General features: G+C 64.3%; 42 protein-coding genes, 1 tRNA gene and 2 pseudogenes. 33 read left to right on the top strand and 12 right to left on the bottom strand.

What is annotated here, in order from left to right; all coding sequences use genetic code 11:
- From ASG29_RS17095 to ASG29_RS14465, 3 genes and pseudogenes are all read right to left on the bottom strand, one after another.
- Window positions 1-912, bottom strand: a pseudogene (locus ASG29_RS17095) (chemotaxis protein); the annotation flags it as partial.
- A 62-nt stretch (window positions 913-974) separates the two neighbouring features.
- The gene (obgE, locus tag ASG29_RS14470) at window positions 975-2,030 is read right to left on the bottom strand and encodes a GTPase ObgE (protein ID WP_055985846.1); all 1,056 of its coding nucleotides are present in this window, start codon (window positions 2,028-2,030) and stop codon (window positions 975-977) included.
- A 232-nt stretch (window positions 2,031-2,262) separates the two neighbouring features.
- Window positions 2,263-2,853: a TetR/AcrR family transcriptional regulator gene (locus tag ASG29_RS14465; protein ID WP_055985843.1), complete on the bottom strand. Its 591-nt coding sequence runs from the start codon at window positions 2,851-2,853 to the stop codon at window positions 2,263-2,265.
- 58 nt (window positions 2,854-2,911) lie between these two features.
- On the opposite strand from ASG29_RS14465, the gene ASG29_RS14460 reads away from it, so the two are divergent.
- Window positions 2,912-3,763 (top strand): metal-dependent hydrolase, encoded by an 852-nt coding sequence (locus ASG29_RS14460; protein WP_055985840.1) that lies wholly within the window; start codon window positions 2,912-2,914, stop codon window positions 3,761-3,763.
- Between the two features lie 182 nt (window positions 3,764-3,945).
- On the opposite strand, the gene ASG29_RS14455 is transcribed toward ASG29_RS14460, so the two are convergent.
- The 4 genes from ASG29_RS14455 to hspQ all read right to left on the bottom strand — a co-directional run bounded on the left by ASG29_RS14455 (window position 3,946) and on the right by hspQ (window position 5,796).
- Complete coding sequence (locus ASG29_RS14455) at window positions 3,946-4,485, bottom strand: GNAT family N-acetyltransferase (RefSeq protein WP_082516156.1); 540 nt, start codon at window positions 4,483-4,485, stop codon at window positions 3,946-3,948.
- Between the two features lie 174 nt (window positions 4,486-4,659).
- Complete coding sequence (gene rpmA / locus ASG29_RS14450) at window positions 4,660-4,926, bottom strand: 50S ribosomal protein L27 (protein WP_055985837.1); 267 nt, start codon at window positions 4,924-4,926, stop codon at window positions 4,660-4,662.
- A 13-nt stretch (window positions 4,927-4,939) separates the two neighbouring features.
- Window positions 4,940-5,308, bottom strand: a complete 369-nt coding sequence (gene rplU, locus ASG29_RS14445; protein ID WP_055985834.1) for a 50S ribosomal protein L21 — start codon at window positions 5,306-5,308, stop codon at window positions 4,940-4,942.
- A 110-nt stretch (window positions 5,309-5,418) separates the two neighbouring features.
- Complete coding sequence (hspQ, locus tag ASG29_RS14440; RefSeq protein ID WP_082516154.1) at window positions 5,419-5,796, bottom strand: heat shock protein HspQ; 378 nt, start codon at window positions 5,794-5,796, stop codon at window positions 5,419-5,421.
- A gap of 124 nt (window positions 5,797-5,920) precedes the next feature.
- Between hspQ and ASG29_RS14435 the strand changes: the two genes are divergently transcribed.
- Window positions 5,921-6,010, top strand: a tRNA-Ser gene (locus ASG29_RS14435).
- Window positions 6,011-6,647: 637 nt separating this feature from the next.
- Here the strand turns inward: ASG29_RS14435 and ASG29_RS14430 are convergent.
- A pseudogene (locus ASG29_RS14430) lies at window positions 6,648-7,265 on the bottom strand (replication initiator protein A); the annotation flags it as partial.
- Between the two features lie 640 nt (window positions 7,266-7,905).
- Between ASG29_RS14430 and ASG29_RS14425 the strand changes: the two are divergent.
- Window positions 7,906-9,261 carry a LysM peptidoglycan-binding domain-containing protein gene (locus tag ASG29_RS14425; protein ID WP_055985828.1) on the top strand — a complete coding sequence of 452 codons (1,356 nt, stop codon included), beginning with the start codon at window positions 7,906-7,908 and terminating at the stop codon, window positions 9,259-9,261.
- A gap of 169 nt (window positions 9,262-9,430) precedes the next feature.
- Complete coding sequence (locus ASG29_RS14420; protein WP_235532939.1) at window positions 9,431-9,712, top strand: hypothetical protein; 282 nt, start codon at window positions 9,431-9,433, stop codon at window positions 9,710-9,712.
- Window positions 9,713-9,734: 22 nt separating this feature from the next.
- Here the strand turns inward: ASG29_RS14420 and ASG29_RS14415 are convergent, their stop codons facing one another.
- From ASG29_RS14415 to ASG29_RS14400, 4 genes are all read right to left on the bottom strand, one after another.
- Window positions 9,735-10,445: an RES family NAD+ phosphorylase gene (locus tag ASG29_RS14415; RefSeq protein ID WP_055985821.1), complete on the bottom strand. Its 711-nt coding sequence runs from the start codon at window positions 10,443-10,445 to the stop codon at window positions 9,735-9,737.
- Window positions 10,432-10,812, bottom strand: a complete 381-nt coding sequence (locus tag ASG29_RS14410) for an MbcA/ParS/Xre antitoxin family protein (RefSeq protein ID WP_055985818.1) — start codon at window positions 10,810-10,812, stop codon at window positions 10,432-10,434. The genes ASG29_RS14415 and ASG29_RS14410 overlap by 14 nt, the downstream gene beginning before the upstream one ends.
- A 92-nt stretch (window positions 10,813-10,904) precedes the next feature.
- Window positions 10,905-12,230 (bottom strand): alkaline phosphatase family protein, encoded by a 1,326-nt coding sequence (locus tag ASG29_RS14405; RefSeq protein WP_055985816.1) that lies wholly within the window; start codon window positions 12,228-12,230, stop codon window positions 10,905-10,907.
- Window positions 12,230-14,623, bottom strand: a complete 2,394-nt coding sequence (locus ASG29_RS14400; protein ID WP_055985813.1) for a TonB-dependent receptor — start codon at window positions 14,621-14,623, stop codon at window positions 12,230-12,232. Before ASG29_RS14400 ends, ASG29_RS14405 begins: the two co-directional genes overlap by 1 nt.
- A 335-nt stretch (window positions 14,624-14,958) precedes the next feature.
- On the opposite strand from ASG29_RS14400, the gene ASG29_RS14395 reads away from it, so the two are divergent.
- From ASG29_RS14395 to ASG29_RS16850, 29 genes are all read left to right on the top strand, one after another.
- A complete protein-coding gene (locus tag ASG29_RS14395) occupies window positions 14,959-16,593 on the top strand; it encodes a hypothetical protein (protein ID WP_156458066.1) in 1,635 nt (544 codons plus the stop codon).
- 136 nt (window positions 16,594-16,729) lie between these two features.
- Window positions 16,730-18,094: an O-antigen ligase family protein gene (locus tag ASG29_RS14390; protein ID WP_055985809.1), complete on the top strand. Its 1,365-nt coding sequence runs from the start codon at window positions 16,730-16,732 to the stop codon at window positions 18,092-18,094.
- 42 nt (window positions 18,095-18,136) lie between these two features.
- Entirely contained in the window at window positions 18,137-18,862 is a 726-nt protein-coding gene (locus ASG29_RS14385; protein WP_055985807.1) for a polysaccharide biosynthesis/export family protein, read from the top strand.
- 37 nt (window positions 18,863-18,899) lie between these two features.
- Complete coding sequence (locus ASG29_RS14380) at window positions 18,900-21,119, top strand: GumC family protein (RefSeq protein ID WP_055985805.1); 2,220 nt, start codon at window positions 18,900-18,902, stop codon at window positions 21,117-21,119.
- Window positions 21,119-22,381, top strand: a complete 1,263-nt coding sequence (locus tag ASG29_RS14375) for a hypothetical protein (protein WP_156458062.1) — start codon at window positions 21,119-21,121, stop codon at window positions 22,379-22,381. The genes ASG29_RS14380 and ASG29_RS14375 overlap by 1 nt, the downstream gene beginning before the upstream one ends.
- 57 nt (window positions 22,382-22,438) lie before the next feature.
- Window positions 22,439-23,419 (top strand): NAD-dependent 4,6-dehydratase LegB, encoded by a 981-nt coding sequence (locus ASG29_RS14370; RefSeq protein ID WP_055985799.1) that lies wholly within the window; start codon window positions 22,439-22,441, stop codon window positions 23,417-23,419.
- A complete protein-coding gene (locus tag ASG29_RS14365) occupies window positions 23,412-24,578 on the top strand; it encodes a LegC family aminotransferase (protein WP_055985797.1) in 1,167 nt (388 codons plus the stop codon). Before ASG29_RS14370 ends, ASG29_RS14365 begins: the two co-directional genes overlap by 8 nt.
- Entirely contained in the window at window positions 24,575-25,738 is a 1,164-nt protein-coding gene (gene neuC / locus ASG29_RS14360; RefSeq protein WP_055985794.1) for a UDP-N-acetylglucosamine 2-epimerase, read from the top strand. The genes ASG29_RS14365 and neuC overlap by 4 nt, the downstream gene beginning before the upstream one ends.
- On the top strand, window positions 25,735-26,814 hold the full coding sequence (neuB, locus tag ASG29_RS14355) for an N-acetylneuraminate synthase (protein WP_055985791.1): 1,080 nt from the start codon (window positions 25,735-25,737) through the stop codon (window positions 26,812-26,814). Before neuC ends, neuB begins: the two co-directional genes overlap by 4 nt.
- A 2-nt stretch (window positions 26,815-26,816) precedes the next feature.
- A complete protein-coding gene (locus ASG29_RS14350) occupies window positions 26,817-27,458 on the top strand; it encodes an acetyltransferase (RefSeq protein ID WP_055985787.1) in 642 nt (213 codons plus the stop codon).
- Window positions 27,455-28,504 (top strand): nucleotidyltransferase family protein, encoded by a 1,050-nt coding sequence (locus tag ASG29_RS14345; RefSeq protein WP_055985784.1) that lies wholly within the window; start codon window positions 27,455-27,457, stop codon window positions 28,502-28,504. The genes ASG29_RS14350 and ASG29_RS14345 overlap by 4 nt, the downstream gene beginning before the upstream one ends.
- Complete coding sequence (locus ASG29_RS14340) at window positions 28,476-29,423, top strand: Gfo/Idh/MocA family protein (protein WP_055985781.1); 948 nt, start codon at window positions 28,476-28,478, stop codon at window positions 29,421-29,423. Before ASG29_RS14345 ends, ASG29_RS14340 begins: the two co-directional genes overlap by 29 nt.
- Window positions 29,420-30,136, top strand: a complete 717-nt coding sequence (locus ASG29_RS14335) for an acylneuraminate cytidylyltransferase family protein (protein WP_055985778.1) — start codon at window positions 29,420-29,422, stop codon at window positions 30,134-30,136. The genes ASG29_RS14340 and ASG29_RS14335 overlap by 4 nt, the downstream gene beginning before the upstream one ends.
- Entirely contained in the window at window positions 30,133-30,921 is a 789-nt protein-coding gene (locus tag ASG29_RS14330; RefSeq protein ID WP_055985775.1) for an oxidoreductase, read from the top strand. The genes ASG29_RS14335 and ASG29_RS14330 overlap by 4 nt, the downstream gene beginning before the upstream one ends.
- A gap of 10 nt (window positions 30,922-30,931) precedes the next feature.
- Complete coding sequence (locus ASG29_RS14325; protein ID WP_082516141.1) at window positions 30,932-31,900, top strand: Gfo/Idh/MocA family oxidoreductase; 969 nt, start codon at window positions 30,932-30,934, stop codon at window positions 31,898-31,900.
- Window positions 31,897-32,868 (top strand): Gfo/Idh/MocA family oxidoreductase, encoded by a 972-nt coding sequence (locus ASG29_RS14320; RefSeq protein WP_082516138.1) that lies wholly within the window; start codon window positions 31,897-31,899, stop codon window positions 32,866-32,868. Before ASG29_RS14325 ends, ASG29_RS14320 begins: the two co-directional genes overlap by 4 nt.
- Window positions 32,861-33,556: a hypothetical protein gene (locus ASG29_RS14315; RefSeq protein WP_055985765.1), complete on the top strand. Its 696-nt coding sequence runs from the start codon at window positions 32,861-32,863 to the stop codon at window positions 33,554-33,556. The genes ASG29_RS14320 and ASG29_RS14315 overlap by 8 nt, the downstream gene beginning before the upstream one ends.
- Window positions 33,553-34,980 (top strand): oligosaccharide flippase family protein, encoded by a 1,428-nt coding sequence (locus ASG29_RS14310; protein WP_055985761.1) that lies wholly within the window; start codon window positions 33,553-33,555, stop codon window positions 34,978-34,980. Before ASG29_RS14315 ends, ASG29_RS14310 begins: the two co-directional genes overlap by 4 nt.
- A gap of 13 nt (window positions 34,981-34,993) precedes the next feature.
- On the top strand, window positions 34,994-36,367 hold the full coding sequence (locus tag ASG29_RS14305; protein WP_156458058.1) for a hypothetical protein: 1,374 nt from the start codon (window positions 34,994-34,996) through the stop codon (window positions 36,365-36,367).
- 155 nt (window positions 36,368-36,522) lie between these two features.
- The gene (locus tag ASG29_RS14300; RefSeq protein ID WP_156458056.1) at window positions 36,523-37,512 is read left to right on the top strand and encodes a hypothetical protein; all 990 of its coding nucleotides are present in this window, start codon (window positions 36,523-36,525) and stop codon (window positions 37,510-37,512) included.
- An 87-nt stretch (window positions 37,513-37,599) separates the two neighbouring features.
- Window positions 37,600-38,751, top strand: a complete 1,152-nt coding sequence (locus ASG29_RS14295) for an N-acetyl sugar amidotransferase (RefSeq protein WP_082516136.1) — start codon at window positions 37,600-37,602, stop codon at window positions 38,749-38,751.
- Window positions 38,748-39,362, top strand: a complete 615-nt coding sequence (gene hisH, locus ASG29_RS14290) for an imidazole glycerol phosphate synthase subunit HisH (protein ID WP_055985753.1) — start codon at window positions 38,748-38,750, stop codon at window positions 39,360-39,362. Before ASG29_RS14295 ends, hisH begins: the two co-directional genes overlap by 4 nt.
- Window positions 39,363-39,365: 3 nt before the next feature.
- The gene (locus ASG29_RS14285; protein ID WP_055985752.1) at window positions 39,366-40,154 is read left to right on the top strand and encodes an AglZ/HisF2 family acetamidino modification protein; all 789 of its coding nucleotides are present in this window, start codon (window positions 39,366-39,368) and stop codon (window positions 40,152-40,154) included.
- Window positions 40,155-40,165: 11 nt separating this feature from the next.
- Window positions 40,166-41,206: a polysaccharide biosynthesis protein gene (locus ASG29_RS14280; protein WP_055985748.1), complete on the top strand. Its 1,041-nt coding sequence runs from the start codon at window positions 40,166-40,168 to the stop codon at window positions 41,204-41,206.
- The gene (gene wbjC, locus ASG29_RS14275; RefSeq protein ID WP_055985745.1) at window positions 41,203-42,324 is read left to right on the top strand and encodes a UDP-2-acetamido-2,6-beta-L-arabino-hexul-4-ose reductase; all 1,122 of its coding nucleotides are present in this window, start codon (window positions 41,203-41,205) and stop codon (window positions 42,322-42,324) included. The genes ASG29_RS14280 and wbjC overlap by 4 nt, the downstream gene beginning before the upstream one ends.
- Complete coding sequence (gene wecB, locus ASG29_RS14270) at window positions 42,321-43,451, top strand: non-hydrolyzing UDP-N-acetylglucosamine 2-epimerase (RefSeq protein WP_055985743.1); 1,131 nt, start codon at window positions 42,321-42,323, stop codon at window positions 43,449-43,451. The genes wbjC and wecB overlap by 4 nt, the downstream gene beginning before the upstream one ends.
- Window positions 43,452-43,520: 69 nt before the next feature.
- Window positions 43,521-44,741, top strand: coding sequence for a glycosyltransferase family 4 protein (locus tag ASG29_RS14265; RefSeq protein ID WP_055985740.1), 1,221 nt, complete (start codon window positions 43,521-43,523; stop codon window positions 44,739-44,741).
- Window positions 44,742-44,926: 185 nt separating this feature from the next.
- Window positions 44,927-46,210, top strand: a complete 1,284-nt coding sequence (locus tag ASG29_RS14260; protein WP_055985737.1) for a sugar transferase — start codon at window positions 44,927-44,929, stop codon at window positions 46,208-46,210.
- 373 nt (window positions 46,211-46,583) lie between these two features.
- Entirely contained in the window at window positions 46,584-46,748 is a 165-nt protein-coding gene (locus ASG29_RS16850; RefSeq protein ID WP_156458054.1) for a hypothetical protein, read from the top strand.
- The last annotated feature ends 287 nt before the right edge of the window (window positions 46,749-47,035 follow it).

The raw sequence follows: 47,035 nt of genomic DNA, 5'->3' as shown, positions 1-47,035 counted from the left end.
CAGCGCCAGCAGGTTCGTCTGCCCCGCGATGTCGCGGATCAGGCCCAGGATCGATTCGATCGACCGCGCATGATGCGACAGGGCGGTGGACGCGGCGACCGCATGGCCCGCGCGGTCGGCCGCCTCGTTCGAGATGCGCGCCGCGGTTTCCACCTCCGCCCGCGCATCGGCGATCGTGCCGATCAGGCCCGCGGTGGTCGACGCCGCCTCGCGCATCGCCACCGCCGACTGCTCCGCCGCGGTGGCGATATGGGTCGCCTGGTTCAGGACGCCGCGCGCCGCGGATGCGCTGTCGCCCGCATTCCCGCGCAGGCCCGCGCCCTCGGACGAGGCGGATGCGACCATCGCGGCGACGCCGTCCCGGAAGGCATCGGACAGCCGGACGCGCTGCCGCCGGGCGTCCTCCTCGATGCAGGCGGCGTGGATCGAGGCGTAGACGTCGCATTCCAGCGAGCGCAGGCGGAAGAACAGGCTGCTGATCCGCGATTGTTCGGCGCGGGTCCACGCATCCCGGTCCGTCAGGACGTCGATCATCGCGGCGGTGGTTTCGTTGCCGATCGCCAGCAGGCGCGACAGGGGCACGCGCGCGGCGAACAGATGCGCGACCCGCTTCGCGCCGCGCGCGACCCAGCCGGCATGGTGCAGGTCGCCGAACCGTTCCTGCATGTCGCGCACGCCGCGGGCGATCAGGGCGGCGCGGTCGACCGGACCCGTCGCCGGGAACAGCGCGAACCAGCCGTCGATCTGGATCGCGCAGATCCGCGCCGCATCGTCCTCCAGCGCGGACCATATCCGGCGGGCGACGTCCGCATCCTGCGCGGTGAAGCCGAACAGCCGCAACCGTTCGGGCAGGTCGATCGCAGCGACCATGACCCGGATCGGCGATTCATCGGTGGCGGGACGGCCGTCCATCGGGTGTTCCTTCTAAGCCGGAGCACCCTACCAGCGCCGTGGTTAAGGCCGTGTTGAGCGGGTCATACCGGGGACCAGTCCACCGTATCCTCGCCATCGTCATCGCCATCGGCGGTGACGGGCGTGTTCTTTTCCGGAATCGCCTCCAGCAGCTTGTCCAGGACCCAGTCGATCCCCGTTCCCGCCGCGCCGGACAAGGGCACGACGGGGAAGCCGCTGGCATCCTCCAGCTCGGCGGACAGCGCCGCGATGAGTTCGTCGTCCAGCGTGTCGATCTTGTTCAGCGCGACGATGACGGGCTTGTCCTCCAGCCCGGCGCCGTAGGCGATCAGTTCCTCGTGCACGATGCGGTAGCTTTCGGCCACGTCCTTGTCGTTCGCATCGACCAGGTGGAGCAGGACGCGGCAGCGTTCGATATGGCCCAGGAAACGGTCGCCGATGCCCGCACCGTCGGCCGCGCCCTCGATCAGGCCGGGGATGTCGGCGACGACGAACTCGCGCTGCTTGTGGCGCACGACCCCCAGCTGCGGGCGCGTGGTGGTGAAGGCGTAGGCGCCGACCTTCGCCTGCGCATTGGTGACCGCGTTGATGAAGGTCGACTTGCCCGCGTTGGGCAGCCCGACCAGCCCCGCATCGGCGAGCAGTTTGAGCCGCAGCCACACGAACGCTTCCGCATTGGGCCAGCCGGTGCCGTGCTGGCGCGGCGCGCGGTTCGTGGAGGTCTTGTAGCTGGCGTTGCCGCGCCCGCCGTCGCCGCCGCGCAGGAACAGCTCGCGCTGCCCCACCTCGGTCAGGTCGAGCAGGAGCGTGCGGTCGTCGTCGTCGGCCAGCACCTGCGTTCCCACTGGCACCTTGATGACCAGATCGTCGCCGCCCGCGCCGGTGCGGTTGCTGCCCGACCCGCCGGAGCCGCGCGGGGCCCGGAAATGCTGCGTGTAGCGAAAGTCGATGAGCGTGTTCAGCCCGGCCACGGCCTCGAACACGATATCGCCCCCCTTGCCGCCGTTGCCGCCGTCGGGCCCGCCGTACTCGATGAATTTCTCGCGCCGGAAACTGACCGCGCCGGGGCCGCCGGAGCCGGAGCGGACGAAGATCTTTGCCTGGTCTAGGAAGTGCATGGCGAGCCGCTTAGCGCTTTAGCTCGGCTAAAGCACTATGCGGCGGCCCGGCCGGCGCGGCGCGTTGCGCCGCGTTCGACGACGCGGGCTTTGCCCGCGGCGCGGCCAACTTCTTGAGGTGGGGAAGACACCCCCCCTTCCGTTCGCCCTGAGCGAAGTCGAAGGGCACGCGCAACGATGGAGCGCAGGCTTCGACTTCGCTCAGCCCGAACGGAGGGGGGAGAATGCGCTTCTAGGTCTTCCCCCGGTCCGCCAGCAGCATCGCGCGCGCCAGGTCGCGGGCGCGGCCGCGCGGCAGGCCGAGTGCGCGCGCCATCGGGGCGCCCAGCAGCGCGTCGCCCAAGGCCATCAGCACCAGCTGCAACGTCTCGTCGTGGATCGGCGCGCCTTCGTGCGGCGCATCGCGCGTCAGGTCGTCGACCAGGTCGTGGATCGCGGTCAGGATCGGGTCCAGCGCATCCTCGTTCCCGTTCAGGATCATCCAGCTGGCCAGCGCCCCCGCGCCGTTCTTCCCGAACGCGTCGAAGGTCAGGTCCACCACCTCCGCCGGATCCTGCGCCTCGCGCGAGCGCAGCACGGCGGCGCGGATCGTGGCGACGATCCCGCCCGCCATCCGCGCGATCAGCGCCTTTTGCAGCCCCGCGGCGGAGCCGAAATGATGCAGCAGGTTCGCGTGCGTCCGCCCGACCCGCGCCGCCACCGCCTTCAGCGTCACCGCCTGCGGGCCGACTTCCACCAGCAGGGTGCGCGCGGCGTCCAGCGCGGCGTCGCGCGACGCCTCGGGCGACAGGCGGCGGCGGGTGGTGGTTGCCGGCGCGGTCATCGTACCTTATTTACATCGGTGTAAGTGAACGTCATCATCATCCTGTTCGGAGGTTTTCGTGCCGAAAGCAACAACGCCCGGCGACCTGACCATCACCCCGCGCGACCGCCGATTCGGCCGCGGCGTCGCGATGCGGCGCTGGTGGCTGAACGACGATCCCTACGCCACCGCCTTCTACAACGCCTTGTCGGTGACGTTCCCGAAGGGGGAGGGCTTCTTCGTCGACAGCGTCCGCCGCTTTCGCGACGGCACGCCGCCGCGGCTGGAGCGCGAGATCAACGCGTTCGTGAAGCAGGAGGTGATGCACACGCGCGAACATGTCGCGTTCAACCGCCACGTGACCGACCAGGGCTATGACGTCGCACTGCTGGACCGCGACGTCGACGCCGCGCTGGCGCTGACCAAGGGGCGGCCGCCGATCGGCGCGCTGGCCGCCACGACCGCGCTGGAGCATTTCACGGCGATGCTGGCGCACGAGTTGATCGCGAATCCGAAGCATCTGGCAGGGGCGGAGGAGCAGCCGCGCGCCTTGTGGCTGTGGCATGCGGCGGAGGAGATCGAGCACAAGGGGGTCGCGTACGACACCTGGCTGCATGCGACGCGCGACTGGCCGCGGTTCCGGCGCTGGTGGGTGAAGTCGCTGGTGATGCTGGTCACGACGGGGCGTTTCTTCACCGGCCGCGCGCGCGGGATGGCGGAATTGCTGCGGCAGGACGGGATCACGGGTCCCGCGGCATGGGCGCGGATGGCGTGGTATGCGTTCGGCAATCCCGGCATGGCGCGCAAGATCGCGGGCGTATGGGCGGCGTATTTCCTGCCCGGCTTCCACCCGTGGAAGCACGACGACCGGACGCTGATCGCGCTGGCGGAAAGCGATTACGAGGCGGCGGTGCTGTCGCGGGCGGCCTGAAAGGTCACGAAAGGTCGCACGGTCGGGCGGGTGCGACGGGATGGCGGCAATGGCAAAGAGCATTCCCCCGTTCGGCCTGAGCGAAGTCGAAGGCCATGCGTGACGCATATGCTTCGACTTCGCTCAGCACGAACGGGGGCTGGGGGCAACGATACCACCCGCCCGACGATGTAGGACACCCTTTACGCCGCCATCGCAGGCTCCGGTCGCGCCTCCGCGTCGGTCAGGTCCAGCGCCATCTCCACGCCGTCCACCCCGCCGCCGCGCGCGAGCGAGAAGGTGCGCGACCGGCCGGTTTCCACGAACCCCAGCTTGCGGAGGACGCGGCCGGACGCCGGATTGTCGCAATAATGGCGCGCCGTCAGGCGGGGCAGGGCGAGCGCGTGGCGGGCGATGTCGATCACCGCGCGCCCCGCCTCCGTCGCATAGCCGCGGCCCCAGGCGGCCGGGGTCAGCCAGTAGCCCAGTTCGTGCCCATGCTCCTCGCGCACCAGCCCGACGCCCCCGATCAGGCGATTGTCGCCGCGGGTCACGATCTGGAAGCGCGGCTCGTGCGCGCCGCGCGGCAGCGACAGGAACGCCTCCGCATCGCCCAGGGCATAGGGCCAGGGCGCGCGGGCGAGGTTCATCACCACCGCCTCGTGCGCGATCGCGCGCGACAGCGCGGGGGCATCCTCCGGCCAGCCGGGCCGTAACGTCAGTCTGGGTGTCAACGCGAACATCGGGCGCTCTCCTCGCCTGCGAGCGCCGCTAGACCGTCTGGATGACGGCCCGGCGACAACGACGGTGGAGGGAGCAAGAAAAAAGGGAGCCGGGGCGACCCGTCTCCCTTGTCGGTAGGTGCCGTGGCCGGCACCCGGGTCGCCCTGGTGGGCAACCCGTGTGGTCACCCGATGTTATTCGGCCGCGATCGGCATGTCGACCGAGCAGAACTTTCGGCCCAGCTTGCCCTGGTGGAACACGACGCGGCCGTCGACCAGCGCGAACAGCGTGTGATCCTTGCCGATGCCGACGTTGCGGCCCGGATAGAATTTGGTCCCGCGCTGACGCACGAGGATGTTGCCCGCGATCGCTTCCTGACCGCCGAACTTCTTCACGCCCAAGCGACGACCGGCCGAATCACGACCGTTGCGCGACGAACCGCCTGCCTTCTTATGTGCCATTGCGTGTTACTCCTTACGCCTGGGCCGCCGGGGCGTCGGCATCAGCCTTCGCCGCCTTCGGGGCCTTCGCCTGCTTCTGGTCGCTGCCGCCGATCGACACGATCTTGAGGATCGTGTGACGCTGGCGATGACCGTTCTTGCGGCGATAGTTGTGACGACGGCGCTTCTTGAAGACGATGACCTTGTCACCCTTCGCCTGCGCGATGATCTCCGCCGCGACCGTCAGGCCGTCGGTGGACTTCAGGTCCGAGCCGTCGCCCGCCAGCAGGACGTCGCCCAGGGTGACGGAGGCGCCGGCCTCCCCCTCGATCTTCTCGACGACGATCTTGTCTCCGGCGGCGACGCGATACTGCTTGCCGCCGGTGCGCACGATAGCGAACATGGCTCGAATCACTTCCCAAATATCATGACCCGCCGGGGCGTACCCCGCGGGAAGAAGCGGCGTCGCTAAGTGAGAAGCGCCCGCCTGTCAACCGCCGCGGGGGTGATGCCTCAGTGTCGGTGGAGCGGTTTCAGCCCGTAGCGACCGTCGTCGAGGCGATCGAACAATCCTGCGATCGCGGGATGCTCGACCGGTTCCTCGCTGTCGTCGGGGACCAGGTTCTGCTGGCTGACGTAGGCGACGTAGCTCGACTCGGCATTCTCGGCCAGCAGGTGGTAGAACGGCTGGTCCTTGCGCGGGCGCAACGTTTCCGGGATCGACTGGTACCATTCCTCGCTGTTGGCGAAGACGGGATCGACGTCGAAGATCACGCCGCGGAAATCCAGCATCCGGTGGCGCACGACGTCGCCGATCGAGAAGGATGCATGCGCCACGTCGGGGGCGATCGGGTGCGCGCTGGCGCCGGGGCCGTGTTCTTCGGGGGACATGGGATGCAATCTAGTGACCTTTTCGCGACGCACAACATGGCACGCTTGCGTCCCGCGACAAGCCGCATTAGGAGCGCGCCTTCGACCGGCCGACCGGGGCGTTTCGCCGCGGCACGTCTTCTGCGGAGAGGTGGCAGAGTGGTCGAATGTACCGCACTCGAAATGCGGCGTGCCCTCACGGGTACCGTGGGTTCGAATCCCACCCTCTCCGCCATTTTTCCTTGAAATGTTTACTTTAATTTGTCAGCTGGATCGTGGTGCACACTTTGATGCCCACTTCGCGCGCTGCCTTTGGCGAACGAGCACGGTTCATGACGCACGTGCCATCAGCAAGATCGACACTCTAAACCCAGCGAACCTTACTCAGGCGCTGCGACCGCGGACTGTCGTCTCGTCACTCGAGCGCCAGCCGATCGTAGTCAATGAAAGCAAGGTCTTTATTGGCGTGAGCGAGGATTAGTGCAAGGCCGATCTGGGGCGCGGGTCAAGGTTGACGTACCGCGAAGCGGTATGAGCCGTAGCCGACGGGGGGCGTGTTCCGCATCGCGTCAATCCGCACCGCAGAAGCCGCGAAGGTAGTGAGAACGCGCAGCGCGACTTCAAAATCGCGTTCATGAACGCGATCGCGCAAATCTTTGCGAGATGGACATTTCGATCTGGAACGTGCTGGCCGTGGTGGGGACAACATGGAGCTCCAGCTCAGGCCGGTGGGCGGAAACTATATCAATTTCGACCCCTATTATTCTAGTTTCCGCTCGACGGAGCTAGGGCATGATCCGCTGGTGGCCCTGACCGGGCGGTCGACTACGACGGTATGTCGGATTGGACCGCGGACGCGATCCATGCCGCGACCGCCGTTCGATCGGGCCGAGCTGGAAATACGCCGCGGCATAGGCCAGCACCTGCCGGTCGCGCAGGATCGCGCGGTGGAGCCCGTCGCACAGCCGCACCTTCACCGCCTTCAGCCGGCGCTCCCCCGTCCGCGTCTTCGTATAATGCAGCCGCGCCTCGGACAGCCAGGAGAAGAAGCCCTCCTCCCCCTCCCCGCCGGCCTCGATGTTGGTCTTGATCTGCGTGCCCTGCAATCGCTCCAGCGCCTCCGACAGGCGCTGGTAGGAGCGCGCCGAATGGTTCGCGCCGGTGACACTGAACAGGTCGTGCGCGGTGAAGACGAAGTCCTGCGCGACATCCTCCCCCGCCTCGATCTTCGCCGCCATCAGGCTGGCGATGTAGAGCACGATCTCCTTGCCGTAGATCGTCGCGACGCCATTGGCGGACGGGCGCACCTCGATCGTGACATTGGCGTGGGCGTAATGGAGCGGCTTCATCCACGCGTTCTTGCTCAGCGCGAAGAAGGGGAAGGCCATCAGCGAGCGTTCGCCGCGGATCTCGCCGGTCAGCGGGCTGTCGAGCTGGAACAGGTCGCGCTGGGCCTTCGGCGCGTCCTTCTTGCGTGGGGTGGCGGACATGTTGGATTTCCTACTCGAAAGCACGAACTTTGGGGAGGAAAAGCCCGCGCCACGAGGGGAGACGTGCCGGAGTTCGTGCTTTCGGGTATGAATTCGCGGGAGATCGCGGCGCGGTCCATCGTCCGCGCGCGGACGAGCGACGGCAGCAGACCGGACGGCCCCTTCGGGGCGTGGCGGTCGGGCGCGGAAGTTGACAAAGTTGACGACCCCGTCGGGGTGGAAAACCGCCGGCAGGACGGGGGCAGGCGTCGCGCACGATGCGACGGACAGCGATAGGGAAACATGAACCGGTCGAGCACATCGGTCGACAATGGCAGAGCATGCCGATGTAGGACAGCGATAGCCGCAATTGCGCGCGACGCCACGTGTAGACCATTGGACATGTCTACACGTCGACATATCCAATGGCCTGCGTGAAGGCGTTCCAGCGGCGGCACCGGCGCATGGCGGCCCCGTGCGCCGGGGAGGGGAAGGGTTCGTTCTGCGTCACATTGCCGGGCGCAGCATATCCGGGACGGACCGCCGGCAACGGCACGGCGAGCGCGATCCGCCATGCCGATCCGCGCGTAATCGCTTCGACTACAGACGAGGCGCCGGCCGCATGGGACATTCCGCCCGACAGCACAGGAGTCCCCGCGCCATGGTCAACGCCTTGTCGGGCGCCACAGGCACCCAGGCCACCAGATCTCCCGCGATCGGCGCCGAACCGCCGCGCGCCGGCGGCAGCCATGTCGTCCGGTCGGGCGAGACGCTGTCGGGGATCGCGCAGCGCTACGGAACCGACGTCGGCACGCTCGCGCGGCTGAACGACATCCGCAATCCCGACCTCGTCCATATCGACCAGCGGCTGGCGCTGCCGCAGGGGGCGGCGCAGCGCTATACCGTGGAGCGTGGCGACACGCTGGGCGGGATCGCGGCGCGGCACGGCGTCACGCTGGCCGCGATGCTGCGCGCCAATCCGCAGGTCGCCCATCCGGACCGCCTCTATCCCGGCGACACGCTGTCCATTCCCGCGGGACGTGCCGACGCGGGCACCGGAACGTCGCGGACGAATACGGACGCCGTGACGGGCGTGACCGGATCGACGCGCGTCGACGGCGCCACGCTGTCGCTGACCGCGGCGGACGTCACCAATATCAAGAAGACGTTGCAGACCGAATGGGTGCAGTCCGCCGGCGACGCGCAGGCGCACGGCATCGTCGACACCATCCTGAACCGCACCGCATCGGGGCATTGGGGCGACAGCGTCGCGGACGTGGTGGACGCGCGAAACCAGTTTTCCGACATCAACGGCCCGATCTCGCGCCGCGACGGGCGCGACTCGGTCGCGGATATCCCCGACAGCCGGATCAGCGCGCGGGTCGACCGCCTCGTGGACGCCTGGCTGGCGGAGCGCGCGGCGGGCACGCCGTCGTCGATCGGCACGCACCTCAATTACGCCAACCCCAATTATTCCAGCGCGAACAACCTTGGCTGGATCAACGCGCTCGACGGCCCGGTGCTGGGTCGCGGCGACGCCGTCCACCATCATGGCACGACGCCGGAGCTGGAACGCTATCGCCCGGGTGACGTGACCGTCGCGCTGCCGGGAGGCACCGCTCCGACGCCCGCCACGTCCACAACACCGAGCGGCCGGATCGACGGCAATGCGGTAGCCGCGGACGCCGGCGTCGCGGTGAAGAGCGACGCGGTGCATATCAGCCGCCTCGACGCCTCGATGCAGCCTGCGATCGCCGCGGTCGCACGCGCGGCGGAGCGACTGGGCCTGCCGGCGCCGGTCATCACTTCGGGCAACGACAGTACGCATTCCACCCGGTCGCTGCATTATACCGATCGCGCGCTCGATTTCCGCGGCAACAACATCACCGTCGCGCAGGGCCGCGCATTCCAGGACGAGGTGCGCGGGATCCTGGGGGCGGACTATGACGTTGTGTTCGAAACCTTCCCCGGCAACGCGAGCAACAACCATCTTCACGTCGAGTTCGACCCTGACTGATCGTCTTACGCGGATCGCGCTCCCGGTCGCCGCATTGCTGGCCGGATGCTCGCAACCCGGCGCGGCGTCGCAGCCGGCGGAGGAGCGGCCGACCGCCGCGGCGAAACGCCTACCCGCTGCAAAACCGGCCACCGCGCCGGCATCGGGCGTCGTCAGCAAGACCGACTTCGTGAAAGCCGGCAAGCCAGCGTGCAATATCCTGTTCCGCTATGCCGGGCATGAGCCGGAGACATTGTTCTGGAAGGAGCCGTGCAAGGCGGTCACGACACGGATGATGGATCGGGCCGGGCTGGAAGCAGCGGGCACATGGGCGCGGCTGGACCCGTTCGACCGCAAGTTCGTCGCCGCATTGCCCGGCGGCCGCGTCCTGTACGTCGGGGGCAGCTTCACCGCATCCATCTATCCGATCGGCTCCAACGGCCTGACCTACGACATTCCCGTCGCCGACTAGCTTTGTCGACCTGTCGACACGCCTACACGTCGACAGGCCCGACCCGCAGCGCCTGACCGCTCATTTCGCGCGTCGCCAGCAATGTGTCGCCATCGGCGAGGAACGCCCAGCTGCTGTGCGGGCGCGGCGGGGGGACGAGCGCGGCAGGGTCGAGCACCGCCACGTTCACGCCGTCGGCCGCGCGGGCGGATGGCGTGCGGATCGCGGCGATCCCTGCGGCGCGCGCGGCGGTCGCCAGCGCCTGTGTCGCGGCATAGTCGTCGGGATGCGTCCAGCGACCGGGCGCGGCGAGAGGGCCGTGCGTCAGGTCGAGCGCGCGCGGCGTGCGCACGCGTACCGAAAAGGCGGACATCGGCGTCGGCGTGCGCGGGCGCCGGAACCCGGGCGAACGCGCGAAGCCGACGAGGCGCCACCACGCCGCCTCGGTCACCGCGGTCTCGACGTCCTCCGCGGCATACAGGATGCCGGGCCAGCTGTCCGCGGGACGGAAGCGCGACGGCCGGCCATAGCCGTAGCGGAACGGCGCCGCGAGCAACCACGGCAGAGTGCGCGCTGCCTCTGGCAGTAACGGCTTCACCTCGTCCGCCAGCGCCTCGAGCAGCGCCTGATCGCGCGCGTCGCGGGCGAGGCGGTTGGTGGCGATACGGTGCTGCGCCTCGACGACGCGGATCACGCGACCGTCATAGGGGAGGGCGAGCGTCGCGAGATCGGCGACGGGCTCAGGTGCGGGCACGCAGCGCGTCGACGTAATCGCCGGTGCGCAGCAGGCCGCGCACGGTGGCGATCGTTTCCAATGGCGCCGCGCCGAGGTCGAGGTTGGGCGTCGCCAGCCACGATCGCGCGGCGGCATCGTCCTGCCCCAGCCAGCTGTCGAGCGAGCGGAACAGGCGCAGGAGGTGTTGCGCCAGCTCGAACGGCTTGCTGCCGGGTTCCAGCCGGTAGGTGCCCGCGCGAAGCCGCGAAACGCTGGGCCCGGACAGCCCGACGATCCCGCCCAGCCGTGCGTTGGACAGGTCCCAGAATTCCCCGATCCGCGCGACCGCCTCGGTCAGGACGCGGGCGGCGTCGGGGTCGTGCGTAGCGGAGGGGAGGGTGGCCATATGTCGCTCCTGTGAACGGGATATAGCAGTTATCGTTCACAGGCACAAATAATCGCGATGTCGACACTCCTGCGTGTCGACAGGTATACATATCAGAATGCGGGCTTCACCTCCGCATCGGGCAAGGCCGCGCCCAGCCGGCGTGCGATCGCGGGGGCGATGCCGCGCATGTCGACGACGCCCAGATCGCGTCCCTTCGCCACGCCGGGTCCCGCGACGATCAACGTCGAACGCATCGCCGGATCGGACGGAAGATAGCCGTGCATGCCCTTATAGGCGGACGGCCGGGTGATCGGGGCGAGGGGATCGCGGCCCGTTTCGGTGCCGGGTTTCAGCGCGACGAAGAAGCTGGCTTCGCCCGCGCCGCCCGCCGCAGTCAGTTCCGCGCGATCGAGGATGCGCGCGATGCGATAGGCCGGATCCGCCGCCATCCGCGCCAGTACGCCGCGGACCGTCGCCACCAATGCGGCATCGTCGGGCCGCGCGAGGCGGATCGCGGCGGTCCCGCCCGCCAGCCAGGGTATCGCCTGCCACGCGGTCACCTGCCCCTTGGCATCCAGCGTCACCAGACCGGCGTCGACGAAGGGGCGGAACAGGTTCACGTCCGTATCGACGGGCAGGAAGCCCTGGTCGGACACCACCACCACCGTCACGTCGGGCATCGCCGCACGCGCAGCGCGGACCAGCCGCCCGACCAGCGCGTCGGTCGCCACGATTGCGGCCTTCGCGCCGGAGGAGCCGGGACCGTCGTGATGTTCGGCATGGTCGATACCGGCGAGATAGACGGTCATGAACTGCGGCCGGTCGCGCAACATCACCTCTGCGAACGCGACGCGGCCGGCGTCGCCCTCCACGCTTTCGTCGATCCCCTGCGGATAGGGTGCACCCACGGCCGCCTCCAGCCGCGCGATCAGCCCCGGCGTCGCGAGCGCGGTCAGCAGCCTGGGATCGTCCGCCGTACCCGTCCGCCAGATTTGCGGCAGGTTCGCGTCGATCCCCGGCGCCGCGACGCTGACCGGCCAGTGGACGTTGGCGGTGGACAGTCCCGCCGCCTTCGCCGCGGCCCACAATGTCGGTACGCGCACGTCCTGCGCATACCAGTACCAGCCGCCCTGGTTCTTCTGCTCGGGATCGAAGGTGAGGTTGTTCGAAATGCCATGCCGTGCCGGCGACACGCCGGTCAGCAGGGTGGTGTGGCTGGGGTAGGTGAGGGTGGGGAGCACCCCGACGACGCCCTGCGCACTCGCGCCATCGGCCGCCAGTCCGGTCAGGACGGGCAGGTCCATCCCGCGCGTCTTCGCCTGCGCCACGTCTCCGGGACGCAGGCCGTCGAGCGAGATCAGCAGTACGGGGGAGGCGTGCGCCGCTCCCCCCGCCAGCAGTAAGGCGAAAGCGGGGGCGAGCAGGCGCGCGCGCATCAGAACCCCCGCCGCAGCGTCACGAACCACTGCCGCGGCGCGCCCGCCAGCAGCGTCTGGTTGTCGCCGCTGGCGGTATAACCGTTGGTGCCGATGGTGGAGACATAGTCCTTGTCGGTCAGGTTGGTCACGCTGCCCTCGATCGCCAGCCCTTCCAATATGCCGCCCACGCCGCGCAGGCGATAGCCGATGCTGGCATCCACCAGCAGCCGCGCGCCGACCGAGCGGTCGTTCAGATAGTTGAAGAAGCGCCGCGACATGTAATCGCCGCCCACCCGCGCGAAGAAACGGTCGTCGTCATAGGCGATCTCGCCCTTCGCCATATGCTCCGGCGTGTCGACCACCGTCTTGCCCGCGGTGGGCGACAGCAGCACGCCGGCGCTGTCGCGCACATCGTCCTCATAGGTCGCCTTGTTGTACGAATAGCTGGCGAACAGCGTCAGCGGGCGCGCGACGCGATAGGTCGCGGCCAGTTCCGCGCCATAGCTTTCGACGTCGCCGGCATTGTTCAGCGTCGGCGGATTGCCCTGGATGCCGGAACCGTTCGAAAAGCTGAGCAGGCGATTGGCGAAATCGACGTGATAGCCTACCGCCGACAGCTGCAACCCGCCCGAGCGGACGCGCACGCCGCCCTCGATCGTCCTCGACGTCTCGGGCTTCAGCGTCGAGCGGATCGCGTCGAAACCCGACTGCGTCGTCGCGAACGGCCCGGTCGTGGCCGAAGAAACAAAGGCGCGCATATTCTCCGTATAATTGGCGAACACCTCCGCCCCCGCGCCGAAGCGATACAGCGCGCCGACCTGCGGCAGGAACCAGTCGCGCGCCTCGATCCGCCCCGCGACCAATGTGCCGACGCGCAGGTTCGCGCTGTTGCGCACGCGCATCCCCTTCCATCCGCCGCTGAGCGTCAGGTCGCCCAGGTCGAGCGTGTCGGCGACGTGATATTGCAGCGTCTCGGTATCGTACTTCCCGTCCCATTGCGTGCGATACGCATTTGACTGGAAATCCTGCGCGTCGCGGTTCGCGGTCGCGCCGTCGCTCATGCCGTAGAAGCGGCGTGCCTGGTCGAACGTATTGCTTTCGTACCAGCCGCCCAGTTCCAGCCGGTTCGCCCCGGCCTGCCACGCTAGCTGCGTCACGTTGCCCGCGCGGTCGATGCCATATTCGGTGGTGCGGAAACCGAGCGGGGAGGCGAGGCCCGCGGTCGACGTGGGAGAGACGGGCAATGGCGAGCCGCCCGCATCCGCCGACCCCGCCGGGGTGGGTGAATAGGGCGTGATCCACGAACCCTGGCCCTTGTTCCTGTGATAGTAACTGGTCGAGACGAGGGACAATGCGGGCGTCAGCGCCGCGTCGAAGGTGACGCCGCCCAGCCAGTCGCGCCGCAGCCCGGCGGCATCGAAATAGGCGTCGTCGACGGTGCCGAAGCCCGCCGGAAAGGCGAAGCCCGCGCCCGTCCACGGCGCGGTGAAGCCCGCCGTCGACCCGCCGTTCGCGGCGGCATAGGCGTCGCGCGCGGCCTGATTCTGATAGACGCGGCCGAGCTGCAGCGCGGTGGGGTAATCGTTCGAGATGTTGTCCGCGCGCAGCCCCCGGCGCGCGATGATGTCGAGGCTGAGGTCCTGGTAATCGCTCTCGCGCCGGTCGGAGAAGTTGAGGAAGCCCGTGATGCTACCGGTGCCGATCTCCTTCACAATCTTCGCATTCGCCTGATGCTGGCGCTGGCTGCCGAAGCCCTTCCACTTGTCCGTGGTGAGGAAGCCGTAGCTGACATAGCCCTTCAGCCCGCCGCCAAGGTCGCCGCTTTCCGCGCGGACGAAGGCACGGATCGTGTCGTTGCTGCCATAGGTGCCCGATGCGACGAGGTCCGCGGTATCGGACGGTGCGCGGGTGGCGAATTGCAGCGTGCCGCCAAGGTTGCTGGTCGACGCGGTGCCCAGCGCGCCCGCGCCCTGCGCGACCGTCGTGGTGGCGATATTCTCCGAGATCGCGGCGCGGCTGATGTGCAGGCCGTTGACGTTGCCGTAGCTCATGTCGCCCAGCGGCACGCCGTCCAGCGTGAAGCCCAGCTGGTTCTGGTTGAACCCGCGCAGCGAGATGCGGGTCGACCATTCATAGGCACCGAACGCGTCGGCGGACTGGAAATTGACGCCCGGCAGCTTCGCCGCGGCCTTCAGTGGGGACGTGCCGGGGGTCAGCCGTTCCATGTCCGCCGCGGTGATCGTCTGCACCTGCCGCGTCTGGCCGAAGCCCAGAACGACGATGTCGCCGTCGTCGCTGCCCGCCGCCTCGCCGGCAGGTTCGGGCGTCAGCGGCGCGATCCCCTGCGCCGACGCAGCACCCGCGAGCAGTGCCAGCGGGGCGACGCCCGCGAGCCAGATACGTGCGATCATGTCGTTTTTCCCTGCGCGGCCCGATGCCGCATCGCAGGCGCCGTGGTCGCGCTTGGTTAAGCGCGTGCGACGGTTTCGCGTCGGTTCGATGACGGGTCGTCTAATTCATAGATGTCGACGCATCGACATGTCAGATCAGTGCATGCTCCACCTCGCTCAGCGTCACCTCGTTCGATCGCCGGGTTCGACGACTGCTCGCCACGCGGGCTACGGTGGTCATGAATGGCCATCCCGGTTAGGAGGGCTGCCGGCACGACATCCGCGATTGCGATATCGCCATCAGGCGAAACCATGGTTGCGAGCATCTGCGAGCCATTGCCGTTATGAGGACCGACATGAGCTTGAGGGATGGTACGTTTCGGGAGGCGGTCGATCGTCGTCGCGCGCTCGGCACCCTCGCCCTCGGCGGAATGGCTCCGGTGGCGGCGCTCGCCAGACAGGCCGATGGCGAATCGCGCCAGCCGTCATCGTCGCGCCGCGTTCGTTCCTTCGTCGATTTCGGCGCACTGCCCGACGGTGCGACGTCGGTCGCAGCGCTGCGAAGCGCGATCAACGCGGCCTGGCTGTCAGCGCTGGCGAACGGTCACGATCTTTATCACCCCGGCGGCGTCTACGATATCGGCGACGCGTCGTTTCCGTGGAGGCAGGACGCAGGAGTGGCCGGCCTGCTCGACTGCCGAAACGTTACGATTTTTGGAAACGGTCCCAATTCGGTGTTTCAGACCACGTCGGACGACGGCGCAGACGTCTTTCAACTCCGCGCCGTTCGCAACCTCCATTTCCGCAACCTCTGTCTGAAGGCGGTCTTGAACGGCGATCGGGGATCAGGATCGAACGGGGTCAGCGTGACCGGCGGCTATGACAACATCACGCTGCTCGATATCTGGTGCGAGGCGCTCCCCGCCGTGGCGAAGGCGGATCATCTCGACGGCGGCAAGGCACTGACGATCCAGTGCGATCGGGCGGCGGACCAGACCGGTTTCCTCAAAGCGCGCATGTTCGCGCGCAATTGTGCTTTCGGCTTCGGACTCGATGCGAATCTGGCGACCCAGGCGCGGGCAAAGACCGCGGTCGATATAGACCTGGTCGCGGAGGATTGCTTCGCCGCCGTCGTCGTCTCCGCCCTGCCGTCAGGCGTAGCGGTGCCATCCGGGACCGATATCGGTCTATCGATCAAAGTACAGTCGATCAATTGCCAGAAGGACCTGTGGCTGGCCCGTGCTCACGGGCTGACGATCGATTGCCGGGTGATTACTAGCAAGCCGGCCGGTGACCGCAGGCGCGGCCCGTCGGGGGAACCCTGGCTCGCGGGCGAGGGAAGGGTCGAGGCGCTCGTCGGCGCCTACGTCAGGAACACGCGCATCACCCTGTCCGGCGACAAGGGCGAGTGCGATCACAAGCTTCGGATCGGCAGCGCGGCTGCGGGCGCGGCGGAGACATATGGAACGACGAGCGCCAGCGAGATCGTCGTGGATCTTGCCGGAACCGCCGCGAAGGGTGCGATCGTGCTCGAGGACGATCATGGCCCGGCGCTGACGCATTCCATCCTCGTCATCTCCGCCGTGACGGGCGACATTCCCGCCGCGCTGCAATCGCCCGCCGCAGACAATCTGATCGTGCACGGTGCGCAGGCGCATCTGTGCAACCCGACGGTCGCGGGCGTGCTGACGCTGTCGGACGGGGCGGGCCGGGGCCTTGCGGGAGAGATGCGGACGACGAACGGGACGATCGATCTGCGACGCGCGTCGTCCACCGCACGATCTACGCCTGACCAGCTGATCGCGACGTTCAGTGGCGACGGAGGCCGCGTGGTGGCTGGTATCCGCGTCGACGGTGCGCCGCTAAGCGCCTCAATCCTCCGGAACGCGCGGCCGGATGGCGATATCGTTGCGGTCCGGCCCGAATATGGCAGCGATAATCAACTCGTCGGTTACGTCCCGGTCTATGCCGGCTACAAGCGGGCCCGATAGGGCGCGCGATCGATCGCGAGCGCACGAGACATTGAAGCGGCGCGATCGTCTTCTCGACGATCGGTCGAGAGCGACGAAGCGGGTTCGGGCAGGATGGACGAACATGGCGGGAAATAGGCGTCGTACGGCGGGGCGGTTGCAGGGGACGCGCAAGGCGTGGGGCATATTCGCCCTTCTGACCGTCATCTTCCTCTTCGGAGGCGGGTCGCGTGGCGACATCGCCTATCTCATCCTGCTTCGGCCGTTGACGGTGATGGTTGGCGCCTATGCACTGTGGCGGATGACGCGCGAGGAGAGACGCGGCGCCTGGCCGCTGCTGGCGTTCCTCGGTATCGCTACGCTGTTGATCCTGAGCCATCTGTTACCCTTGCCGCCACCTATCTGGACCAGGCTGCCAGGACGGGAAATCGTGGTCGAGATCGATCGGATGGCGGGACTGGGATTGGTGTGGCGCCCGTTGTCGCTGTCACCGTCGGATACGTGGAATGCCCTCTTTTCCATGTCCGTGCCGTCGGCGGTACTGTTGCTGACGCTTCGGCTGGACGAGAAGGAGCGCTGGACGATCCTGCCGTTCTTGATCGTGGCTGCGCTGGTATCCGGGCTGCTGGGCATCCTCCAGATCATGGGTGGCGACGGAACGTTCAACATCTACGGTTTGCGCGGCGAGGTCACCGCGAGCGGCCTGTTCACCAATCGCAACCACGCAGCCGTCTTCCTAGGGTGCGTGCCACCGATGCTGGCGGTCTGGGCATCGAACGACGCTGTGACGGTTCAACGTGCCCGGTTTCATCAATTGGCGGCGGGGGCGATCGCGCTGGCCACGATCCCGCTGATACTGGTCACCGGTTCGCGCGCGGGATTGATCGCGGGCGTGATCGGCTTCGCGGCGGCCATGGCGCTCTATCGCGCACCGGCGTTACTGGCTGAGGCGCGAAGGCCTGCCAAGCACCGCGTGTTGCCCTATGCGCTGGCCGGAGTGGTGGCGGTAGTGCTTGCTGCAGTGACGGTGCTGATGTCCCGCGGCGAGGCGTTCGATCGCCTTTTCGCGCACGGCGGCAGCGAAATCCGCTTCAGGATGTGGGGACCGATCGCGCAAATCGGCGCGCGATATTTCCCGTTCGGATCGGGCTTCGGCTCGTTCGAGCGGGTGTATCAGGTCTACGAACCGAACGCGCAATTGCGGACCACCTACGCAAATCACGCCCACAACGACTGGCTGGAAATGTACATGACGGGGGGTGTTCCCGGCATCTTGCTGTTGGTCGTCGCATTTGTCGGGTGGGCGGCCATGTCATATTCGGTCTGGCGCAAGCCTTTAGCCGCAGGAGGCGAAGTTGCGCTCGGGCGGCTGGCCACCGTGATGATTTTGATTCTTGGCATCGCGAGCCTGGGCGACTATCCACTGCGCGTTCCTTCGCTGGCCAGCGTTGCAGCCGTGGCAGTCGTTTGGCTGTATCGCGCTGCGCTCGGTCGGTTGGGGCACACGCGGAGCGGTGGATGAGGCACGTTCGATCCTCATCGTGCCTGGTAATCGAGTAACTTAATGAACAAGCTCTTGTTTGTCGCGGCAGGCGTGGCGCTGCTCGCCGGCTGTTCGAATGGCGACCGCAAATTGCGCGCGGGCGTGGACGGCGCGCCGTCCCAGATCCAGGTCGCCGACGGACCGTTGCCGCCACCCCGCAAGACCGATCTGTTCGAGCAGAGTCGGCCCTACATGATCGGTCCGTTCGACAAGCTCGAGATCGATGTGTTCGGCATGGAAGATCTGAGCAAGAAGGAAGTGCAGACCGACGCGAGCGGCCGTATCTCTTTCCCGCTCGCCGGGATCGTCGAGGCATCCGGCAAGACGCCGGCGGAACTGGCGCAGGAAATCGAGAACAGGCTGCGCCGGAATTACGTCCGCGATCCGCAGGTTACCGTCAATCTGAAAGAGACGGTGAGCCAGGTGATGACGGTCGATGGCGAGGTGAAGGAATCGGGGCTGTATCCCGTTGTCGGTCGCATGACACTGATGCGTGCGATCGCCACCGCCAAGGGAACGACCGAATTCGCCAAGCTCAGCGACGTCATCATCTTTCGTACCGTGGACGGTCGCAAGATGGCGGGGATCTACAATCTTAAGGCGATCCGGCAGGGATATTACGATGATCCCGAAGTTTACGCCAACGACGTCGTGGTCGTGGGTGATTCGCCACAGCGGCGCTTCTTCCGCGATCTGTTGCAGGCAGCACCTTTGCTGACCGCGCCGCTTATCATCGCCTTGCAGTGATCGGGTTCGAGTTCCAGTGACTTATCAAGACAATGTGATGCGCGATCCGCGCGATGATCTCGTGGTCCGACAGACCGCCGCGAATGGCGAGGCGATGGCCGAGCAGAGCGGTCTGTTCTCCCGGCCGATCCTGTTGCAATATTGGATCATCGTCCTCCGCTGGAAGTGGATCATCCTCGGGATAATCGTTGCCTCGCTGGTGGCCGGTGTCGTCGTCAGCCTGCTGATGACGCCGAAATATACCGCCACGACGCGGATCGAGATCAGCCGCGAACAGAAGAACGTTACCAAGGTGGAGGGGCTCGATTCGCCGCAGGCTAGCCGAGACCTCGAATTCTACCAGACGCAATATTCGCTGCTCAGCGCCCGCTCGCTCGCTGAACGGGTCGAGCGTCGACTGAAGCTGTCGTCCAATATCGAATTCTTCAAGGCGTTCGGCGTCAACGTTGATCGCGGCCTGTTCTTCGATCGCGGCGACGGCCCGCTCACGCGGGAGGAGCGAGCCACGCGTGAGGCGCTCGCCGTTCAGCTGCTGTTGAAGCACGTCGAGGTCGGGCCTGTCCGTAACTCCAGTCTGGTCGACGTCACCTTCACCAGCGCGTCACCCACCCTCTCGGCCCAGATCGCAAACACCTGGGTCGAGCAATTCGTGCAGGCCACGATCGACCGCCGCTTCTCCTCGACGGTCGACGCACGGCGCTTCCTCGAGGGACGCCTCGGTGAGCTTCGCTCGCGGCTGGAGACATCCGAGCGCGACCTCGTCAATTATGCGCAGCAGAAGAGCATCGTCGCGCTGGGCGCCAGCAAGGACGCGACCGGGCGTACCGAGGTCGAACGGACGTTGACGTCGGTCGATCTGGAGGCGCTGAACGACGCCTTGTCGAAGGCGATCGCGGATCGTCTGGCGGCAGAGAGCCGGTCGAGCGCCGGCAGCAGCGGGCAGGTTAGTGCGGAGGGCGTGACGGGAAGTTCGGCGGTATCCTCGCTGCGCCAACGCCGCGCGGAGGTGTCCGCGGAATATCAGAAGCTCCTCGTCCAGTTCGAGCCCGGCTATCCCGCGGCACGGTCGCTGGCGGAGCAGATCCGTAGCCTCGACGCGAGCATCGCCCGCGAGGAATCTCGCATCCGCGGCAGCCGGTCGCAGGAATTTGCCGAGGCGAGCGCGCGCGAGCAGGGCTTGCGTCAGCAGGTCGAGGCACTGAAGACGCGGCTGGGTCGCCAACAGCGCGACAGCATTCAATACAACATCTTCCAACGCGAAACCGACACCAACCGGCAACTCTATGACGCGCTGTTGCAGCGTTACAAGGAGATCGGCGTCACTGGTATCGGGGCGAACAACATCGCCATCGTCGATCCGGCAAAGGTGCCGCAGCGGCCGTCCGCGCCGAGCTTGCCGCTAAACCTCGCTTTCGCCTTGCTGGCGGGGCTGGGTCTGGCCGGACTGGCGACGCTGGGTCTGGAACAGATCGACGAGGGTGTGCGCGATCCGGGAGAGGTGACCCGCTCGCTGCAACTGCCGCTGCTGGGAAGCGTCCCGGCCATTCAGGGCGACGCGTATGCACTCATCAACGATACGAAATCGATCCTTTGGGAGGCATATCTCAGTATCCACTCCAACCTGACGTTCTCGACCGATCATGGCGTGCCAAAAGCGTTCATGGTTACGAGCACGCAGCCGGCGGAGGGAAAGAGCACGACCACCTGGGCATTGGCGAAGGTGCTCAGCCGGACGGGACAGCGGGTCGTGATCGTCGACGCCGACATGCGTTCGCCGACGTTGCAGGACATCATCGGCGTGCCCAATACTCGTGGCCTCAGCAATTATCTGGCCGGCGACGACGACTGGAAGGGCATGCTCCACGATACCGATGGACAGGACCTGAAGGTCATCACCGCTGGTCCGCGTCCGCCCAGCGCGGCCGAATTGCTGAGTGGCGAGCGCATGCGCCGGTTGGTGGAGCATCTGCTGACGATGTTCGATCAGGTGGTGATCGATAGTCCGCCGATCCTGGGTCTTGCCGACGCGCCGTTGCTGTCGCGCGCGGTGGAAGGCGTAGTCTTCGTCATCGAAGCGCAAAATGTCGCGGTGCGCGGTCTGCATGCGTCGCTGGGCCGGCTCCGCTCGGTTCACGCCCATGTCTATGGTGCGGTCCTGACGAAGCTGAACGAGAAGCAGGCTGGCTATGGCTATGGCTATGGCTATGGCTACGGCTACGGAAATACCGACGACGCCGGCGCCGGAAAGGCCGGATAGTGTCGGCCGGCGACCGTTCGGGCCGGGGACGGCGCCGCCAGATCTGGCGAGGTGCGATCATCTTCGGTTTGGCCTCCTGTTTGGCGGTGGCAGCAGGTCGGTCGGCGGTCATCGAGGTTTTGCGAAACCGCGATCCGCAGCGGGTCGTGTCGTTTTCAGATGATGGCAGGGCAGTTGTTCGTCGTCTCGACGACCGCATGACCGCCACGTCCGTATTGCCCACTGCCGACGAATTGTCGCGCGAAGGACGGCGTGCCCTGCTTAGCGCTCCGTTGACTGCCGGTGCTGCGCGATTGCTGGGGCTTTCGGCCGAATTGCGCGGCGATCATTTCGCCGGGACGAAACTGCACGAACTGGCTGAACGGATTTCACGGCGCGATTTCCGGACGCAGTTGGCGCTGATCGAACTGGCGGTCGAACGTGGGGACGTGGCAGGCGCGTTGCGGCATCATGACATTGCGCTGCGAACGCGCGCTGGCGGCGACGCGCTGCTGTTCCCTATCCTTGCGAGTGCGATCGAGGACCCGGCGGTTCGCGGTCCATTCGCAGCAATCATGGCTACGTCGCCGCCGTGGCTCGGCGCGTTCTTCGCATCGACCCTTCGCGCGGGCGGCCATTCGGCCGCGGTCGCCGCTTTGGTCGATCGGGTTGGCGGTTTGAAATCGATCGATCGATCGGGACAGCTCGATGGCCTGTTGCTTCAGGGGCTGGCCAACGATCGCCACTACGAGCAGCTTCGCCAGCGATATCTGACCATGCCCGGTGCCGGTCGCGACGTCTTGACGGCGGTGCGGTTCGACACCGCGGGCGTGCGCCCGGACCGGATTCCGATCAGCTGGCAAATCATTCGGTCGGAACCGCTGCTGGCATCGTTTACGAAGGCCGAGACAGGCGGCAATTTGCTCGACCTGTCGATCTCGCTCGATCCCGGCAATCAGGCGCTGGTGGCGCGGAAGCTGCTGTTCCTTCCTGCAGGTGCGTATCGGTTCCGCGCGGCGGTCCGATCGACGGAGTGGACGGCCGATTCGACCGCCTGGTGGGTATTGAAGTGCGCGCTGACGAAGGACGAGCCAGTCATCTGGGAAGGCCGGCCGCTCGGGGGCGACGTCGTCGCGCTCGACGCACGTCCGGTCGTGGGTGCCGCGTGTCCGGTCCAGTTCCTGGATCTGGTGGTCGCGGCTGGCGCGGACGGGCAGACGCCGCTGGAACTCGTCGCCGCATCGCCGACGCTCGTTCGCGACGGTAGCGCGGCCGCGAGATAATACGCACGGCCAGAAATCAGGCGCGCAGACAGGCGCGCGGGAGTAGCGGGTTCAAACATGAAGAACATTCTCGTAACCGGGGCAGACGGCTTCATCGGTTCGCATCTGGTGGAGCAATTGCTGGCGCAGGGACATCGCGTGACGGCGCTGTCGATGTACAATTCGTTCAATTACTGGGGCTGGCTTGAGGCCATTCCCGACCATGCGAACCTGTCGATCGTATCGGGGGACGTGCGCGATCCGCATTTCTGCCGGACGATCGCCCGCGATCAGGAATGTATTTTCCACTTGGCCGCGCTGATCGCCATTCCGTATTCCTACGATGCGCCCGCCAGCTACGTCGACACCAACGTCACGGGAACGTTGAATATGTGCAAGGCGGCGCTGGATGCGGGGGTAGGCCGTTTCATCCATACGTCGACCAGCGAAGTGTACGGCACCGCGCAATATGTTCCGATCGACGAGAAGCATCCGCTACAGCCGCAGTCGCCGTACAGCGCGTCGAAGATCGGTGCGGATGCGATGGCGATGAGCTTCTTCAACGCCTTCGATCTACCGCTGACGATCGCGCGACCATTCAATACCTATGGCCCGCGACAGTCCGCACGTGCGGTGATCCCGACGATTATCGGGCAGATCGCAAGTGGCGAGACTCGGATCAAGCTGGGGGATGTGACCCCGACGCGCGACTTCAACTACGTAACGGATACCTGTCGCGGATTCATTGCCCTTGCCGAATGCGACACGGCGGTCGGCAAGACTGTGAATATCGGCTCGAACTTCGAAATATCCGTGGGCGATACGCTATCGTTGATCCGCGAATTGATGGGCAGCGACGTCGAATTCGTCCATGACAGCGCACGCGATCGTCCGGGCAAATCGGAGGTGTTCCGCCTCTGGTGCGACAATGGCTTGATCCGCGAATTGACCGGCTTCGAACCGGAGGTCGATATCCGTACCGGCCTGCAACGCACGATCGACTGGTTCGTCAATCCCACAAACCTCGCAAAGTACAAGACGGCGATCTACAATGTCTGACCAGTCCGTCGTCGACGGTCTCGTACGGTTCGTGCGTGCGCGTTTCGCTACGGATGACTTTATCCCGCTCCATGCGCCGGTGTTCGCCGGCAACGAGCAGGCATATGTCCTCGACACGATCCAGTCGACCTTCGTGTCCAGCGTCGGTGCGTACGTCGATAGGTTCGAGGCCGATATGGCCGCCTACACCGGGTGCGAGCGAGCGGTCGCCACGATGAACGGGACCGCCGCGTTGCACATGGCGTTGCGGTTGGTCGGGGTCGAGCCCGGCGACCTGGTGGTGACCCAGCCGTTGACGTTCGTCGCGACTTGCAACGCCATCGCCTATTGCGGCGCCGAACCGGTGTTCGTCGACGTCGATCGCCATACGCTCGGGCTGTCGCCCGCCGCGCTGGACGCATGGCTTGCCGCAAACGCGCTGGTGGATGACGGCGGTCGTTGCGTGACGAACGACGACGGGCGCGTCGTGCGCGCCTGCGTACCGATGCACACCTTCGGTCATCCCGCCGACATCGATGGCCTTGTAGAGGTCTGCGCTCGCTGGGGCATCGCTTTGATCGAGGATGCGGCCGAGTCGCTCGGAAGCTTTTACAAAGGCCGTCATACCGGCATCTTCGGCGCGGTCGGGACGCTGAGTTTCAACGGGAACAAGGTCATCACCACGGGTGGCGGCGGGATGCTGCTGACCGATGCGACGACCGGCAAGCGCGCAAAGCATCTGACGACCACCGCGAAGGTGCCGCATGCCTATGAATATGTGCATGACGAAGTGGGCTACAATTACCGCCTCCCCAACCTTAACGCGGCGCTTGGCTGCGCGCAGTTGGAGCAGTTGGATGGTTTCGTCGCGCGCAAACGCGCGCTTGCCGATGATTATCGCACGTTCCTCGACGGCAGCGACCTGACGTTCGTGGTCGAACCCGACGGCTGCCGGTCCAACTATTGGCTGAATGCGGTCATCTGCCAGGACATGGCGCACCGTGAGGCATTGCTGGCGGCCACCAATCGCGAGGGCGTTATGACGCGGCCGATCTGGGCGCTGATGAACAACCTGGGCATGTACGCCGGCTGTCGGCGAGGACCGCTGGATACCGCGCAATGGCTGGAGGAGCGGGTCGTCAACCTGCCGAGCAGCGTCCCGCCGGAAGGCGCACGATGACGCGGCGCATCGCGGTCTTCACCGGCACGCGGGCGGAATACGGGCTGCTGTACTGGTTGATGAAGGACATCGCCGCGCATCCGGCGTTGGAATTGGAGCTGATCGTGAGCGGCATGCACCTGTCGCCGGAGTTCGGCTCAACGTGGCGGGAAATCGTAGCGGACGGCTTCACGATCGACGAGCGCGTGGAGATATTGCTGTCGTCGGATACGCCAGTCGGCATCGCGAAATCGACCGGTCTGGCGACGATGGGGTGCGCCGAGGCGCTGGATCGCCTCCGGCCGGACGCGATCGTCATCCTGGGCGACCGGTTCGAAGCGCTGGCGGCGGCGCAGGCTGCGCTGATCTTGCGGATCCCGGTGGTCCATTTGCACGGTGGTGAGGCAACAGAGGGCGCGATCGACGATTCGATCCGTCATGCCATTACGAAGATGGCCAGCCTCCACTTCACCGCTACCGAACCGTACCGGCGTCGCGTGATCCAGATGGGCGAGGCGGATGATACGGTGTTCGACGTCGGTGCGCTCGGTATAGATCACCTGCATCGTAGCGCGGCGATGCCGATGGCGGAGGTGTGCGAAAGCCTGAATTTCCACCTGCGCCCACCTTATTTTTTGGCGACCTACCACCCGGTGACCGCTGGCGAGGAGGATGCCGTCGCTACGACGGACGCTATGCTCGACGCATTGGACGGCTATCCGGAGCATCAGGTCGTGCTGACCTATCCGAACGCCGACACCGGTGGGCGGGCGATCATTCCGCTGCTTATCGACTACGTCCGCCGTCATCCCGACCGCGCCGTCGCTGTGCCGTCGCTGGGATTCAGACGCTATCTCACCGTATTGCGCAACGCAGCCGCCGTCGTCGGAAATTCGTCGAGCGGTATCATCGAGGCGCCGTCGTTCGGCGTGCCGACGATCGACATCGGCGGACGCCAACGTGGCCGCATCGCGGCGGCGTCGGTGATCCACTGCGACGTCGATCGCGACAGCATCTCGGAAGCACTCGGACGGGCGCTGTCGCCGGAGTTCGCGGAGGCTGCCCGCCGCGTTGACAATCCCTACGGCACTGGCGATGCCGCCGCGCGGATCGTTGAGATAATCGCCGACCGGCCGCTGCCCACCCTGAAGCGGTTTTGCGACCTGGAGTTTTCGTCTTGACCGCACCTAGGACCTATTTCATCGCCGAGGCTGGCGTGAACCATAACGGCGACCGCGATCTTGCCTTCGCGCTGGTCGAGGGCGCCGCTGATGCCGGCGCCGACGCAGTAAAATTCCAGACTTTCGATGCCGATTTGCTGGCGTCGGCGACCGTTGGCAAGGCCGGGTATCAGGAGCAGCGCACCGGCGCGGGCGAGAGCCAGCGCGACATGCTGCGAAAACTGGAATTGCCGCACGATTGGCATGTCGAGCTTCAGGCTCATGCGCGTGCCCGCTCGATCGATTTCATCTCCACCGCCTTCGATCCCATCAGCCTCGACATGCTCGTCGGGATCGGCATGCCGATCGTGAAGGTTCCGTCCGGCGAGTTGACCAACGCGCCGATGGTCTGGCGCTATGCGAATGCAGGAAAACCTATCGTGCTGTCGACCGGCATGGCGACGCTGTCGGACGTGGAACTGGCACTGGCCGTCATATCGCATGCGATCCATGAAGTGGCGGAGCCGCGGTCGATCGCGGATGTGTGGCGCATTTGGGGCGATCCGGATCGCCGCGCGGCGCTGCGCGGTCGGGTTACGATCCTGCATTGCACGACACAATATCCCGCCGCTGACAGCGACGTGAATCTGGCGGCGATGAGGACGTTGGGCGACGCGTTCGGACTTCCGGTGGGATATTCCGATCACAGTGCGGGATCGACCGCCGCCATCGCCGCGGTCGCGCTGGGCGCGACAGTGATCGAGAAGCATTTCACCACCGACCGTTCGCTGCCGGGTCCGGATCACGCGGCCTCGCTGGAAATCGATGAACTCACCCAGCTGATCGCGTGCATCCGGTCGGTCGAGGTGATGCGCGGTGATGGCGTGAAGGTGCCGCAACCGTCGGAATGGGACATGCGCCGTGTCGCGCGGCAGAAGGTGGTGGCCGCACGTCCGATCGCGCGGGGTGCAGTGTTGGAGCGTGTGGACCTGACGACCGCGCGAAGCGGCGATGGAATCGATCCTGCCGAACTTTGGGACATGATCGGCACCGTCGCCCCCCATGATCTCGCGGCCGGCGACGTATATCGTCGATGAGTATGCGTGACATCGTCGTGATCGGGGCGGGCGGCCACGCAGCGGTCGTGGCCGATGCGATCCGCTGCGGCAGGGACACTGTCGTAGCCTTTGCCGACGCTGATCCCGCGAAGATCGGATGGTCACTGCAGGGTGCTTCGATCGTCGACGAAGCGCGGATCGGTGCGTCGTTCGATCGTGACACCTACCTGCTCGCCAACGGGATCGGCGGCGTGCGCGATACCACCCTGCGTCGACGCGTGCAGGAACAACTGGAACATGATGGCTGGCGCTTTGCGACTATCCGGCACCCGGCTGCGATCGTGTCCGACCATGCCACCATTGTCGATGGCGCGCAGGTGCTGGCGGGCTGCATCGTTCAGGCCGGCGCCCACATCGGGCGAGGAGCGATCGTGAATACCGGCGCGATCGTCGAACATGATTGTACCATCGGCGAATGGACCCACCTCGCGCCGGCCGCCACCGTCTGCGGCGACGTGACGATCGGAGCCGGCAGCATCGTCGGCGCGCGTGCGGTCGTCATCCAGGGTATCCGGATCGGTGCGGAGACGCTAATCGGCGCCGGGGCCGTGGTGGTCCGTAATTTCGAGGGTGGCGGCACGCTGTATGGCGTGCCCGCACGACCGATAAGGACGAAAGCATGAACGGCTGGGAAGAGGCAGTCGTCTCGCCCGACGTCACGGTACGTGACGCATTGTCGACGCTCGACCGCGCGGGGACGAAGGTCCTGCTCGTCGCGGATAGCTACCGCAGGTTGTTGGGCACCGTCAGCGATGGCGATATCCGGCGTGCGCTGCTGAAGGGGCAGGACCTGTCGAGTCGCGTCGACGCGGTGATGAACACCGTCCCGCATTCGGCGCTGACAAGCGACAGCGGCGCGTCGATCCTGTCGATGATGCGGCGCGACTCGCTGATGCAGATACCGATCGTCGATGCGGACGGCATCGTGCTCGGCCTGAAAACGATCAACGATTTCCTAACCTCGGCGCGGCGCGACAATTGGGTTGTCGTCATGGCCGGCGGGCTGGGGTCGCGCCTGCGCGAGCTGACCCGGTCGACGCCCAAACCGATGCTCCACGTCGGCCCGCGACCGTTACTCGAGACGATCGTGATGAACTGCGTCGACCAGGGGTTTACGCGGATTTACATTGCGGTGAACTACCTCGCGGAACAGATCCAGGATCACTTCGGCGACGGTGCGGCGTTCGGCGCCGACATCCGTTATCTGGTCGAAGAGCAGCGTATGGGCACCGCCGGCGCGCTGGGCCTGCTGCCCGAACGTCCGACGTTGCCGATCGTGGTCACCAATGCCGATGTGCTGACGAAGCAAACGTTCTGCACCATGGTCGACGCGCACGACAAGGGCGGGGCGGATATCACGATCGGGGTCCGCGATTACGAGGTTCAGGTGCCGTTCGGCGTGATCCAGGCCGATGGCGGGCGCGTCGCCGGGATCGTCGAGAAGCCGGTCCATCGCCATACGATCAGCGCCGGAATGAACGTCGTTTCTCCCGACATGCTCGACCTCGTCCCGCCCGGCGTGTTCTTCGACATGCCATCTCTATTCATGGCGGCGGTAGATCGCGGGCTGGCGGTGCGAACCTTCGGGGTCGAAAGCTACTGGCTTGATGTCGGTCAACCGCACGAATACGAGCGCGCCAATGCCGACTTCGCCAATCTCTTCGCCTGATCGCCGGGGGCGTGCGATCGTCGTAGGATATGGCTCGATCGGGCAGCGCCACGCCCGGTTGCTCGATGCGGCAGGCTGCGACACGATGGTCGTCAGTGCACGGGAAAATGGGGATTTCTTCACCGTCCGTACCGTCGAAGACGCGATCGACCGCGATCCGTCCACCTATGTCGTCGTGGCGAACGAAACCGCACGTCATCGGGAGACGGTCGATCGCCTGATCGCGGGTGGTTTTGCAGGAACGGTACTGGTCGAGAAGCCGATCTTCGATACCGCCCGACCCGCAGCGGTGAATGAATTCCGCCGCCTTCTTGTCGCCTATAATCTGAGATTCCATCCCGTGCTGATGCGATTGCGCGAATTGTTGGCCGGTGAAGAAGCGGTGTCTGCCTCGGTATATATCGGGCAGTATCTGCCCGACTGGCGGCCGGGTACCGATTATCGTCTGTCCTATTCCGCGCATCGTGCAGCCGGCGGCGGGGTGTTGCGCGATCTGAGCCATGACCTCGATTATACTCTCTGGCTCTTCGGTCGCTGGAAGCGTGTTGCCGCGATCGGTGGGCAATTGAGTACGCTGGAGGTGGACAGCGACGATGTCTTCGCATTGTTGATGCGGACGGAGCGCTGTCCCGTCGTGACCTTGCAGCTCAGCTACCTGGACCGGATGCCGCGGCGTCAGGTCGTCGTAAACACGCAGCGTCACACGTTCGCCGCCGACCTGATCGCCGGGACGATCGTGGTCGATGGCGTGATAGAGAAGTTCGCGATAGACCGCGACACCACATATCGCGCGATGCACGATGCGATCCTGGACGGCGATATGGGCACGGTCTGCGACGTTGATGCCGCGCTGGAAGTCTTGATCCTCGTCGAGGGCGCGGAACGGGCGGCGACCGATGGAAATTGGATAGATCGATGACGGCACTTTGCACCATCTGCGCCCGTGGCGGATCGAAGGGCGTGAAGGGAAAGAACGTCCGACTGCTGAACGGCCTGCCGTTGATCGCGCATTCGATCGCGCAGGCGCGCGCGTCCGGAACGTTCGACGCGATCGCGGTCAGCAGCGACAGCGACGAGATACTATCGATTGCGCGGGAGCATGGCGCGGACTTCCTGATCGTGCGTCCCGGCGAGCTGGCCAGCGATACCGCGGCGAAGCTGCCGGTCATTCGCCATTGCGTCGAGCAGGCGGAGGTAATGCTTGGGCGGCGTACCGACGTCTGCGTCGACCTCGACGCGACGTCCCCCTTGCGGCACGCGGAGGACATCGTCGCCGTCGTCGCCATGCTCGATGATGCCGCGGCGACCAACGTTATCACCGCGATGCCGGCGCGACGGTCACCCTATTTCAACATGGTAGAGTGCGGTGCGGACAAGGTGCCTCGCCTGGCCAAGGCGTTGGAAGTACCGGTCGTACGCCGGCAGGACGCCCCCGCCTGTTTTGACATGAACGCGTCGATCTATTGCTGGAGACGGGATGCGTTGATGCAGGACCCCACCTTGTTCACGGACGGCACGCGCCTGTACGTGATGCCGGAGGAACGTTCGATCGATATCGATTCGGAGATCGATTTCGCACTGGTCGAGTTGTTGATGGCGCGCGCGATCGCCGAGAATGGAGGCGGGGCATGACGTCCGTTCGACCGGACCTGCTGACCGGGCGCACGATCATCGTATTCGGCGGTGCGGGGCGGTTGGGCAGCGCATTCTGCGACGATATTGCAGCGGCGGGCGGCCGCCCGATCGTCGCCGATCGCGATCGCGAGACGGCCGAACGCGTTGCGGCGGGTATCGGCGACGGTGCGACCCGCGCCGAGGCGGCGGAAGTCGACATCGCGGATGTTGCATCCGTCGATCGCGTGATCGGGGAAATCGCTCGACGGCATGGCCATGTCGACGGCATCGTGAACAGCGCCTATCCCCGCAATGCCCGGTACGGGCGCAGGTTCGAGGACGTGACCTACGCCGATTTCGCGGACAATCTGTCCAGCCACGTCGCGGGAATGTTCCTGACCTGCCAGCGCTATCACGCGCATCTCGTCGCGGCGGGGCGGGGGGGCAGCATCGTCAATATCGCCTCGATCTATGGCGTGATGGCGCCGCGGTTCGAGATCTACGCCGATACGCCCATGACGATGCCGGTCGAATATGCGGCGATCAAATCGGGTGTTATCCACCTCACCCGATATATGGCAAAATACTTCTTCGGCACCGGCGTTCGCGTGAATTGCGTCAGTCCCGGCGGTATACTGGCGGGGCAGCCGGAACCATTCCTGGAAAGCTATCGGCGGTTCTGTGCGGATCGCGGCATGCTGGACAGCCATGATATATCCGGCGCGATCAATTTCCTGCTGTCCGATGCGTCGCAGTTCGTGAACGGCCAGAATCTGGTCGTGGACGACGGCTTTTCGCTGTAGGCGCGCCAGCATGCCTATCATCGCAATCATCGGCGCGGGACAACTCGGCGGACGTCATCTTCAAGGGTTGCTCCGGCTGGAGAGGCCGGCCGACATTCACGTCGTCGATCCTTCCGCCGCCGCGCTTGACGTCGCCCGTACGCGCGCCGGCGAGGTCCATCACGGCACGGCGCATGCCGTGTTCTTCGCCAGCTCCGCAGATGCGCTGCCAGACGCACTGGATTATGCGATTGTCGCAACCAACGCGGACATCCGCCTGCCGGTGATCGAGGCGCTGCTCGCGCGATCGCGGGTCCGTCATCTGCTGCTGGAGAAGGTATTGTTCCAGTCCGTGGCGGAATATGACCGGGCGCAGGAGATCCTTCGCACCGCAGGGGTGTCGACGTGGGTCGATTGCGCCCGCCGCGTCTATCCCAACTACGACGACGTGAAGGCGTTCTTCGCGGACGAGGCGATCCGCACGTTCGACGTCACCGGCGGTGGCTGGGGTCTGGGCTGCAACATCGTCCATTTCCTCGATATCTTCGCGCATCTGAGCGGTGAGATCGTTGACCGGATCGATACCCGCGAGCTGGACGACAGGGTCGTGCAGAGCCGACGGGCGGGCTTCGTCGAAGTCACCGGCACGTTGACTGGACGATCGCCGCGCGCCCGTTTCAGCGCCACGTGTCATACCGATAACCGGGCAGGTATCCTGATCACGATACGATCGGACAGTCGCTCCTGCGTGATCGACGAAGCCGGGGGCATGGCGTTCTTCGGCGATCACAGGGCAAAAACGTGGAGCCAGGAACCGTTCGTCCTGCCCTTCCTCAGCGAGGCGTCGACCGGCATCGCTCGCGATATTCTGGGCCGGGGCAAATGCGCCCTGCCTGACCTAGCGGAATCATCCGCGGTGCACGTTCCGCTGATCCGCGCGCTGGCCGCCTTCATTTCCGGGCGGACCGGCGGTCCTGCCGACGTCTGCCCCATCACATGAGGGACATCATGCCAACCCACGACGTCCTGTTGGTCGGGTCCGGCCCGATGGCAGTCGATTACTGGCGGGTGCTCAATGCCCTGTCCGCGCGTGTCGACGTGATCGGGCGCAGCGACGCCAGCGCGGCCACCTTTGCCGCGGCTACCGGGGCGACGGCCCGCGCCGGCGGGCTGGAGCGTTTTCTGGCCGATGGCGGACGTGTGCCCGAACATGCGATCGTGGCCGTCGGGATCGAACAGCTTGCCAGCGTCGCGGGCGCGTTGATCGATCACGGCGCGAAGCGCATTCTGCTCGAGAAGCCGGGCGCACTGACCGGATCCGAACTGTCGTCGCTCGCCGCTGCTGCCGACGCGAAGGGCGCGCGTATCTTCATCGCCTACAATCGCCGTTTTCACGCATCGACGCTCGCGGCGCAGGCGCTGATCGACCAGGAGGGTGGCGCGAGGTCGGTGGCGTTCGAGTTTACCGAGTGGAGCCACGTTATTGCGGGGCTCCCAAAGGCGGACGGCGTCAAGGAACGCTGGCTGATCGGTAATTCGACCCATGTCATCGACCTCGCCTTTTTCCTCGGCGGCGCACCGACCGAATTCAGCAGCTTCACCGCCGGAGCGCTCGACTGGCACCCCGCCAGTGCCGTTTTCGCGGGCGCAGGGCGGACCGATCGGGGAGCATTGTTCACCTATCAGGCGAATTGGGCGAGTGCGGGGCGTTGGGGGGTAGAGGTCATGCTGCCGTCGCAGCGGCTGATCCTGCGACCACTGGAGACGTTGCAGGCTATTCCGCTTGGCAAGGTCGCCGCGGTCGAGGTTCCGATCAACGATGCTTTCGACAAGGCGTTCAAGCCCGGCCTGTATCGCCAGACAAAGGCGTTTCTGAGCGCGGACGCGGCCGGGTTGTGCTCGATCACGGAGCAGGTCGCGCGGTGGCCGGTCTATAATCGCATCGCCGGCTATCCGACGGATGCCTGACCGTCTGCCGGCCGCGGTCGCAGCGCCGCGCGAACGACCGGTCGTATTGATCGTCACTGACTCGCTGGGGTTTCCCCGGCCGGAGCCGGAATGCGTCACGTATCTGGGAACCTATGTCGCGCGACTGCGTGACGCGTTTCCGCACTATGAGATCGTCCATTACGGCCATGGCGGTGCGACGATCGAACGGCTCTTCGAATATACCAGCTATTTTCGCGGCACGGTGTCCCCCGTCGCCTGCTTTGTTCAGTCCGGCGTGGTCGACTGCGCCCCGCGCGCACTGACCGAAGTCGAGCTTCAGGTCATCAAGCGGCTACCCGTCGTCGGCGGCCTGCTCGGGCGCGCGGTGCAGCGCCATGCAGCGACGATACGCCGTCTTCGCAAGCTCAGCTACACCCCGCTCGATCGCTATGAAGCGACGGTCCGGCGGTTCGAGGAAGCATTTGGCGCTGTGCACTGGATCACGATCCCGCCGCCGTCCGCCACGTACGAAAGCGCCGTTCCCGGCATGACCGCGCAGGTCGACCGCTACAATGCGGTGCTGGCCCGCCGCAGTCACATATCGACGGCAGACTTCGCGGATGCCGAAATGATGTCCGACCATCATCACCTCAGCGGGGCGGGTCACTACAAGTTGTTCGGTCGCCTGCGCGCGGTACTGACCACGCTCGACGCCAAATCGTCATGATCCGACGTCCGACGATCGCTTCGCTCGTCCACGCGATGGACCTCACGGTTATGCGACAAAGCATGCTGTACGTGGCATCCCTGCTGCTGGGAAAAATAACTCAGCTGCTGGCGATATTCGTCTATTCATACTTTCTGACCCCGGACGACTTCGGTTTCTACAGCGTCTTCACATCCTACATCTGGATCCTCGCGATCGCGATTTCGGCGAACGCGCACTTGGCGATCGGGCGTTACCTTTATGAGGAGGGCGTCGATAATTCGGTGATGATGTCGACGGTGCTCCTGTGGATCGGCGTAATCGCGACAATATATTCCGCGATCTTCCTCGTCGTATCGGGGTTCGTGGACACCGAATGGTCGCCGCTGGTCTGGACGTGCCTGCTCGTCGTGGGGCTCGGTTTCGTGGCGGACAGCATCATCACGCAAATTTCGGCCTACGCGCAGGATGCGCGGCTGCTGCTTGTTCCATCCGCTATCCGGGCTGCGGTCTCCACCGGGGTTACGCTGCTAATCTTCTATTTGAGTGCGCGGCCCGATGCGATGGCGCTGATCCTCGGCGACGCGATCGGCGCGATTCCGGTGATCCTTTACATCTTCCGCACGCCCATCCGGCTGCGGTCGCAGGTATCGCGCGTTTATCTGAAACGGATGTTCTCCTACGCGTTGCCACTGACCCCCTATATGCTGGCCCTCACACTGCTTTCGCAGTTCGACCGCATCGTCATCGCCGCGATGATCGATGAGCGCGCCGCTGGCCTGTATGCGTTGTCGTATAACTTCGGGGTGCTGCCGCTTCTCGCCAGCACGGCATTGACCAGTGCGCTGACACGGCGTTTCTTCGACGATCTGAAAGCGGGGCGTTTCGGCGCCCTCGTCGCGCAGGCCGATTATGCGTTCGGCCTGTCCGCATTGTGCTTCGCCGTGGTCATGGCGACGGGTCAATCGCTCGCGTGGCTGTTGCTGCCTGATCGTTATGCACAGGCGTTCCCCATCATCCCGGTCGTGGCTTATGCCGGCATGGTGTTCACGGTTTTCCAGATATGGGTAAGGGTGTTGGCCTTCCGCGATCGCCCCGGTCTGATATCGGTGATCGCGACCAGCGGGGTAGCGGTGAACATCGTACTGAACCTGCTGCTGATCCCGATTTTCGGCTTTGCGGTGGCGGCGTGGACGACGGTGATCGCCTACGCCGTGATGACCGGTGCAGTGGTCGTGCTGGTGAAGTGGAAACAAGGTATTGGCGAATTGCCCATCGGGGGATTGGCCACCACGCTGGCGCTGGGGGCGCTTCCTCTGGTCTTCAGCGGTTTGGTTGACGCCAGCTTTGCCATACGCCAGATGTTTCTGGCTATATGGTTCGCGATTTTCGCGGCGGTCGTGCTGCGTCCGATCATCGTTCCGCGCACGAAACCTGCCGTTTGAGGGATTGAGCGCAATGGCACGTGTCTATTATCTACCCGCGCTCGTCATTCTCAACATGCTGATCCTTTTCTTCAGCTGGCCGGGGGTGTTTCTCGCCGTCATCATCATGATGACGTACCTGACGTTTCCCCCCGACCGGGTGTTTCATCCCGCTAACATGCTGTTCGCCTATTATGGACTGTATGTCGTCGTATCGTGCGGTCTTAACTTCATCCTGTCGATAATCGGATGGGATTATCAATTGCCGTGGGGGCAGATCGTCTTCTGGGATACGTTCTCCCGGTACACGATCTATCAGATCGAGCTGACGTTCCTGGTGCTGTACTTCGGCCTGTCGAAGTTCTCGAAGCCGGTCGGTATGCCGGTCCGCACCGCGCCTCCTGCAACGTTGGTGCGGCACCCACCCGACCTCTTCCCGGCGGTCAGTCCCACGGTCGTCTATGCGACGGTCGCGATCGCGATCCTGTTCGTCGCTTGGTTCATCCAGGTTACCGCGGGGTTGAACGAATGGCTGTTCAATTACAGCGAAACCTATCTGTCGCGCCGCGAAGGGTTCGGACTTCTCAACGTGGTGACCGCTGCGATCGGCAGCGCGGCGATGTTCCTGCTCGGCATCCTGACCTATCAATCACGGCGCAAGCGGGAACTGTTGTTCCTCAGCTTCGCGACGCTCATCATCCTGTCATTTCCGGCGGGGTTCAAAAGCCGGCTGATTTTCCTTATCATCATGTTCCTCAGCCCTTGGATGCTACAGATCAAATTCAGCCTGAAATGGCTGTGGCGACTGGGTGTGTCGTTCATCGTCTTGCTATATCTCGCGACACTGGTGCGAACGCAGGGTTTTTACGCCTCTCCGCCCTTCTTCATGGAAATGCTGATCGGCTATTTCAATTCATATCAGTTGCACGACTGGGTCGTCACGTCGCGTTCGCCGGAATGGTTCTCCACAATCCATCAGTTGCTCATCAAGCCTAAACAGATATTGGGCATCGCCGGTATCGACGATAATTTCGATATCAGCGTCATGCTGACCAAAGAGTTTTTCCCCGAACAGTGGGATCGCGAGCATGCGACGCAGCAATGGCCTTTGGAAACCGAGCTGTACCTGAATTACTACGGAATCGTTTTGAGTGCTGTGCCGTTGTTTCTTTACAGCGCAGCGATGGGATGGCTGTATCGCCGGTCGATGCTGCAGCTGCAGATGCCGCTTATCCCGATCTACATTCTGGAATTCCAACGCCTGTTCAGCATGATGCGCGGCACGCTTATTCCGTGGGAATTCCCGATCTACATCATGCAATATGCGTTGGTGTACGCCATCTGTCGTTTCGCGATAAAACGGCGCCCTATGCTTGCCGCGCCTATGATGCGACACGGGCGCGGATGACTAGCGCGTCGGGCGGCGCACGGATGTCGCCGTCGCGTCGTCTCGCCGCGGTCGTATTCGCCGCGTATCGGAACGAACGCGCACTCGACATCCATTACCGTCGACTGAATCACGAATGCAACGAGTCACTAGGCCGGCTGCCGAACTATAAACCGATGGCGCTGCTGGCCTTCCGGCGTCGTTTCGGCGGGCTGACCTACGTCGCGTTGATCGCGGCTGCATTCGCGATCGCGGCATGGAATATAATCGGCCTCATCCGGCTGGTCGCGCCACGACGGCGCCTCGTCGCGCCGGCGTACATGGTGGCCACTGTCGCCTCCAATCGCGTCCTCATCCGCAACGCTATCGCCCAGGCGCCGGAATCGAGTGGAGCTGCCGGGGGAGTCGACCTCGACCGAACGACGCTGATCCGCGGACTGGGCCTTCGGCAGCGTTTTGTGGTCATCGTGGCGATGCTGCGCCTGTATCGCGCCGTTATGGGCTGTTCGGCGTGTCGGCTGGATCTGGGACTTCATACACGCGACGCGTTCGACATTTTGCTCCTCGCATGTTTCGCCGACGAAGCGGATGGCACGATCATATGGACCGACGACCATTACCAGCGGTGGGCTTTCATCCTTTCGAGGGCGCGGTGCCGTCTGCGCGTCGCGCAACATGGTTTCTTCGATGACGGGATCGCTTTTCCGGAGCCTTTTGGTGCCATCGATCTGCTTGGCGTTCGGAGTCAGCGCTTCGTCGGCATGTTCGAGCGGTATTTCGATGTCCGCGCATCGTTTGTCTTCGGCACCTCGACGGACCTCGACGATCTGGGTCGCGGGCCGATCCTCATACTGGCGTCGTCGGCTCCGCATATCGCGGACGAAATCGCGCTGCTGGAGCGGCTTCGCGGCCGCATCGATCTTCCCATCGCGATAAAACTGCATCCGGCGCATCGTTACGATGCGCGGCGCGAGCAATTGCTGGCGCTCGCCGATATCGTTTGTACCGCGGACCAGCGCCCGGCCGCACGCCTGTTCGTCAGCTGGAACTCCTTCATGGAATTCGATTATGAGTCGGCGGGCATCCCAACCTGTTCGATCGCGCGCTGCGGAGGCGCCGAACAGGCTGCGGCGCAGATCATAGAGCGGCTGCGACCGGCGGCGTGATCGTGGCCGGCAGCGGGGTTGCCTCGATCCCGCGATGCCGTAAAAGGCCCGTCGTCGCCGGCCCATCCTCGCTGGCAAAGAGGTCCAATGACACGTCCAGCCGCCACCAGGCCGTACCAAATCTGCAACAATTGCATCATGGACACATCGGATAGCCAGATCGTATTCGACGATACCGGGAAGTGCGAATACTGCCAGAACTACTATTCGAATATCCTTCCCAACTGGCACACCGACGAGCGCGGCGCGCGTGAAATTCAGGCGCAGATCGACCGGATCAAGCGAGACGGCGAAGGAAAGCCGTTCGATTGCCTGATCGGGCTGAGTGGCGGCGTTGACAGCAGCTACCTCGTCTATATCGCGAAGGAGAAGTTCGGCCTTCGTCCGTTGCTTTATCACGTCGATGCCGGCTGGAATTCGCAGGAGGCGGTCAATAACATCGAGAAGCTGGTCGATGGCTTGAACCTCGACCTGTTTACCGAAGTCATCAATTGGCCGGAGATGCGCGATCTTCAGCTGTCCTTTTTCAAGGCAGGAGTGCCCCACCTCGACACGCCGCAGGATCATGCGTTCTTTGCCGGGCTTTATAACTTTGCCGCGAAGAACAAGGTAAAGTATATCCTCACCGGGGCGAACTTTTCGACCGAGTGCGTGCGCGAGCCGCTCGAATGGCATTATCATGCCTCCGACCTGCGGCAATTGCACGATATTCAGAACCGCTTCGGCACGCGCAAGCTGAAGTCCTTCCCGACGGCCGGCATTCTGAAGTTCAAGTTGTTCTATCGCTTCGTGAAGGGGGTGCGGGTCGTCAAACCGCTCAACTACATCCCGTTCTTCAAAGAAGCGGCGATGGATGAGCTGGTCGAGCGGTTCGGTTGGCAGCGCTACCCGCACAAGCATTACGAATCGCGTTTCACGCGCTTTTATGAGGGCTTCTGGTTGCGCAAGAAATTCGGCTACGACAAACGTCGTGCTCATTTCTCCAGCCTGATCCTGACCGGACAGCTGGCGCGTGACGATGCATTGGTCAAAATCGCGCAGTCGCCATATTCGGACGAACAGGTACGGCAGGACTTCGAGTTCATCTCGACCAAGCTCGGCATCGAGCAGTCGGAATTGCAGGCGATGCTGGACGGGCCGAACCGGACGTTTCGCGATTTTAAGAACATCATGCCGATCATGGATCTGGGCGCGAAGGTATTGCGTGCACTCGGAATCCAACGGGCGATCATTCGATGATCCACGTCGTCGACTATGGTCTCGGCAATATCGGCGCCTTCCTGACTCTCTACGACCGGCTAGGTATTTCCGCCAAAGCGGTGTCCGATCCCGCGGGACTGCACGATGCGGAACGCATTCTGTTGCCGGGTGTCGGTGCGTTCGATCATGCGATGGCGCTGCTGGACGAGTCCGGATTGCGGATGGCGCTCGACGAACAGGTACTGGAACGCAAAGTGCCCGTATTGGGCGTATGCGTGGGCATGCAAATCATGTCCGATGGTAGCGACGAGGGACAGCGGTCGGGGCTGGGATGGATCGCGGGTCGGACCCACGCCTTCGAAAGCCGCCATCCGCCCACGCCGGAGACGCCGTTGCCACACATGGGCTGGAACGACATCGAGGCGACGGCGGACCGGTCGTTGTTCGCGGGGCTCGACGACCCGCGCTTCTACTTCCTGCACAGCTATTTCGTCGAGCCCGACGCGGCAGAGCACCGTGCCGCGTCGTCGCATTACGGGTTCGAATTCGCCTGCGCGATCAACCGCGACAATATCTGGGGCGTGCAGTTCCATCCGGAAAAGAGTCACCATTTCGGCGCGGCGTTGCTGAAGAATTTCTCGGAGCTGTAGCGCGTGTTACGTCCCCGTATCATTCCGTGCCTGCTCATCCATGACGGCGGGCTGGTCAAGACGACCGGCTTCGGAAAGCCGGTATATGTCGGCGATCCGATCAACGCGGTCCGGATCTTCAACGAGAAGGAAAGCGACGAGCTGACCGTCATCGACATCGATGCGACGGTGAACGGAGTAGAGCCGGATTATCGAACGATCGCACAGCTCGCGGCGGAATGCCGGATGCCGCTTTGCTATGGCGGCGGTATCCGTACGGTCGCGCAGGCCAAGCGGATCGTTGGCCTGGGGGTCGAGAAGGTCGCGATCAGCGCCGCGGCGGTCGAACGCCCGGAACTGATCGCCGAGCTATCGGCGGAGATCGGACGGCAGAGTGTCGTGGTGGTGATCGACCACAAGAAGCGCCGGCTGGTCGGCGGGCAGGAAGTGTGGACGCACAACGCGACCCGCAATGCAAAGCGCGACCCGATCGCCTTTGCGGTGGAGATGCAGCGACAGGGCGCTGGCGAGATCGTCCTGAACTCGATCGACAACGACGGGCGGATGGGCGGATACGACCTGGCGCTGGCGGAAAAGCTGCGCGCGGCGGTCCATATCCCTATCACGCTGCTCGGTGGAGCGGGATCGCTGGCCGATATCGGCGCGGTGATCGAACGCGTCGGAACCGTGGGCGTCGCGGCCGGCAGCCTGTTCGTCTTCAAGGGACAGTATCGCGCCGTCCTCATCAATTATCCGCAGCCCGATGCGAAGGAGGCGCTCGTGCAGGGCGCGCTTCGCGCCCGTCGGGCTTGAAGGGAGCCAGCATGTTCGACGACAAGACGCTTCTCATCACCGGGGGGACCGGCTCCTTCGGCAACGCCGTCTGCCGCCGGTTCCTTCATTCCGATCTGAAGGAAATCCGCATCTTTTCGCGCGACGAGAAGAAGCAGGACGACATGCGCAAGCTATATGCAAGCGACCGCGTCAAATTCTACCTCGGTGACGTGCGTGACGAGCGTAGCGTGCGATCAGCGATGCGCGGGGTGGATTACGTCTTTCACGCGGCCGCGCTGAAGCAGGTGCCAAGCTGCGAATTCCACCCGCTGCAGGCGGTTCGTACGAACATTCTTGGGACCGAGAACGTGCTGGAGGCTGCGATCGCGGCAGGCGTAAAGCGGGTGATCTGCCTGTCGACCGACAAGGCCGTCTATCCGCTCAACGCGATGGGGATCAGCAAGGCAATGATGGAAAAGGTAATGGTCGCCTCATCGCGCAACCTTGAGGCCACCGACACCGTCATCTGCGGCACGCGTTATGGCAACGTCATGGCGTCGCGCGGATCGGTAATCCCGCTGTTCGTCAGCCAGATCGCCGCAGGGCAGCCGATCACGATCACCGATCCGAACATGACGCGGTTCATGATGACGCTGGAGGATGCGGTCGAGCTGGTGCTGTTTGCGTTTCAGCACGGCAAGAACGGCGATATCTTCGTCCAGAAGGCACCGGCCGCGACGGTCGCGGTGCTGGCCGAGGCACTGCGGCAATTGCTTGGCAAACCGGAGCATCCGATCCGCGTGATCGGAACGCGCCATGGCGAAAAGCTGCATGAGGCGCTGCTCGGGCGTGAAGAGCGCGCCGTGGCGCAGGATCTGGACGAGTATTTCCGCGTGCCGCCGGATGGTCGCGATCTCAACTACGACAAGTTCGTCGACGAGGGCGAGGAGCGGCTTAGCCACGGCGACGGCTATGATTCCGCGAACACCGAACAGCTGGACGTCGAGGGCATGAAGCGCCTGCTGTTGAAATTGTCGTTCATCGAGCGCGCTGCGCGGGGTGAGCGACTGGAGCTGGAGGTCGTCGGTTGAGGACCGTCCTGGTCACCGGAAGCGATGGCTTCATCGGTCGCAACCTGTGCGTGCGATTGCGCGAGCGTGGCGATTGCGACGTCGTGCCGATCGGCCGGGGGACGTCTGCGGCAGAATTGAACGAAGCTGCACGTCGTGCCGATGTCGTATTCCACCTCGCCGGCGTAAACCGTCCGTCGGACCCGGCAGAATTTCAACGCGGCAACGTCGGCTTCACCGACACGTTGTTGCAGGCGTTGTCGCGTGCGGAGAAGCCAGCGTCGATCATCTACACCTCGTCGACCCAGGCGGACCTCGATAATCCCTACGGCCGCAGCAAGCGCGCCGCCGAGGATTCGCTCGATCATCATGCGGCAGCTACGGGAGCGGTCGTTCATTCGTTTCGTCTGCCCAACGTGTTCGGAAAATGGGCGCGGCCTAATTATAATTCGGCTGTGGCGACGTTCTGTCATAACGTTGCGCGCGGACTGCCATTGACCGTCAACGATCCTGCCGCACCGTTACGGCTGGTGTACATCGACGATGTGGTCGATGCGTTCATTGCGTTGCTGGACGAACCCCTGTCGGCTGGCACGCAGATCGCGGTTGCGCCGGTGTACGAAACGACGGTCGGCATCGTCGCCGACACGATCCGTAGTTTTCCGGAGGGGCGCCGGACGCTGGTGATCGGCGGCGTCGGTGTCGGTCTGGAGCGGGCGCTGTATTCGACCTACCTCAGCTACCTGATGCCCGACGATTTCGCCTATGACGTCACGGTCCACGGCCGCAACGATCCGCGCGGCGTCTTCGTCGAGATGCTCAAGACGCCGGCGCACGGGCAGTTCTCCTATTTTATCGCGCATCCCGGCGTGACCCGTGGTGACCATTATCACCACAGCAAGAACGAGAAGTTCCTCGTCATCAGCGGCACCGCCCGCTTTGCATTTCGCCATATCGTTACCGGTGAGACCCACGACATGATCGTGGAGGGCGGACAGGGGCGCATCGTCGAGACGGTGCCGGGCTGGACGCACAACATCTCCAATGTCGGTGAGCAGGACATGGTCTGCATGCTGTGGGCGAACGAGATATTCGATCCCCGGCGTCCCGATACGTTCGCGATGAAGGTCGAGGCATGAAGAAGCTGAAGGTCATGACGGTCGTTGGGACCCGGCCCGAGATCATTCGGCTGAGCCGGGTCATCGCCGCGCTCGACCGGACCTGCGATCATGTACTGGTGCATACCGGGCAGAACCATGATTACGAGTTGAGCCAGGTCTTCTTCGACGACCTCGGCCTGCGAAAGCCGGACCATTTTCTGAACGCCGCGACCGGCGTGCCGTCCGCGACGATCGGCAACATTCTGATCGCGATGGACCCGCTCTTGGTGGAGGTGCAGCCCGAAGCGCTGCTGGTGCTCGGCGATACGAACTCCTGTCTGTCGGTCATCCCGGCCAAACGGCGCCATATCCCTATCTTCCATATGGAGGCGGGCAATCGGTGCTTCGACGCACGGGTGCCGGAAGAGACCAACCGCCGTATCGTCGACCATACCGCGGACGTGAACCTCACCTACAGCTCGATCGCGCGCGACTATCTGCTGCGCGAGGGCCTCCCGCCCGACCGCATTATCAAGACTGGCAGCCCGATGTTCGAGGTGCTGCATCACTACATGGACCGGATCGACGCGTCCGACGTGCTCGATCGCCTCGATCTGAAGGACCAAGAGTTCTTCGTCGTCAGCGCGCATCGCGAAGAGAATATCGATAGTAACGCGAATTTCTTCCGGCTGGTCGAGATCCTTGACCGCGTGGCCGAGAAATACGGGCTGCCGGTGATTGTTTCGACGCATCCGCGCACTAGGAACCGGGTCGAGAGCGCGGGTGTGACGTTCCATCCGCTCGTCCGTATGATGAAGCCGCTGGGCTTCCACGACTATGTCCGATTACAGAAATCCGCGCGTGCGGTGCTGTCCGACAGCGGCACGATCACAGAAGAATCGTCGATCCTGAACTTCCCGGCGCTGAACATTCGCGAGGCGCACGAGCGACCCGAGGGAATGGAAGAGGGGGCCGTCATGATGGTCGGTCTCGACGTCGATCGGGTCGAACAGGCGCTGGCGCTGTTGGCGGACCAGCGGCGTGGCGCGGATCGCGATTTCCGTCTGGTCGCGGATTATTCGATGCCCAACGTGTCGGACAAGGTGGTGCGCATCATCCACAGTTACACCGATTACGTGCGCCGCGTGGTCTGGAAGCATTATTAGGATCGGCACGTTCGGCCTCCCCGGGGCCCGTTTCATCGTGTTGCCGTATTCGTCGAAGGAAGCTGTGCGATGCGCCTGCTGATCGTATCGCAATACTTCTGGCCAGAAAACTTCAGGATCAACGACCTGTGCGGCGAACTGTCGGCGCGCGGACACGACGTGACGGTACTGACGGGCCTGCCGAACTACCCCGACGGCCACATTTACGCAGCATATCGCTCCGATCCGACGACCTTCGCCCGCTTTCATGATGCCGACATCGTGCGCGTGCCCGTCGTTCCGCGCGGTTCGAGCAATGTGCGGCTAGTGCTGAATTATTTGAGTTTCGTCCTGTTCGGGTTGCTGCTCGGACCCTGGAAGCTGCGCGGCCGAGAATTCGACGCGATCTTCGTCTTCCAGACATCGCCGATCACGTCCGCCCTTCCCGCGTTACTGATCGGAAAATTGAAGCGCGCGCCGGTGTCGATGTGGGTGCTGGATTTGTGGCCCGATACATTGTCGGCGATCGGCATCGTAAAATCACCGCGGGCGTTGGCAATGGTCGGGTACCTAGTCCGTTTTATCTATCGGCATTGCGCGCTCATTCTGGTCCAGTCCCGCGCGTTCACCAAAAACGTCGCGCGATATGCGGGCGGCACAGACAAGATCCGGTACTTTCCGGGTTGGGCGGAAGCGGTATTCGAGACGAACGAAGAGGGGGTCGCGCCCGAACTTCTACCTCATGCCAATACGTTCAAGGTGGTTTTTGCGGGAAATATCGGCGAGGCACAGGACTTTCCTGCCATCGTCGAGGCTGCCGACCTCACGCGGGCGGTCGATGGCCTGCGCTGGATCATTGTCGGCGACGGGCGCGGCGCGGCGGAGGCGATGGCGGATGTCCGGCGGCGCGGTCTGGACGACCGGGTCATCTTCCTGGGTCGTTTCCCGATCGAGCGGATGCCGGGGTTCTTCGAAGGGGCCGACGCGCTTCTGGTCTCGCTTGCGGCCCGACCGATCTGGAGCATGACGATCCCCGGCAAGGTACAAAGCTATCTTGCGTCGGGCACGCCCATCGTGGGCATGCTGGACGGCGAGGGGGCTCGCGTGATCGCGGAGTCCGGAGCCGGACTTGCCGGGCCTGCGGGAGATGCACGCGCGCTGGCGGACAACGTCGTGAGATTGATGCGCAGATCGCCGGAGGAGCGCAGGCGGATGGGTCTCGCCGGTCGCGATTATTGCGCGCGCGAGTTCGACCGGCGTGCTCTGATCGATCGATTGGAGGAATGGATGATGCCGCCGTCGATTTCCTAACCGCTTCCCGTTACCGTAGCGGCGAGCATGGGCATGGCAGCTGCCCCGACCGCTTTATGCTTGTTGATGGCGGCGGCAAACGTTAGCAGGCCTGCCACATCGTCCCACTGACGGCTGAGTTGCATTTTGCGGCTGGCAGATCGGGCCTGCCTTCGAAGGCGTGTAGCGTAGGATGGAAGGCGAGAATGCAATATTCCCGCGCGACGAAGAGAGGCTATGTTCGCCCGCGCCTGTGGCAGCGGTTGCGGATCCAGGCTGGCGGCGGCCTTCTCGCGGGGATGGGTTTGCCCGCGATCCTGCTGGGCACCTTCTATCCTGAGTTCTTCAAGACCCTGTCGGTTCAATATACGATCACCGGCACGGTCGCGGCGGTGTTGCTGAGCGTCTACCTGTTGCGCAACATCTCCTCATACTCGGGGATGAGGACGTCCTCATACTACGTTCTGCCGGTCGTGCTGATTGCCTACAGTGCGACGTTCGCGTTCTTCGCCCTGTTCCGGCTGGACTACAGTCGGGCACTCTTCCTGTGTTCGATCAGTGGTACGCTGACGTGGCTATATCTCACGCAATTGCTTGCGGAACGCGGTTCGGCGTTGAGGATCGCGGTCGTGCCGGAAGGTCGGGTGCAAGTTCTCGCTGCACTGCCGTCGCTCGATCTGGAATGGCTGACCGAGCCGCGGCTGAACGCGGATTGCCAGATGCTGGTGGCCGATTTTCGCGCCGATATGTCGGACGAATGGGAGGCGTTCCTGGCAGAATGTGCGCTCGACGGACTGCCGGTTTTGCACGTCAAGCAATTGGTCGAATCGATCACGGGCCGGGTCGAGATCGAGCATCTTTCCGAAAACAGCTTCGGCTCGCTGATCCCCTTCGTGGGCTATCTGCGGCTGCGACGCGTGGTCGATTTCGTGTCGGCATTGATAATCGGCATCCTGCTGTTCCCGATACTGCTGATCGTGGCGACCTTGGTGCGATGGGATTCGACCGGTCCGGCGTTGTTCCGGCAGGTGCGGATCGGTTACCGCGGGCACCATTTCCACGTTCTGAAATTTCGCACGATGGCGGTATCAACCAAGGAAGGCGACATACGCGATGGCGCGAAGACAAAGGACAACGACGATCGAGTTACCCGGCTTGGGCGCGTGCTGCGCCGGACGCGAATCGACGAACTGCCGCAGATAATCAACATCCTGCGCGGGGAGATGAGCTGGATTGGACCACGTCCGGAAGCCGAACCTCTGTCGCGGTGGTACGAGGCGGAATTACCATTCTATCGCTACCGCCATATCGTCCCACCCGGGATCACTGGTTGGGCGCAGGTGAACCAAGGCCACGTCGTGGAACTCGACGATGTGCTAGCGAAGCTTCATTACGACTTTTTTTACATCAAGAACTTCTCGCCCTGGTTGGATGCGATGATCGTCGTCCGAACGATCCAGACGATACTGACCGGCTTCGGCGCACGTTAGACTGGCGTGGTCGACCAAACTTCGTGCAAGGGTGATCACTTTCAATACCGTCAAGCTCAACCCGATTCGGTATCAGTCGCTGTCGATCAGCTGGGGACGAATTCACGGGAGTCTCATCTTGCCGTGAGTTTTGGCCACAAACCCGCTCTTGCGGGTCGTGAGCAAGGGTAATCGCAGTATCGCCTTTGCGCCCTCGCCTAGTAAGGCTTACTTTTCAGCGGCTTGAAGATCTGGAGTGCATCAGTCTACAAAGATGACTCTCGCTTTCCCTTCGGCTGCTAACTGCGCGAATTAGGGAGGTCTGAGAGAAAGTGCACAACGGGTCCAGAACTCGCGCGAGAACGGATGCGAACTTGAAGGGGGCTCCGGCCCGATGCTCGAGCAGGAATGGGAATGGACCGCGCCATTCGCGACCCAGCCGAAAATCCTGCGCTACTTGCGTCAGGTTGTCGACCTCCTCACCGCCATCCTGGTGTCGCGGATCAGCCCGAAGCTGCTACGGCTGGCGCTGCTCTGGTACTCGCGCCCTTTTGGGTGAAAGTTACCGAGTGCCGTTCGCGCGTGAAAGTTCGCTCAGATGCCGTTGCTTAGCTGCAGTCGCCAGCGGCGATAGACGAACCCAAAGGCGCCGTCGGCGAGCTCCTCATACTGCTGCCGCAGGCCGTCTACGTAGACGGTGTGCAGGGTAGGGGAGGGCTGCTGAACCCGACCATTCAAACCGCAAGCTTCCCAATTGGAGCATGACACGTAAACGCGTGACCGGTGACGTGCTCCCCTGAAACTCTGCCAGTTTGAGCTAGAGTCCGCCTTCGTGAGGAGACGGAC

This window comes from Sphingomonas sp. Leaf412, from assembly GCF_001425405.1.
In the GTDB taxonomy this organism is placed as follows: Bacteria; Pseudomonadota; Alphaproteobacteria; order Sphingomonadales; family Sphingomonadaceae; genus Sphingomonas.
The sequence above is the reverse complement of the archived record's forward strand: the minus strand, read 5'-3'. Positions and strand labels throughout refer to the sequence as shown.

Bases quoted from the DNA above. Each gene is read 5' to 3' on its own strand.
- ASG29_RS16850 (WP_156458054.1), top strand. From the start codon at position 46,584: ATGCTCGAGCAGGAATGGGAATGGACCGCGCCATTCGCGACCCAGCCG.
- ASG29_RS14260 (WP_055985737.1), top strand. From the start codon at position 44,927: ATGCAATATTCCCGCGCGACGAAGAGAGGCTATGTTCGCCCGCGCCTG.
- obgE (WP_055985846.1), bottom strand. From the start codon at position 2,030: ATGCACTTCCTAGACCAGGCAAAGATCTTCGTCCGCTCCGGCTCCGGC.
- neuC (WP_055985794.1), top strand. From the start codon at position 24,575: ATGACGCGGCGCATCGCGGTCTTCACCGGCACGCGGGCGGAATACGGG.
- ASG29_RS14320 (WP_082516138.1), top strand. From the start codon at position 31,897: ATGAGGGACATCATGCCAACCCACGACGTCCTGTTGGTCGGGTCCGGC.
- ASG29_RS14465 (WP_055985843.1), bottom strand. From the start codon at position 2,853: ATGACCGCGCCGGCAACCACCACCCGCCGCCGCCTGTCGCCCGAGGCG.
- ASG29_RS14350 (WP_055985787.1), top strand. From the start codon at position 26,817: ATGCGTGACATCGTCGTGATCGGGGCGGGCGGCCACGCAGCGGTCGTG.
- ASG29_RS14300 (WP_156458056.1), top strand. From the start codon at position 36,523: ATGGCGCTGCTGGCCTTCCGGCGTCGTTTCGGCGGGCTGACCTACGTC.
- ASG29_RS14315 (WP_055985765.1), top strand. From the start codon at position 32,861: ATGCCTGACCGTCTGCCGGCCGCGGTCGCAGCGCCGCGCGAACGACCG.
- ASG29_RS14380 (WP_055985805.1), top strand. From the start codon at position 18,900: ATGCGCGATCCGCGCGATGATCTCGTGGTCCGACAGACCGCCGCGAAT.
- ASG29_RS14340 (WP_055985781.1), top strand. From the start codon at position 28,476: ATGCCGACTTCGCCAATCTCTTCGCCTGATCGCCGGGGGCGTGCGATC.
- ASG29_RS14455 (WP_082516156.1), bottom strand. From the start codon at position 4,485: ATGTTCGCGTTGACACCCAGACTGACGTTACGGCCCGGCTGGCCGGAG.
- ASG29_RS14345 (WP_055985784.1), top strand. From the start codon at position 27,455: ATGAACGGCTGGGAAGAGGCAGTCGTCTCGCCCGACGTCACGGTACGT.
- hisH (WP_055985753.1), top strand. From the start codon at position 38,748: ATGATCCACGTCGTCGACTATGGTCTCGGCAATATCGGCGCCTTCCTG.
- ASG29_RS14395 (WP_156458066.1), top strand. From the start codon at position 14,959: ATGAGCTTGAGGGATGGTACGTTTCGGGAGGCGGTCGATCGTCGTCGC.
- ASG29_RS14410 (WP_055985818.1), bottom strand. From the start codon at position 10,812: ATGGCCACCCTCCCCTCCGCTACGCACGACCCCGACGCCGCCCGCGTC.
- wecB (WP_055985743.1), top strand. From the start codon at position 42,321: ATGAAGAAGCTGAAGGTCATGACGGTCGTTGGGACCCGGCCCGAGATC.
- ASG29_RS14330 (WP_055985775.1), top strand. From the start codon at position 30,133: ATGACGTCCGTTCGACCGGACCTGCTGACCGGGCGCACGATCATCGTA.
- ASG29_RS14265 (WP_055985740.1), top strand. From the start codon at position 43,521: ATGCGCCTGCTGATCGTATCGCAATACTTCTGGCCAGAAAACTTCAGG.
- ASG29_RS14280 (WP_055985748.1), top strand. From the start codon at position 40,166: ATGTTCGACGACAAGACGCTTCTCATCACCGGGGGGACCGGCTCCTTC.
- ASG29_RS14370 (WP_055985799.1), top strand. From the start codon at position 22,439: ATGAAGAACATTCTCGTAACCGGGGCAGACGGCTTCATCGGTTCGCAT.
- ASG29_RS14425 (WP_055985828.1), top strand. From the start codon at position 7,906: ATGGTCAACGCCTTGTCGGGCGCCACAGGCACCCAGGCCACCAGATCT.
- ASG29_RS14310 (WP_055985761.1), top strand. From the start codon at position 33,553: ATGATCCGACGTCCGACGATCGCTTCGCTCGTCCACGCGATGGACCTC.
- ASG29_RS14365 (WP_055985797.1), top strand. From the start codon at position 23,412: ATGTCTGACCAGTCCGTCGTCGACGGTCTCGTACGGTTCGTGCGTGCG.
- ASG29_RS14385 (WP_055985807.1), top strand. From the start codon at position 18,137: ATGAACAAGCTCTTGTTTGTCGCGGCAGGCGTGGCGCTGCTCGCCGGC.
- ASG29_RS14305 (WP_156458058.1), top strand. From the start codon at position 34,994: ATGGCACGTGTCTATTATCTACCCGCGCTCGTCATTCTCAACATGCTG.
- ASG29_RS14405 (WP_055985816.1), bottom strand. From the start codon at position 12,230: ATGCGCGCGCGCCTGCTCGCCCCCGCTTTCGCCTTACTGCTGGCGGGG.
- ASG29_RS14335 (WP_055985778.1), top strand. From the start codon at position 29,420: ATGACGGCACTTTGCACCATCTGCGCCCGTGGCGGATCGAAGGGCGTG.
- hspQ (WP_082516154.1), bottom strand. From the start codon at position 5,796: ATGTCCCCCGAAGAACACGGCCCCGGCGCCAGCGCGCACCCGATCGCC.
- rpmA (WP_055985837.1), bottom strand. From the start codon at position 4,926: ATGGCACATAAGAAGGCAGGCGGTTCGTCGCGCAACGGTCGTGATTCG.
- ASG29_RS14295 (WP_082516136.1), top strand. From the start codon at position 37,600: ATGACACGTCCAGCCGCCACCAGGCCGTACCAAATCTGCAACAATTGC.
- rplU (WP_055985834.1), bottom strand. From the start codon at position 5,308: ATGTTCGCTATCGTGCGCACCGGCGGCAAGCAGTATCGCGTCGCCGCC.
- ASG29_RS14400 (WP_055985813.1), bottom strand. From the start codon at position 14,623: ATGATCGCACGTATCTGGCTCGCGGGCGTCGCCCCGCTGGCACTGCTC.
- ASG29_RS14325 (WP_082516141.1), top strand. From the start codon at position 30,932: ATGCCTATCATCGCAATCATCGGCGCGGGACAACTCGGCGGACGTCAT.